Source organism: Corallococcus sp. AB032C (assembly GCF_003668935.1).
Lineage (GTDB): Bacteria > Myxococcota > Myxococcia > Myxococcales > Myxococcaceae > Corallococcus > Corallococcus exiguus.
In genome coordinates, this window is sequence record NZ_RAWP01000096.1 from 1 (window position 1) to 40484 (window position 40484).

A 40484-nucleotide genomic window follows, 5' to 3' on the forward strand; every position below is an offset into this window, starting at 1 on the left:
CCCGCGGGGTCGGGCCCCCCACCGTGCGCGTCCCTACCCATCCCTATCGCGGCAGGCTGACATGGCCAGGGCCCCCCTGTCCCGCTCCGTCACGCCCGCTCCCCCACCAGGGGGCCCGGAGCCCACGCCTCTCCTACTTGTCGCGATCACTCAGCCCCTCGCTCCTCCTCCAGGGTGCCGAGCGAAGGAAAGCGTCGTGAGTGAGGTTCTCCGACGGGTGGCCCGGCGCGGTGAGGGACTCATAGGGGTCGATTGTCGCCTTGGACCGCGAGACGTACGTTCGACGGAATGGGAACGGTGGCCCCATGCGGCCCCGGGCTCCTGGCGGACGCAGTGGCGGGGCCCACCTCGACGACGGCTTGGGAGAAGGCATGGATACGCTGACCCCTCAGGAGCGCAGCGAGCGCATGTCGCGAGTGAAGGGGCGAAACACGAAGCCTGAACTCGTTGTCCGCCGTCTCGTCACCGCGTTAGGACACCGCTACCGACTTCACTACGGCAAGGTGCCAGGGAAGCCCGATCTCGCGTTTCCTGGTCGGCGCAAGGCCATCTTCGTACACGGTTGCTTCTGGCACCGGCATCCTGATCCCACCTGTCCCCTCGCGCGACTTCCCAAGTCCCGCCTCGACTTCTGGCTCCCCAAGCTGGAAGCGAACCGGGAACGCGATCTGGCGAAGCGCGCGCAGCTTGAGGCCCTGGGATGGTCGGTCATTGAAATCTGGGAGTGTGAGCTGACCCGCGCGCCAGAGCAGCTGACCGAACGGATCATGGATTTCCTGGGGCCGTCCCAGTCCGCCATGAAGCACCTTCCCCCGGATCGCGACGAAGCTCCTGCGGCTGGTCCGTGAGCCCAAGCTGTAGCACCGCGCGAACTGGATCACGTCGTGAACACGGGTGCACTAACTAGTGCGCTCCACACACTAGTTAATGGCGTGACCTGGGGTTCCGCGGTACCACGCCTCATGCATCGCGGGCTTCTTCGTCAGCCCGACCTTGTATGGACCCACGCATGGACTCGATTGAACTGTTCACGGGCGCGGGTGGCCTGGCATTGGGAACGCACCTGGCGGGCTTCCACCATCGTGGTCTGATGGAGTGGAACGACGATGCGTGCGACACTCTGCGACGCAACGCGAAGTTGAACGCCCTGCCCGGCATCAGCGGCTGGCGGGTGCATCAGACCGACGTACGGATGATGCCCTTCGACCTCTTCGGAGACGTGGACCTCGTCGCGGGTGGCCCTCCGTGCCAGCCCTTCAGCCTTGGCGGTAAGCACCGCGCCCAGGACGACAGCCGGAACATGTTCCCTGAGTTCGTCCGCGCCGTCCGCGAGTTGCAGCCACGCGCGTTCATCCTGGAGAACGTGAAGGGGCTGTTGCGGCAGAGCTTCAGCAACTACTTCGAGTACATCAAGCTCCAGTTGGAGTACCCGACCGTCACCAAGAAGCGCGACGAGGAGTGGACCGACCATCGCAACCGCTTGGAAGAGGTGCGGACGAAGGGTCGCAAACCGGAGTTGAAGTACAACGTGGTCTCCGAGTTGCTGAACGCCGCCGACTACGGGATTCCTCAGACTCGCGAACGCGTCTTCGTTGTAGGCTTCCGTGCCGACACGGAACTGGAGTGGCACTTTCCGGAACCGACACACAGCATGGATGCACTGAAGTGGGACCAGTACATCACCAAGGAATACTGGAAGCGCCATCGGCTACGCGCGCCGAAAAACGAGCCGGTCAGATTGGGAGTGAAGCTGAGTGACCTGGCGCAGGATGGACCCTTCAAGACAAAGCCATGGCTCACGGTACGCGATGCCATCGCGGGCCTTCCCGACCCCATAGTGGGTCGCGACGCGAAGGACTTCAGCAACCACCGCCTCAACCCGGGCGCAAGGGTCTATCCTGGGCACACGGGCAGTCCTATCGATCTGCCATCGAAGACGTTGAAGGCAGGCGTCCACGGAGTGCCTGGCGGCGAGAACATGATTGCGTATCCGGATGGTTCGGTCCGGTACCTCACGGTTCGGGAGGCCGCGCGCATCCAGACCTTCCCCGACACTTGGCTTTTCGAGGGGTCCTGGTCGGAAGCGATGCGGCAGTTGGGCAACGCAGTCCCAGTGGAACTCGCCTCGGTCGTAGCCAGGAGCGTGGCGGCGAAGCTTAAAGGCGGCGATGGGCACTAAGAAGGACAACCCACTCCACCATACGAACCGGATGCAGAGCATCAGGAGTTGCGGCCCAAGAGCCCTACCCTAAACACTGGACCCGAGGTTCTCTCCCAACAGGGCAAATGCCCTGACCTGCAGCCCAGCTGGGGAAGAACTTTCTAGACTCGCGGCGGAGACAGGTTGAGATGGCTCTGTGAGCGCACGAGCCAAAAAGTCCACCAAAGCGAAGCCCGAGGTCATTCTTCACGATGGCCTCCAGCAACTCCGTGCGCAGTTCGATTCACTCTCTGCATCTCTCTTGGAGCCTGACAGGACTCGCTTAAGAGGGAAGTTGATCACACCTCTCAGCGAGTTCACCGCTCGGGTCAACGCTCTAGATCCCATCAAAGAGCCCGTTCGAATGTTCGACCCGGCGCTCCCGTCGACTGCGGGTCGACTGGTCGCCCTCGCGCTTCTCGCACAGCCCAGGTACCCACTCGCTGACGTTGCTCGTGCCTATGGATCAGGCGTCTATGCGATCTATTACACAGGCAGTCATCCTGCCTACCTAGCCATCAGTCGAACAGAAACACCTATCTATGTTGGTAAAGCGGATCCGCAGTCCAGTGAAGCGGATACTCCGCGCGAGCAAGGGACTCGTCTCTCCGACAGGTTGAGGGACCATCGAAAGTCCATTCGAACCGTGGAGAAATACGCCGAGACGAAATCGCTTCCGAATCCACTGCGGATTAGTGATTTCGAGTACCGCCGACTGGTCGTCGCAAGCAATGCGCAGATGGCCGCCGAGAGATACCTCATCACTATTTTCAAGCCTGCATGGAACGATGAACTCAAAATATGCTGGGGGATCAGTAAGCATGGCGACTCGGCAAAGACGCGTGCGAACAGGCGCTCACCTTGGGACACGATGCATCCAGGCAGGCTTTGGGCGCTCTCCGATAAGTTATTAGACAAGAAGAGCGAGAATGAGATCCTGCAGCACCTAAGTAAGCATTTGGAAGCAAACGCCCCGCTCATGAACCAACAACAAATCATGAGCCAGTTCCTAAGCGAGTTCATTCAGGAACCGCCCACGCGCACTGACGATGCGCCGGCCACCAACCCGCTGCAAGACCAGGAATGAAGGCTGGCGGCGTGAACACCCTGAGGACCCACCCCAGGCTTTCGACGATCTCAGCTCAATCCCATCTCAGTGCACCGGCGCGGGCCGCGACGCCGGGAGCTCCGGACGCGCGGGAGGCGCAGGAGACACGGCGGGCGCCTGGAGGGACACCGCCAGGGCGGGCATGCGCTTCAGCACGTTGCCGGTGATGAGCCGCATGTCCCGGCCGCCCTTGGTGAAGAAGGTGTAGCCCCAGTTCAGCATCACGGAGGCGCGGTTGCGGAAGCCGATGAGGTAGGCGATGTGCACGCCCGCCCAGACGCACCACGCGGGAAACCCCGACATGCGCCACTTGTCGAAGAGCAACCCCACCGCGTAGCCGCGGCCAATCACCGCGAAGCTGCCCTTGTCGTGGTAGCGGAACGCGCGCAGCGGCTTGTTCGCCAGGCGGCAGCGGATGGTCTTCGCCACGTGCCGCCCCATCTGCATCGCCGCCGGCGCGATGCCCGGCACCGGCTTGCCGTGCTGCTCCACCGCCGCCACGTCGCCAATCACATACACGTCACTCAAGCCCGGCGCCGTGAGCAGCGGCGTCACCTGCACCCGCCCCGCGCGGTCCAGCGGCACCTCCAGCGAGCGCACCAGCGGCGACGCCGCCACGCCCGCCCCCCACAGCACCGTGCGCGTGGCGATGCGCTCATCCCCGAACGTCACGCCCTCCGCGTCGATGTCCGTCACCATGGCCCCGGTGCGCACCTCGACGTGCAGCGCCTCCAGGTCGCGCTTCGCCCGCTCCGACAGCGACTCCGGATAGGTGTTCAGCACGCGCGGCAGCCCCTCCAGCAGCACCACCCGCGCCTCGCGCGTGTCGATGCGCCGGAAGTCCTTCGGCATCGCATGCCGCGTCATGTACGAGAGCGCTCCTGCCAGCTCCACGCCCGTGGGCCCCGCACCGATGATGACGAAGGTCATCCACTGACGCTGGCGCACGGGGTCGGACTCGCGCTCCGCGGCCTCGAAGGCCGACAGCACGCGCTCACGGATGCGCACCGCGTCCTCCAGCGTCTTCAGGCCGGGCGCAACCTCCGCCCACTCCGGGTGCTTGAAGTACGAGTGAGACGCGCCCGTGGCCAGCACCAGCGAGTCGTAGGGAATCTCCCCGCCCTCCACGGCGAGCACCTTGCGGTGCGTGTCCACCGACTTCGCGTCCGCGAGCAGCACCTCCGTGTTGCGCGAATGCAGCACGGTGCGGATGGGAGCGGAGATGTCCGACGGGTTCAGCACCGCCGTCGCCACCTGGTACAGCAGCGGCTGGAAGAGGTGGTGGTTGTAGCGGTCCACCACCGTCACCCGCACGTTGCGAGCCTTGCCCAGGGCCTTCGCGGCCTGAAGCCCGCCGAAGCCCGCTCCCACGATGACCACGTGATGCCTGCTGTCCCGAACGCGTTCCATGGCGGACAAGGTGCGGACGCATGACGCGCCCGGCCAGCATCCGCTGTCCCTTGGCTGCCCGGCGGCTCGGGAACGGATGCCCGGCCGCTCCACGGCCAGGCTCCCAGAATCCATCCGCCGTGGCTTAGCCCGCCTTGGCGGTGCCCTTCGTCTGGTGCCAGGCGGCGAGCACTTCCTTCTCACGCTCGGCGGACAGACCCGCGCGCAGCTTCTCCTGGCGGTCCGGCGGCAGCGCGTGGAACCAGGTCAGCGTGTCACGCACGGTGTCCGCGAGCGACCGGGTGACGAGCCCTGCCTGCGTGGCCTTGGTGATGCTCACCGCGCCGATGCCGCCCTCCGGCCCGGTGCGCGGCACCCACGCGGGCATGTCCCCGAAGGCCGTCACCTTCTGCTGATCCAGGAACGCGCTGTCCACCCAGGTGAAGCGCGCGTCGCTCCCGGTCGCCTCGCGCAAGGTCTCCAGCATGCCCTTCATCTTCATGGGCTGGACCGGGCCGGTGACGTTGAAGATGCCCATGCTGCGGCGCTCCACGTTCCGGATGATGAACGCGGCCAGGTCGCGTGCGTCGATGACCTGCACAGGGTCCTCGCCGTCGCCGGGGGCCAGCACCTCGCCGCCCTTCGCCACGCGCAGCGGCCAGTAGGTGAAGCGGTCGGAGCCGTCATCCGGACCCACGATGAGGCCCGGGCGGATGTTGAGCGTGCGGCCGGGCAGCGCCGTCTCCGCGGCCTTCTCGCAGAGCGCCTTGAGCGGGCCGTAGCTCGTCTCGCCCACCTCCTCCGTGGTCTCGTCGGGGATGGTGCCCACTGCGTCGGACTCGTTGAGGTTGCTCTTCGTCATCTCCTTGTAGACGGAGATGCTGGAGATGAAGACGTACTGCTCCACGTTGGGCGCGAGCAGCTCCGCGGACGCCTTCACGATGCGCGGCACGTAGCCGGACGTGTCGATGACCGCGTCCCACTTGCGGCCCGCCAGCGCCTTCAGGCCCTCGCCCTTGTCGGGGTCGCGGTCGCCCTGGAGCTTCTCCACGTCCGGGAAGAGGCCCGGGTTGGACTTGCCGCGGTTGAAGAGCGTGAGCGTGTGGCCGCGCGCCTGCGCCACCTGCACCAGCGCGGGGCCCAGGAACCGGGTGCCGCCCAGGATGAGGATGTTCAGGGGCTTGCCCGGGGTGGTGTCCTTGTCATCAGTCGCCGAGCCTGGGCCCGCCTTGGGGGACGACGCACAGCCCAACACCTGGACCGCGCCCAGCGCGGCCGCTGCTTGAATCACGCCTCTTCGGGTCAGCTTCATGCCGTGGTTCCTCCAGGAAGGGTCGTCTGCGGGATGGTTTCAGCGGCGCGCGTGCGTTGCTGGCGCGCCAGGTACAGGGCTACCGCGAGCCACAGCGCGGCCACGGGCACGGCCGCCAGCGACAGGCCCGTCATGCCCAGCCCCAACGCGGTGAGCCCACCCTGCAGCCACGCGCTCAGCGTGTCACTGCCGCGGTACACCACCGTGTCGATGAAGCTCTTGGACTTGTAGCGGGCCTCGCGGTCCACCGTGGTGAACAGGATTTCGCGCGACGGACGCTCCAGCGCGTAATGGCTCGCGCCCCGCAGCGACTTCACGGCGATGAGCACCGTCAGCACCGGCGCGAACGCGAGCACCCCAAAGCCCACCAGCGTGAGCACCGGCGCCACCGCCATGGCCACGCCCAATCCCAGACGCGAGATGACCCGCCCGGTGACGAGCGTCTGGATGGCCAGCGTCAGCACCTGCACCCAGAAGTCGATGTCCGCGAACGCCGCCGTGCGCGACGCGGCGTCCTTCGCCAGGGACGCGACCAACTGCACCTCCTGGTAGTACAGGAACGTGGAGGTCGCCGCGTACAGCAGCACCTGCATCCCCAGCGCGAGCAGGAACGGCGACGTCACCAGAAGCCGCAGCCCCGCGAGCATCCCGCCGCCCACCGGCCCCTCGCGCGTGGCGGGCTGGTGCTGCACGTCCCTCGCCCAGTGGCCCAGGCGGCGCACGCACTGCGCGCTCACCTCCAGCATCACCGCGGACACGAGGATGAGGTTCACCGGCCCCACCGGCTCAGCAAGCCTGCCCACCAGGAACGGACCGACAATCATCCCCGTGGTGCCACCCGCGGCGATGAAGCCGAAGAGCCGCTTGCCCTGGTCGCTGGCGAACACGTCCGCCATGAAGCTCCAGAAGATGGAGACGACGAACAGGTTGTAGACGCTCAGCCAGACGTAGAAGGCGCGCGCCACGGACTCCTTCGCCACGCCCCACTTGAGCAGCGCGAAGAAGACCAGCAGGTTCAAGAGGAAGAAGCGGTAGACGCGCGGCACCACCACCCGCCGGGGGTAGCGCGCCACCAGCGCGGAGAAGGCCGGCACCGCCAGCAGCATCACGACGAAGGTGACGGTGAAGAGCCAGGGCAGGTGCTTCACGTCCCCGGCGGTGCCCATCTCGTTGCGGATGGGCCGCAGGATGGCGTAGCCGCACATCAGCGTGAAGAAGTAGACGAACGCCCCGAGGACCGCGCCTACCTCCTCGTCACGGACGTCCACGAAGCGCTTGAGCATGATGGCGGCGCCCTCAACGCCACGGCTGGCAGGCTATTCCCTGTCTGCCAGCCTGTGGAGGAAAGTGGCTACCGGGCCGTGAGGATTTCACGCACGGTGGCCTCCACGCGAGGCATCGCCTCCTCGATTTCGGCGACGGAGGTGGCGCCCACGGAGAGGCGGAACCAGCCGGTGTCCTCCTGAAGGCCGAACGCCTGGAAGGGCACCACGGCGAAGCGGGCCTTCTCCAGCAGGCGCTTGCGGATGGCGTCGTTGGTGGCGAGGCCGTCCTTGCCCACCACGTCGAAGCGCACGGTGAGGTAGATGGCGCCCTGCGGCGCGATGGCGTCCACCGGCAGGCCCGCGTCCTTCATGCGCTGGAAGCCCTTGTAGAGGGCCTCCAGGCGCTGGTCGACGCGCTGGCGCATCGTCGTCAGGAAGGACTCGGTGGCGGGGACATCGTCCAGGTAGCGCGCGGTGGCGACCTGTTCGGCCTTGGGGGCCCAGGCGCCCACGTGGCCCAGCACGTCGCGCATGCGGGAGATGATGGTGGGCGCGCCCACGCCCCAGCCCACGCGCACGCCGGTGGCGGCGAAGGCCTTGCTGATGCCGTCCACGAACACGGTGTACGGCGCCATCTCCGGCACCAGCTCCACGGGCGTGACGTGCTTCTTGCCGAAGGTCAGCACCCAGTAGATGTGGTCGTACATCAGGATGAGAGGCTTCTGGCCGCGGCCCTCACGCGCGCGGTTCTCCTCGACGATGCGCTGGCAGATGGCGCGCAGGGCCTCCGGGTCCAGCATGGTGCCGGTGGGGTTGAGCGGGCTGCACAGGCAGAGCAGGCGCGCGGACGACAGGTGCGGCTCCAGCTGCGCCAGCGTGGGCATGAAGCCCGCCGATGCCTCCGTGGTCACCACCACGCTCTTCGCGCCCAGCATGTGGGCGTAGTGGTTGTTGTTCCACGACGGCACCGGGTAGACGACGACGTCCCCCGGGTCGAGCACCGCGCGGAAGATGGCGTAGATGACGGGCCGCGCGCCGCCCGCGATGACGATGCCCTCCAGCGGGTACTTCAGCCCCAGGGAGCGCTCGTAGAAGCGCTGCACGGCCTGGCGCAGCTCCAGCACGCCGTCGGACGGCGGGTAGTTCGTCTCACCGCCCTGGAGCGCGGCGCCAATCTGGTCGCGCAGGCCGTCCGGGACGGGGAACTCCTTCGGGTTGAAGTCCCCCACGGTGAGGTTGCACACCTTGCTGCCCTTGGCCACGAGCTCGCGAATCTCCGCGGCGATGCGGAGGATTTCACTGCCCACGAGCCCACGCACCATGGTGCTCACGGTGGTGTCATCGCGAGAGGGACGCGGGAGGGAGGTCAGGTCAATGGCCATGGTGCGGATCTCTCCAGTGCACGAAGGGGGGCCGGGGGGACGCGGCCGGGCGGAACCTATACGCAACGGCGCTGGGAAGGCGCATCTTCCATGGTCCTGGGGCACGCGGTGTGCGAGGACTCGGGAAGTCCCCGGCTGACGGGGTTTGACGGGAGGAACCGGATGCGCCTGCGACAGGGAATGTACGTGCTGGGAGTGGCGGTGGGACTGCTGGGCCAGGGCTGCCAGAAGCAGGAGCCCCAGGCCGTCCCCATGGACGTACCGGCCGCGAATCCGCCCGCCAACACCCTGCCGCGCGAGGGCCCGGCCGCCACCGCCCCGGTGGTGCACCAGGTGCTGGACGTGAAGGAAGACGCGGGCAGGCCGGCGTCCACGGCGGAGGCAGCGCCGGACTCCGGGAGCGCGGCGGACGCGGCGTGGACGACGGCGACGGTCCAGAAGCCGCGCGGCGAGCCCCCGTCCATCACGCTGCGCTCGGTGCGCACGGGGACGCACGCGGACTACGACCGCACGGTGTTCGAGTTCGACGGGCCGCGCCTGCCGGGCTACCAGCTGGGGTACGTGAAGACGCCGGTGCAGCAGTGCGGCTCCGGCGATGACGTGAAGACGCCGGGAGAGGCCGCGTTGGAGGTGCGCTTCACGCTGGCGCGGGCGCACGACGACCAGGGGCAGGCCACGGTGGCGCAGCGCACGCTCAAGCCCGCGCTGCCGACCCTGCTGGGGCTGGAGCGCGTGTGCGACTTCGAGGGCGAGGTGACGTGGGTGCTGGGCACCGCGCGCCGCGCCCCGTTCCGCGTGCTGGAGCTGAAGGACCCCACGCGCCTCGTGCTGGACGTCCAGCACTGAGGCGCAAGGGAGTCGGCTACTTCTTGGGAGGCTGGGCGCGCTTCTTCGCGATGAGGTCGCGCGCGTCCTTCTCCGATTCGGCGAAGTCCACGTCCACCGTCCACTTGCCGGTGAAGTACAGGGCGAGCATCAGCGCCTTCGCGCCCGCGCGCTGGAGCGGGCCCGTGCCCAGGTAGACGTGGCCACGGAACCACTCGGCCTTCGCCTGCGCCACCAGCAGCTCGCGCGAGTCCTTCTCGATGCTGGAGGTGGACACGTCGGAGATGACGAACACCGGTCCGTTCTTCGAAACCTCCTGACAGATTTCCAGCACCTTCTTCGAGTCCTCCAGCTTCGAGGGCCCGTTGAACTTCATCACCAACAGGTCCGGCGCCTCGAAGTACGCGCGATGCGCCCCGAACTCCCACTCACGATGATTCGCCACGCGGTCCCTGCCTCACACGATGAAGAATTGCGCAGCCCCGATAGCATCGAGAACGAGGATTTCCAAGGAGAGTGCGGAGTCCCGCGCTGTGTGAAGTGAAGCCGCCTGAGGGTGACAGCGACCGCTCAAGTCGGGTCGTGCGCGACGTCTGTCCTTGCTGACCCGGGTCGAGCACGGGCGCGGTAGGAGGAAGGCGTGACGCCGAAGCGAGTACGGAATCGGCGGATAAATTCAGACAGGTCGCCAAAGCCACACGCGAAGGCGACGTCCGCGATGCGCTCACGGTCCGTCCGCAAGCGTTCAGCGGCGAGTGTCAGGCGACGGCCGAGGATGTAGCTGTAAGGGCTCTCTCCCACCACCTTGCGGAAGGTGCGCAGGAAGGGGTGGCGGCCCATGCCCAGCTCTTGCGCGAGCACGCCCAGGGAGAGGGGCTCCACGAGCCGGGCCTCCATCAGCCGGAGCGCGTCCGCCATGCGGCGCTCCTCGGTGGCGGTGATGGGCCGGGCTGTCCCTTCGTGGATGCCGCTCAGCGCCGCGCCCGCCATCCGCAGCGCCAGCTCCTCCGCTCCGCGCGAGCCCGGCTGCTCGGCCAGCGCCTGGACGTCCGCGATGAGCGGTGCGAGCCGTTGGAGGGGAGGCAGCCGGTGCTTGGGAAAGTCCGTGCGCGTCACCCCCGACAGGTCCCTGGCCACCTCTTCCATGAGCTCGGGTTTGAAGTGGAAGGCGATGCAGCGGTCACCCACGCCGTGCTCGTGACCGCAGCAGAAGGACGTGTGCTGTTCTCCGAGCAGCAGCGAGCCGGGCGTCAGCAGCACGCGTCCGTTCCGGGAGCGGTAGGTGAAGCTCCCCGACAGGACGGCGGAGACGGACACCCAGGTGTGCTGTTCCTCGAAGACAGGGTCCCTGGGACCGGAGCGGCAGAGGATTTCGCTCACGCGCCATCCGTCCCCGGAGGCCAGCCGGCGCACCGTGGTCAGGTCCACTTTCCCCAAGTCGGCCAAGCTCCGTCCTTCCATCCTGCCCCGCATATCCAACGGGGTGACCGAATCATGGCGACGGAGGCAACGGCAGTCACGCGGGAGCTCATCTGGCGGCGCGTGATGGATGAACTGGGATTCGAGCATGCACGCGTGAGGCGCGGGCAGGAGGGCACGGAGCTCTCCGGCTTGATTCTCGTCGCGGAGCAGGGTGCACCGCTGAGGGTGGAGTATTCGGTCGTCTGTGATAGTGCGTGGCGCACGCGCCGGGTGAGCGTGACGCAATCGTGGCGCGGCGAGCACCGGACGCTCACGTTGGAGCATGACGGAGAGGGCCACTGGCGGATGGACGGCCGGGTCGCGGAGGAGCTGAAGGGCTGCACGGACGTGGACCTGGGCTTGAGCCCATCCACCAATGCGCTGCCCATCAACCGGCTGCGACTGGGCGAAGGCGCCAGCGCGGAGATCCGCGCGGCGTGGGTGCGGTTTCCCTCGCTGGAGGTCGTGCCCGCGCGGCAGGGCTACACACGCGCGGGCCCCACGCGCTACCGCTACGAGAGTCTGGAGAGCGGCTTCAACGCCATGCTGGACGTGGACACGGACGGGCTGCCCATCGAGTACGCAGGCATCTGGCGCAGGCTCGCGGAAGGGCCCGCCGCCCCTGTGTCCCCGGCGCAGGCGTTCGTGGAGGCACTGGTGAGCCCAGGCCCTGCGAGCGAGCTGGGCGACGCGGCGACCACCTTCGGCTGGTTGGCGGGAGGCTGGGCCGGGACCATCCAGGACCATGACCCGGACGGGAGCATCCGCCAGAGCCAGGGCGAGTGGTGGTTCCACTGGGTGTTGGAGGGACGGGCCCTGCAGGACGTGCTCATCGTGCCGTCGCGGCACGCCCCCGCGCAGTCAGGCCCCGGAGCGAACAAGCGCTACGGAACCACGGTGCGCACGTTCGACCGGGCCGGAGGCAAGTGGAAGATCACCTGGATCAGTCCCACGGGTGGCGCCATCAACCGGCTGGACGGGGGACGGGATGAAGACAGGCTCGTCCTGCTGGGCGAGCACCACGGGAAGCCCATCCGCTGGAGCTTCTCCGACATCGGCGCGGACCGCTTCACCTGGCTCGGGGAGGTCCAGGAAGCCGACGGTCAGTGGAAGCTCCAGTCACGCTTCGACATGCGGCGCATCACCTGAAAAGCCTGTCCGACTGTCGGACAGGTTCGTGCCGCGCGCCCCCGCGAAGTGCGACTCACCGCACGCCGCTTCGCAGTCGGGCCGCGGCGGCGTCCAGCCGGGTCAGCAACTCCGAGTGACGGGCTCGGGCCTCGGATCCGCCCGCGCGCAGCGCCATGGCGAGCACCTGCGGCAGGTTGAGCGCAGCGCCCACGCGCAGGCGCTGCTGGTAGTGCTCGGCCCAATCCGTCGGAATGCGCAGCGACCAGTTGCGCGCGTCCACGGAGCCCGGCGCGTTGTATGTGTCCGGCATGCCCAGCAGGTCCGCGAAGAACACCATCACGCTGCGCGCGCGGCTGGCGAACAGGTCCGCGAACTTCGCCTGCGCGAGCAGCCCCGGGTCCTGCGCCAGCTGACGCGCGAAGGCCTCACGCCCCTCCGCCTCGGGATGCAGACGCTCCGCGAGGTAGTCCGCCTGGGCGCGCAGCGCGTGCTTCCATTGCCATTCGGAGACGAGCCGCCAGAGTGACTTCGTGTCGTGATTGCCCACCATCACCCAGTCCTCGGTGGCCACGTTCTCGCTGCGGTACACATCCGCCGGGTTGTTCAAGTCCGCCTTCTGCGTGACGCGGAAGCGGCCCAGGCCATCGCGGGCCATCACCCGAGACAGCTCATACGGCAGCGTGCTCAGCACCTCGCACAGCACGTCCTCGCGGGCCCGGCCATGCGCCCGCGCCGTGCGCACCACGGAGTCGAAGAGGATGGCGTACCGAGCCACCTGTTCCTCCGTGAGCCCCTTCACCCACCCATCCGCGTAACGCGGCACCGAGCGGTCCAGCTGCGCCGAAGCCACGATGGAGTACCGCGCCAGCGCCGGGTGGTCCGGCAGGTCGGGTGAGGAGAACAGCCGCGCCCCACCCTGCACCGCGCGCAGCGGCTCCGCCGAGCCCGCGCGGTACACCCATGGGCACACGAGCCCGTGCGGATGGTCGATGCGCAGCCCGTCGTACTCGGAGAGCATCTTGCCCAGCCGCGCGTCCATGTAGCGCAGCACCGGCCCGGGACCCGAACCGTCCGGAGCGACGTACTGCTCCGGGTCCAGCACCGGGTAGTTCCACGGCTGGCCCTCCGGGTTGGTGCGGCTGGGCGGAGCCCCCATGAGGTACGCGCCGAGGAACAGCCCCTGCCGCGCCCACGTGTCCCGAGGCGAGAAACCAATCTGGAGGTCCCCGTACAGCTTGAGCCCCCAAGCCCCCGCACGCACCCGCAGCAGCCCATGCTGCTCGTACACGAGGAACTGACGGAACGCGTACTGCTCCACCGCATCGGCTTCGACGGTGAGCAACTCCCGGATGCGAGCCTCCGCCTGCGCCTCTTCGCCAGCACGCGGCGCGAACAGGCGTCCATCCAACGAATCCGCCCAACCGCGCCAGTCATCCGGCGTGTGATGCCGAGCGGCGAGCACGTCGAAGAGCGCATCCCGCTCCAGCCACTCCCGCTGCTCCCGGCGGAAGTCCGCGAAGCGACGAACCAGCCCTGGCTCCCGGGTGCGCCGGAAGGTGTCCCACGCCTCCTGGAGCGCCAGAGCCTGGCCCCGGCACGCGGAGGAGTACCGGGCCTCCGGACCCACGTCCTCGGGTACTTCGGAGACGAGCCGGGCCAGGGTGTCAGGCGACAGCAGCGCGCCCCAGGGCCCATGCGGATCCGTGAGCGGCGCGAGCGCCACGTTCAGCGTGTTGCGCGAGAACAGAGTGCCGTCATACGGGGACGGGTTGTACGCGGTGGTCTGCCCCTGCGGTCCCAACTGGATGCCGGTGAAGCCCAGGTCCCGCGCGAAGGCGAGGAAGCGCGCGGCGCCCTCGGAGTACGGAGAGCCGCGCCCCAGGTCCTCTCCGGGGAGGCCGGGGAAGCTGGGGTCATGGATGCTCAGGACCCAGCGAGTGACGCCCAGTGCCTCCAGGGCTTCGGTGACGAGCGAGCGGTGCGAATCGGGCAGCGGGGACAGGAGCTCCACACTCCCGACCCTATGGCCCTCCGCCCGATGCGCCAACCGTTCCTTGAGGGTGACGCGAGCATCTTCTTCGCGTCACTCCTGCCGGGCCTGCGGCTGGGGCCGGGGCTCGCCGCCGCCATGCGCCGGCCCGTGGGCCTGACCGCGCGCCTTGAACACCCGGCGCAGCTTGCCGGTCATCCACGCGCGGCCATCCGTCAGGATTTCATACACCGTCGGGATCACCAGCAGCGTGAGCAGCGTGGACGTGATGACACCGCCAATCACCGCGCGACCCAGCGGCGCCCGGAAGTCGCCACCCTCGCCGTGCCCCAGCGCCACCGGCACCATGCCCGCGATGAGCGCGAAGGTGGTCATGATGATGGGCCGCAAGCGGATGCGCCCCGCTTCAATCAGCGCCTCGCGCAACGGCATGCCCTTCTCGTGCTGCCACTTGGCGAAGTCGATGAGCAGGATGGCGTTCTTCGCGACGATGCCCATCAGCAGGATGACGCCGATGAGGCTCATGATGTTCAGCGTGTCCCCCGTCACCACCAGCGCCAGCACCACGCCAATCAATGACAGCGGCAGCGACACCAGGATGGCCAGTGGATCGATGAACGAGCCGAACTGGATGACGAGGATGAGGTACATCAACATCACCGCCACGCCCAGCGCCAGGAACACCCGGCCGAACACCTCCTGTTGATCCGCGGACTCGCCGCCCGTGGACACCTCGTAGCCCGGCGGCACCTTCACCGCCTTGAGCCGCGTCTGGATGCCGTTCATCACCTCCGACAGCGACCGCCCCGCCACGTTCGCCTGCACGTTGATGACCTTCTCGCGGTTGAGGTGGTCGATCTGCGCCGGACCCACGGTCTGCTTCACCGACGCCACCTGTCCCAGCGGCACCACCACCGGCGCGCCCGTGGCGCTGGTGCCCACCACCAGCGGCAGCTGCGACAGCTGCGACGGGTTCTCCCGGAACTGGGGCGCCAGGCGCACCATCACGTCGCGCGTCTCACCAATGGGGTCCACCCAGTCGCCGGAGTCCAGGCCCGCGAAGGCCGGCCGCAGTGACTGCGCCACCTGGCCCACCGTCACGTTGAGCTGGCCCGCGACACCTCGGTTCAGCTCCACCTCCAGCTCCGGCTTCTCGCCGCGAGTGGACAGCCCCACGTCCACCGCGCCCGGCACCTGCTTCACCTCCTTCATTACCTGCTGCGCCAGCTGGTTGAGCCCCTTGGACTCCGGCCCGCGCAGCTCCAGCTGGATGGACTTGATGGCCCCGCCAAAGCCGCTGGTGAACACCGACACGTTCGCGCCGCCCACCGAGAGCAATTCCTTGCGCAGCGCCTTGCCCAGCACCTCCTGGCTCGCCTTGCGCTCCGTCTTCGGCTTGAGCCGCACGTACACCAGCGCCTGATCCACACCCGGAGAGCGTAGGGGCAGCGGCACGCCGATGGTCGTGTACGTGTACGCGACCTCCGGGTGCTGGCGCGTGAGGCGGGACACCTCCTCCACCTTGCGCCGCGTGTAGTCCAGGCTGGAGCCCGCGGGCGTCTCCACCAGCATCTCAATCTCCGCGCGGTCGCTCACCGGCACGAAGCCCGCGCCGCCGAAGACGCCTTGCAGCGCCACCGCGCCCACCAGCGAGCCCACCGCCAAGAGCACCATCGCGAGCCGGTGGTCCAGCGCCCACGCGATGACGCTCTTGTAGCGGTCCGCCTGCCGGTCGAACCAGTGGTTGAAGCGCTCCAGCCCGCGCGAGATGAAGTTGCGCCGCTCGCCCTTCTCCACCTGCGGGTCCGGCCAGTACGCGCTGAGCATGGGGTCCAGCGAGAAGCTCACGAACAGCGACACCAGCACCGAGCACGCGATGGTGAGCGCGAACGGTTTGAACCACTGTCCCGCCACGCCGTACATGAACGCCACCGGGACGAACACCGCCACGATGGAGAACGTCGTCGCCGCCACCGCGAGGCCAATCTCGTTCGTGCCCTCGCGCGACGCCGTGTAGTGGTCCTTCCCCATCTCCACGTGCCGCACGATGTTCTCGCGCACCACGATGGCGTCGTCGATGAGGATGCCGATGGCCAGCGTCAGGCCCAACAGCGACATCGTGTTGAGCGTGAAGCCGAACGCCCACACGCTCACGAACGACGCCAGCACGGACACGGGCAGCGCCAGGCCCGTAATCACCGTGGAGCGCCATGAGTTGAGGAACAGGAACACCACCAGCACCGTGAGCAGCGCGCCTTCAATCAGCGCCTGCTGCACGTTGACGACGGAGTTCTCCACGCGCGTGCCCGCGTCGCGGACGATTTCCAGCTTCGCGTTGGCGGGCAGCCGCTGCTGGAGCGTCTTCACCCGCTCGCGCACGCCGTCCGCGACCTCCGTGGTGCTGTGGCCCTTGGACTTGATGACCTCGATGCCCACCGCCTGCGCGCCGTTGTAGAGCGACAGGGTGCGCGGCTCCTCGGTGCCGGCGAACACGTCCGCCACTTCGCCCAGCCGCAGCGTGCGCCCGTTGCGCTCCGCGATGGGCACCTGCGCGAAGTCCTCCGGCGTCTCCAGGCGGCCCTTGAGCCGGATGGTGCGCTCCTGCAATTCGGTGTTGAGCCGGCCCACCGGCGCCGCCAGGTTCTGCGCCTGGAGCGCCGCCACCACCTGCGCCACCGACAGGCCCGCCGCCTGGAGCGCCGCGGGCCGCACCTGCACCGTCATCTCCCGGTCCACGCCGCCCACCACCGTGGCCTGCGCCACGCCGGGCACCGAGCGCAAATCCCCCACCACCAGCGGATCCGCGATGAGCGACAGCGCGGGCACGTCCAGCGCGTCCGACGTCAGCACCAGCGACACGATGGGTTGGTCCGCCGGGTCGAAGCGCGTGAGGATGGGCTCCTCCATCTCCTGCGGCAGGTCCGCGCGCTTGCTGGAGATGGCGTCGCGGATGTCCTGGGACGCCTCCTGGATGTCCTTCTCGAAGTCGAAGAAGACCGTGAAGTTCGCCAGGCTGTCCGTGGAGCTGGACGTGGTCTTCTTCCCGTCCACGCCGGAGATGGCGAAGATGGCGTCCTCGATGGGCTCGACAATCTCGCGCTCCACCGTGTCGGGTGAGGCCCCTGGGTACGCGATGGTGACGTTGATGACCGGCTGCTGAACGTCCGGGAACTCGTCCGTCTCCAGGTTGATGAGCGCGACGATGCCGAACACGACGAGCGCCACCATCGCCGTGATGGTGACGATGGGGCGCTTGATGGCGAAGTCGGAGATGAACACGGACGACTCCTGCGGTGCTTCAAGAGGTGGAGACGTCTGGCGTTACTTCGCGGGTGCCTGGGCAGGAGGCGTGGGAGTCCCGGCCGCGGCCGGAGCCTGCGCGGGGCCACTGCCGCCGGACGCGTTGCCCGCGCCGCCTACGCCCTGCCGGGCTTCCGGTGGAGAAACCGGCCGCTGCTTCTTCGGCCCTTCCGGCGCTGCGGTGAGCTTCACGGGCGTGCCGTTGGTCAGGTCGCGCGCGGAGCCGAGCAGCACCACGTCCCCGGCCTTCAACCCCGAGCGAACCTCCACGGCCTGCGCCACGTCATCCCGCAGGCCCAGCGTCACCGCCACCTCCTCCACCTTGCCGTTGGAGATGCGCTGCACGGTGGGCGGCTCCTGGCGCGTGTCCAGCGCGTCCACCGGCACGGCCAGCGCCTCCTTCGACTGGGACGCCACGCGCCCCAGCGCGAACAGGCCGGACAGGAGCGTCTGCTCGTTGTTGGGGATTCCCACGTAGATGCGCACCTGGCCCGTGGCGGGGTCCACCGCCGGGTTGATGCGCTCCACCTCGCCCTTGAAGGCGCGGTCCTCGTAGCCGTTCACGCGGAAGGCCACGGGCGTGCCCACCTTCACCTGGCCCAGCTGAGCCGCGGGCACGGAGGCCTCCAGCCGCAACGTCGCGGGGTCCACCACGACGAAGAGGGGCGCGCCCGGCTGGACGATGTCGCCCGCGTTCACCTGCCGCTCGCTCACCACGCCCGTGAAGGGCGCGGAGACCTTCGTGCGCGCCAGCTGATCCTGCGCCAGCTTCAGTCGCGCCTGCGCCTCCGCCAGCTGCCCCTCCGCCTGCGTCCGCGTGAGCTGTGTGCGTTCGAAGTCGCGGCGGGTGATGACGCCCTGCTTGACCAGGGTTTGATTGCGCTGCTCATCCGTCTTCGCCACCTGCAAGGCATTGCGTGCCACGCGCAGGCTGGAGCTGGCCGCCAGCACCTGCTCGCGCAGCGTGTGTTCCTCCACGCGAGCCAGGGGCTGCCCCTCCTTCACCATCTGGCCCTGGTCCGCCATCACGTCCAGGATGCTGCCCCCCACCTCCGCGCGGACGCTGGCCAGCCGCCGCGCCTGGAGCGTCCCGGAGATGACGGGACCGTTCTCCAGCTTCAGTGGCTCCACGCGCACGACGTTCTCCGGACCCAGCGACACCACCGTCGGCGCGGTGGGCGCGGCGGCCTCCTCGGAGCGCTGTCCGCAGGCGCCAGCCAACCAGACGACGGCCAGCACGGCGCCCCACCGTGAACCCGTGCGCCGGGCTCGAAGACCCGCTGTCTCTTCGGTGCGTTCCACGGCCTGCCTCCCCGGTCCCCAGGGGCCATTGGCCCTGGAGTTCCACCCGGGGGCGTCCCCGGGGCCGGGTAAACGTGGTGCCGCCCTCCCGGCCGGGGAAGTCGTGCCACCACCGGCCGTGAACCTGGAGAACACGTCCGGCCCGTCCCCCTGACAGGCGGGGAGGCATGCGAACGGCGCCTGGAAAGACGACGGCCTCCGTCCCACGAGAGGAGACGGAGGCCGCTTTTTCACATCCGAGCGAAGGTCAGTGGACGCTCGGCGGAGCGGTCACGAACGCCGTGGTGAGGCAGCTCTGGTTGGCCATCTGGTCCAGGAACGTCTGGCGCGCCAGCACCTCGTTGAAGGTGCGCACGGGCGTCCCGTCCGCGCGGTCCGGCACGGTGAGCGCGCCGCTGAGGAACGGCGACAGCGCGCCGGTCCAGCTCACGTGGGTGAAGTTCGTGCCCAGCTCGTCACCGTGGCAGCCGTCGCAGGTGTTGAGCGAGAAGACGTGCCGCGCCTGACGGTTGGGGATGACGGACGCCGGCTGGCTCCAGAACGGCGGGATGGCCGTGGGGTTCGTCACGATGGCGCGGCCCGCGCGGAAGGTGCCGCCGGCCCACGGCAGCGGGACGGAGTACGTGCCCGAGATGATGGGCCCCGTGTTGGCGTTCACGTACGCCGGGAACAGGGTGGTCTGCCGGGTGCGGTCCGGCGTCTGGGCCACGGTGTGGCTGTTGAGCAGCCCCAGCACCGGCGGCGGCGTGGTGGAGTACGAGTTCGGGTTGATGGAGCCGTTCCAGAGGCGGAACTCGCGCAGCTCCCACGGGTGGGCCAGCCAGTCGTCGTTGGTGCGCACCTGGTTGATGGAGCTGCGGTTGGGCTTGCGCGGGGACAGGTCGCGCTTGGCGAACTGCTCCGTCAGGTTCTCCAGCGCCGCGTTGTACGCCGCGCTGCCCAGCGGCAGCCCGGACAGGGCCTGCCACTGCTGCGCGTAGGTCTTGATGGCCGCGCAGCCGTTCTTGTCCACCCCGTACTCCAGGATGACCAGGAAGGGCACCGTGTTGCAGCTGCTCCCCGTGCCCGTGGTGGCCGCGAAGATGAAGCGCCCCTCGCCCGCGCTGCCAGCGCCGTAGGCCGGGTTGCTGCCGGCCAGGTCCAGCCGGTTCACGATGGCGATGAGCTTGAACGGCGACTTCGCCAGGTTCAGCTCGCCGGAGGCCAGCTTCGGCCAGGGCCCGATGAGGTTCGCCGCGATGGACGTGCGCGGCGGGTTCACGAAGCCGTTGATGGTGCGCGGCTGCTCCCACTGCCGCAGCCACTCGCGCACGAAGGTGGTGGGGGCCACGCCCGTGAAGGGCTGGTTGGCCATCTCCGTCATCAGGTAGTTGAACGTCCACTTGCCGTTCGGGTTGCCCACGCCGGTGCACGGATCATACGTGCGCGTCGTGTCGTTCACGACGCCGGGCGCGCGGATGATGAGCGAGCGCGCCGGGTCCACCAGCGACGCCAGGCCAATGGGCTGGATGGGCACGGGCTGGCCCACCGGGAACTGCGTGCTCAGCGCCGTCACCGGCACGGTGCGCACCAGCTGGCGGTTCTCGAACACGGCCGTGGTCAGCTGCGTCTGCGACTGGGACTGCGCCTGGGCAATGCGCTGCTGCTCCGCCTGGAGCGCCACGAAGTCGAACGTGCCGGAGGCCGTGAAGAGCAGGTCCCCCGCCACCGCGTCGCCGCCCTGCCCGTCGTCGCGGAACGTCAGCTGCTGCGCGCCGTCCGCCATCGAAAGCGTCCCGCCGCGGAACGCCTCGTTCTCCGTGCGCTCCGACTTCAGCTTCAGCTGGAACACCGTGGCCGTGCTCTTGCTGGCCGCGCCCTGGGGAATCGCGAAGAGGGACTCCACCACCGGACGCGCCTCGTCCCCCTCCAGGGCCTGCAGGGCCGTACCGAGCGCCACCTCCAGGTTGCCGGACGGGTCCACGGCCTGGGCGGAGGAGTCCGCCTGGGGCGCGGAAGGCGCGGGAGTCTCGGACGTCTCCGGGGCGGGCTGGCCACAGCCCACCGCCAGCGACGAGGCCAGGAGCGCGAACGGCAGACGCTTCCGGGAATGCTTCCACAGCAGGGACAGCTCAGTCTTCATGGGGTGTGCTCCACTCACGACGGGGATACCGCGACGACAGCCTCGCGATGGGGCACCTTCCCCCTCACCGTGCGCGGAACCCCGGACACACCGGTCCCGTCCCCCTCCGTGAATGCGGAAAACGCCCCATGCCCCTCCGGTCCTTGCGACACGGAGGCGAATGGAGCGTTCTCATAACATGAAACACTGATTTTCATCGACTTCCAGATTTTGTAACCTAATCCGCTACAAGTCTGGGATTGCTGTAACCTGTCAGGCTACAGCCCGCTGACCCCGTAGGGCGACTCGCTGATGAGGCGGGTGCCGGACTGGAAGTGGCTGGTGCTGCCGCAGTCAGGGATGGGGTTGAAGCCCGAGCACGTCACGGGCGCGTGGGCGCGGGTCTCCGAGGTGAAGCAACGCGCGCCGGCCTCGTTCCACTCGGCCTCCGTGCTCCAGGACTCGGAGTCGGACTGGACGCCCACGCCGTCGTAGAGGTTGACCCACTGGCCATCGGTGGTGTGCGACGCGCCGTCGCCGCAGAAGTCCGCGCGCACCATGCGGGTGCAGGCCTGGTGGTGACCCGCGAGGCTCTGGCCGTTGACGGTGGCCCAGGGCTTGTAACCAAAGTGCATGCACTTCGCGATGGCGGCGCCCTCGCAGGCGAAGGTGAAGGCGGTCGCGTCCTCAATCTTCTCGCCGCCGCCCGCCACGCCCTGGAGGTAGTTCCAGCGGCCGGCCACGGCGATGGCGGAGAGCGCCCCACCGTTCGCGTCCTGGCACACGGAGTTCCAGCTGCCGTCCGAGCCCTGGAAGGAGACCTGGTAGGACCACAGGTCGCTGTCGCCGCCGCTGCCCTGGGTGATGCCGTCCACGCGCACGGGCAGGGTGGAGCCGTCGCCCAGCTTGCCGACGAAGCGGGCGCCGGTGAAGCCCGTGCCCGTCACGGGGTTGGGGCCGTCCAGGCCGACGAAGGCCGAGCCCTGCAACCGCACGTTGGTCAGCGCCTTGCCGGAGGCGGAGGTAGCGCCCGCGTACGCCACGGACACCAGCATGCCGCCCAGCTCGCCGTTGTTCAGGTTGCGGCCGTTGAGGTTGCGTCCATTGAGGTTGCGTCCGTTGGGAGAGACGACCTCTGCCACCTGCGTGCGCAGGGAGGGAGCCTCGGGCTCCGACGATTCCGTGCCACAGCCCACCGCCACGACGGCGAGACACGCCGCGAACACTCGCTGCAACGTCCTCATCTGGATGCCCCTTCCCTGCCCCGACCCCGACCCGCACCGCGTTACAGGGCACAAGGTCAGTCCGGTGTGCGGGAGCGGCAACCACACGAGGCCCATCCGGGCACTTGCAGCGTCCAGTGGCTTCCAGTTGGAGCAGACCCCAGGGCGAGGCCAGCGGTTCCCGGGGGGTTCCAGTGTCCGGTGGTGCTCAACCGCCGGACACGGGCGCGTCCGCGCACACGCGCAGGCCCACCGTGACGTCGCGCAGTGAGGGCTCTGGCAGTTCGCGGTTGGAGGACCGCGCGCTCGTCACGTTGAAGGTGAAGCTGCCGCCGCGAGCCACCGGGCGGCCGGGCTCCAGCCACGAGCGGGTCCATTCCCAGACGTTGCCGGCCATGTCGTCCGCGCCGAAGGGGCTGCGCGACGCGGGGTGGCTGCCCACGACGTCCGGGCCGAAGCCGCCCGGATCCTTGCCGTAGGTGACGTCCACGTTGGCCTCGTCCGGACCCAGCCGGTTGCCGTGGGGATACTCGCGACCGTCCACGCCGCGCGCGGCGCGCTCCCACTCCAGCTCCGAGCACAGCCGCGCCCCCGGCACCCGGCCGGACGTGGACAGCCACGTCACGTAGGCCTCCGCGTCCGCGAAGTTGATGCCGCTGACGGGGAACTGGCGCCAGTCCTGCTCCGTGCGCTGCGAGCGCCGGGCGTACCTCACGGGCTCGCCCGTCCGCGCGGTGTAGCGCACGCCGCCGGGTTGGAAGCGAAGGCGCCAGTCATTGCCGTCCGGCTCCAGCGCCAGGCCTCCGGCGTAGCCGCCCGTGCCCACGCTGGGTTGGCGCGAGGCGCGCTCCTCCGCGGGCAGGGCCGCCAGGTATTGGAGCCAGTCCGCGTACGTCGTCTCGTGGCGGGCGATGAGGAAGCCCTGCACGGGCACGGTGTGCAGCGGGGTGGCGTTGAAGAAGTCGCGCACGCTGGACTCGGCGGCGCTGCCGAAGCGCACGTCACCCGGGGGCACGTACACGAACCCCGCCGGGAGCGAACCCGCGCGGACGAGCGGCAGGACGACGTTCCGAGCCTCCCCGCGCGTCAGGAGCAGCGGCTGCACCGACGCCTCGTGGCCCGGGGCGCGCACGGTGAGCTGGTAGTTCCCCGGGGGCACGGTGAGGCCGGTCCAGGGGAGCGCGCCTGGGGAAGGCAGGGGCTCGCCCACGACCTCCGGACCCGCGGCATCGCGTGAAATGGGGCGCAGCTCCGCGGAGGCGCCGGGCGCGTCCACCTGGAGGGACAGGTGCGCGGGCGTGTTCCAGCGGTTCCAGCGCACGCCGTCGGGGTCGTAGAGGCGCAGGCGCTGGAGCAGCGCGGGCAGCACGGGCTCGCGCTCGCTTTCGGCCCACAGGGCGCGCTCGTAGAGGAAGTCCGCCAGCGCGTCGCGCACGTCGGTGCGAGTGGGGGCCAGCGCCAGCGCGCGCTCCAGCTGGTCCGCCACGGCGTCGAAGTGGTGGGACAGCTGTCCGGCGTGTCCCGCCACCTTCGCCCAGCTCCGGTCCCCGTCCGCCTTGTGGCCGGTGTCGTAGAGCTGGAAGGCCTCCGCGCGCTCGGCCTGGAGCGCGTCGCGTTCACGGCGGACGGCCTCCAGCTCCGCCCCGGCCGAGGCCAGCTCGCCACGCACGCGCACGTCGAGGATGCGGCGCTCGCGCCACTGCAGGCCCGCGTACACGAGCCCCAGCGACGCGAGGAAGCCCAGCACCAGGCCCACCTTCAGGCGGCGGCTGCGCACGCCCGTGCTGCGCGAGGTGCTGAGGAAGGACTGCTCACGCTGGGTGAGCTCGGACGGCTCCAGGAGCTCCGTCTCCGCCAGCTGGCGAGGGCCCCAGAGCGACTCGCGCGCATGGCCCAGGCGCTCCCACTGCGCGGCGGCGGCCTCCAGGCGGGCCTGCACCTCGCGGCGCTCGCCCGCCTCCACCAGCCAGCGCGCCAGCGTGGCCCACCCGGTGAGGAGCGCTTCATGGGCCAGTTCGTACGCGGTGCCGCCCTCGCCTTCACGCGCCACGAGCAGGCGCGCGCGCACCAGTGCCTCCAGCGCGGCGCGGTAGCGAGGGTCGTCGCCCACCAGCTCGCGGTCCGTCTTGCGCGCACGGGTGCCATCCGCCGTCACCAGGCGCAGCATCACGCCGCGCGCCGCCGAGCGCTGGTCGGGCAACAGGCGGGCCACCGCGGCGTCGGCATGCCGGGCGAGCGCACCGGACACGCCGCCCAGCGAGTCCAGCGCCGCCTGGGTCATCACGCCGCGAGACTCGTCGCGCGCGTCCCACAGCTCCGCCAGCGCGAACTGGAGCAGCGGCAGGCCGCCGTCGGAGGCCGCCGTGGAGGCGACGAGCGCGTCCACCACGTTCTCGGACTCGAAGCGCACGCCCTTCACGCGCGCGGGGCCGACGATGGCCTCGCGAGTCTCCTCCGGGGTGAGCGCGCGCAGGAGGTACAGCGCGTGCGGCACCTCCGGGCCCAGGCCGGGCACGGCGGTGAGGCGGGTGAGGAAGTCGCTGCGGCCGGTGGCAAGCAGCCGCAGTCCCCCGGCCGCCTCCGTGAGCGACCCCAGCGCGGCCCCGGCGAGCGCGGCCTCCTCCGGCGGGGACAGCGTCACCAGCTCCTCCAACTGGTCCATGTAGACGAGCAGCCCGCCCTGCGTGCCCAGCTTCGCGCGCAGCCTGCGGCCGAGCGACGCGGGGTCCTGGCGCAGCGTCTCCGCGAGCGGCTCCTCTTCAACCTCCAGCACCGGCGCGAGCGCCACGGCGAGCGCGGACACGGGCCTGCGTCCGGGCACGAGCCGCGCGCTGCGCCAGCGCCGGCCGTCCTCCAGCGCGCCGTCCGCCACGGCCGGGAGGATGCCCGCGAGGCACAGGGACGACTTGCCCACGCCGGAGTCGCCCGTCATCAGCAGGAAGGCCTCCGCCTTGAGCCGCTCCAGCACGGCGCGCTGCTCGCGGCGGCGGCCGAAGAAGAGGCCGCGGTGCTCGGCCTCGAAGGCGCGGAGGCCACGGTAGGGATTGCCCTCCGGAATGACGGCCGGAAGCTCCTCGCGCGTCAGCGCCTCCAGCGCGTCGAGCAGCTGCGCGGCGGACGCGTGGCGCTGGGCGGGGTCGCGCTTCAGGCACTTGTCGATGGCGGCGGCGAAGCCCGGGTCCACTGACGAGGCCACCTCCTGGAGGGGGCGCACGTCGCGGGTGCGCACGGCCTCGGACAGCTCGCGCCAGGGCACATCGCGGAAGGGGCCCCGGCCCGCGCACAGCTCGTAGAGCACGACGCCCAGTGAGTACACGTCACTGCGCGCGGTGAGCTCCTCGCCGGCCCAGGCCTCCGGGGACATGTAGTAGGGCGTGCCCACCAGCGCGCCGCGCGGCAGGGACGGCAGGAAGACGCCGTCCAGCGAACGGGCGCCGAGCGCGGGGCTGGATTCCGGATCCCAATCCGCGGGCAGCTCCGGCGGCGGAAGGGGCGCGCGAGGTGGGGTGGGCTCGCTGGCTTCGGCACGGTCGAGCAGCTTGGCCAGGCCGAAGTCGAGCAGCTTCACTTCGCCGCTCTCCGTGAGGACGGCGTTACCGGGCTTGATGTCGCGGTGGAGCACGCCCCGGCGGTGCGCGGCACCCAGCCCCCGGGCCAGGTCCCGCCCGATGCCCAGCGCGCGCTCCCAGGGCACGGGCCGGGCCAGCCGGTCCAGGCTGACGCCCCGGATGAACTCCGAGATGAGGTACGGCTGATCCTCCAGCTGTCCCACCCGGTACAGGGTGACGACGTTGGGGTGCTGGATGCGGGCGGCGGCGCGAGCCTCTACCAGGAAGCGCGCCAGGGCGTTGGAGCCCAGCGACGGGATGAACTTCACCGCGACGGGGCGCTCCAGGAGCGTGTCGTGCGCCAGGTACACCCGCCCCGTGCGTCCCCGTCCGAGCGGCCGCACGATGCGGTATTCGTCGAACTCCTCGGGAGGAGTCCACGCGTCAGGTGGAGAAGACGAGGCGGGAGAGCCCACCAGGGTTGCCTACGTTTCCCGCGTCCGGGGGTCAACCGGGGGGCCCGCGGGAGCCCGTCCCGGCGCAGGGTACCGCACCCGAGTGTCCACCCATGGACACCGCGGGGCGGCGCCTGGGGTTACTCCTGACCCGAGCGGGACTTCGCCTTGCTGGGTTTGAGCATGTTGCGGATCTTGTTCTCCAGGTCCTGGGGCAGGCAGGGCTTGGCGACGAACTCGTCCGCGCCCACGGACAGGGCGTGCTCGGCGTTGCCGGCGAGCACGTGGCCGGTGAGGGCCATTACGGGGATGTCACGGGTGCGCGTGTCCTGCTTGATGCGCCGCGTCGCCTCCCAGCCATCCATGACGGGGAGGGACAGGTCCATGAGGATGATGTCCGGCTCCCCCTCCTGGGCCTTCTCCACGGCCTCCAGGCCGTTCTTCGCGGTGTCCACCTCAAACCCGCAGAACTCCAGGTATTCGGCGTACATCTCGCGGGCGTCGTCGAAGTCGTCGACGACGAGGACGCGCTGCTTGGCGGAGTTCACGGGAGCGGGCCCACCGCTCGCGGTTGGCTCACCCTCTGGAGATGTCAGGACCGCGTTCTTCATGGAGCAGAGGCCTCGCATGCAGGGGAGGGGCGAAGCGAATCTAAACACGTCCACCGAAAAGCGCCCGTTCTCGCAAGATTTCCCTGGACGGATCCGAGGGTAGGTCCGTTGTCCGCTGAGTGACAGGGGGACAGTGGACGACAGTGTAGGTGGGCGGAAGGGCTGGGGGTGGGGGTCAGTGGTTGAGGCGATACACGTGGACCTCCGCTCCCACCGAGTACATCGGAGGAGGCACTTCAATCCACGTGAGGAGCGGCTCGTCGTCCGCGACCATTCCGAGCATCGGAGGGCTCTTGGGGATCATGCCAGGCGACGGAATCAATATCCCGCCAAGCGACTCCCATTGAGTCCCGTTCCACCGTCGCACCTGGCCCTTGCCAGACCTGTTGGCGTCATTCCCCATCAGACCATAGAGCGCCACGACAGGGCGCCCTTGGGTGTCCAGCTTCACCGAACTCACGGTCGTGTTGTCCACACCCGGCAGAGCATCCACCGCTCCACCCCACGGCTCCCAGGCGCTCCCTGTCCACTTCTTCAGGAGAGTCCTTGGCTTTCCCGTGACCGTATCCAATGTCGCCACCAGCGGAGCATTGCTGGCGTCGAACGACAGGGCTGTCAGAAGGCCAGACAAGGAAGCGCCTATGTCCTGCCAGGCGCTTCCTGTCCATCGCATGGCGGTGAGCAAGGGAGTTCCTCCTCCAGTGAACTGCTCCCTCAGCACCACGAATGGATCCCCCCGGCCATCAACATCCATGAAGAAGGAGTCCACAATCGAGTTCGCTCGCAGCTCAATGGCGGAACCCAACTGCCCCCAGCTTCCGTCGCGCCATTGGCGGACGTAGATGCGCGTCCACCCTTCACCCGTCTCCACGGATGCGAGGGTGAGATACGGATGCGCTCCCCGAGCCAAGCGCCAGTCCATCACAGATGCTCCCTGCACGACGGGGGTCAATGTGGGGCCCAAGGGTTCAAAGGACTGTCCGTTCCAGCGCCTGACGAACCATTCGTAGTCCTTGAAATTCATGTTCTCGAACCACACGACCGTCAGCTTTCCATCCACATCCACCTGGAGTGCGCATTGGTAGGCGTTGGTCACCCTGCCTGAGCTCATGGGCGTCCCCAGAGCCTCCCATGAACTCCCACTCCATCGCCGGACATGAACCTTGAGTGTCTCTTCCCCGCCGTCTGTCCACGCAACAATGGGACGCAGGTCCGCACCCATTCCGTAGGAGGCGCTCTCGATATAGCCCCGACCGGGAAAGGACGTGAGGGGAGCCCCCAGGTGGAGATGCGCTGGCACAAGCCAAGACCAGTCCAGGGACGCAGAGTCGAGCTTGTTCCCAGCGAAATCGGCGACCGTGTCCGCCATCACCACCCGCACCCTCTGATTCACCGGAAGCGGTGAGGTCGGGTTCAAGGTCAAGGTCCTTCCATCTCCCGAAAGAAGGACTGCTGCCTCCAAACGCGTGGTCTCCACCATCAATTGGACTGACTGTTCATTCACCGTGGTCGGATCCAACGCCTCCGAGAAGGTGGCTTCCACGGTCGCCAGGACCGAAACGTCCGAGGCATCGTTGAGAGGAACCTGGGCGACCATGCGTGGCTTCGTCCGGTCCGTCATCAACTGGCGCGGGGCGCTCAAGAACGCCTGCGCTCCCTGGCGCGCACGGATGAAGAACGCATGTGGCCCCTCTGAGATGGATTGAGTATCCCAATCCAGAACGAAGGGCTCTTTCAAGGTAGCGACCGCGGTGCCATCCACGAGCAGTTCCACACTGTCGGGTGCGGCCCCGGTCAGTTGAACCTGGAACCTCACAGTGCTTCCGACCGTTGCTCCTTCCATGGGTGATACCCATTGGATGCCAATCGGCTCCTCCTGCGGATCCGTTCCGGCGTCACTGCCTGGGGGCGTCTCGGGCGGAGCAGCGAGATCGGGAATCTGGATGCATGCCGCAGGCATGAGCAGCATCGCCATCAGGATGGAGCTGAGATTTTTCATGGTGACGCGGCTGAGCAAGAAGGAGTCCATCCGGAAGCAGCCATGCTCCGTATGCATCCTCGGGATGTTGCGCGTCCAGTGACGCGGGGACACGTCTCCATTCAAGACGGGAGGATCCCACCTCGGGGACAGCTGGAAACGAAGATGCCCCCGCGAAGCATGGGCTTCACGGGGGCATCCAGGAGGAGTCAACCTCCCATGTCAGGCTGACGCAGCCAGGCTCAAGGATTAGTTGGGCAGGGCCGGCGCGGGCTGCTGGATGATGCCCGTCGCTTCCAGGTCCGCGTTGATCGGCTGGCCCCAGATGGACTCGTAGACGTCGTTGGTGCCAAGGACGGGCGCCAGGTTGCTGAACGCCACCCGGATACGAACCCGGTCCAGGCCGCTGCTGCCGCTGTTGAGGGCGGTGGTGCCGCCGTAGATGAACGAATAGCGGGTGCTGTACCCGGACGCCTGGATGCCAAACACCGGCAGCTCGGCCGGCGTGCGCGTCTGGATGGGCTTCGTCGGCTCGGCGATGTCCAGGGGGAAGCCCTGGCCACTGTAGTTGTCAATCTCACCGATGGAGTTGCCACCCACGCCGCCGACGCCGTCGATGTCGGTACCGAAGAAGACCTGGACGGACTGGCCGACCTGCTTCGCGATGGGCGCGCTGAAGGTCACGTACACGAGCTCACCAGTATTGAGCTGGAACGCGCCATTCGCCGGCGGCCGCTCGGTCTCCTGGTACCGGATCTCCGCGATGGTCAGCGCCCTCGGAGCGGACTGGTCGCCGCCGAAGAAGAAGCCCGTGCGGCTGTAGTTGCTGCCACCCTCGGCGGCCACGGCGCGCACGAAGATGTTGTACTCCTTGCCCTCCTGCACGATGCCGTTGCCCGGGGTGATGGTCGCCGAGTAACCGCCGACGTTCACCGAGGCCGTCACCGGCAGCGACTCCTTGGCGTACTCGTCCGTCAGGCGCACGAACACCGAGCCCGGCTGCACCGGCTGGTTGAAGTACACGTAGATGGGCTCGCCAGGACGCACCATGTTCCGGAGCGGATCCACCTCCGCGGCGCCCTTCAGGCTGGACACGTTGCCACCCTCGATGTTCAGCGCACCCACGCCCGACGGCTTCGAGAAGTTCAGCTGCGCGAGCGTCGTGGCCTGGGAGCCCACGATGGAGCCACCCGAGTAGCTCTTCGTGTAACCACCCGTGTCCACCACCCCGTCGCCGTTGGTGTCCATCGGCGCGATCCAGAGGTTGTACGTGCCGCCCAGGCGCGCCAGCTCCACGCCGGAGGGGATGCCGTTGAAGGTCAGGACGCCGTTGGAGTCCGCCGTGGCCTCCACGTAGACCTTGCTGATCACGGAGGAGACGGAGTCGTAGTTGCTCAGGATGACCGAGCCCGCCTTGTCCACCTCCAGCACGCCCTTCGCGCCCACCGCCGGACGGCCCTGCGGCGTCACCACGGTGACGGCCAGCGAGCTGTTCAGCTGCGTCAGCGTCACCGGACCAAAGCTCGCATTGCCGTTGTTGATGGGCACCGTGCCCGCGGCGGCCGGCACCGTGGAGGTCGCGCGCAGCGTCGAGTAGCCGCCCTTGCTGAACGTCAGCAGCACCTGCGCGGCCGCCGGCACGTCCGTCATCACGAAGTTGCCGCTGGCATCCGTCGTCGCCGACTTGCCCGTCGGCTGGCTGCCAATCGTCATCGCGACCGTGACGTCCGCGATCGGCTGCAGCGTCGTGCTCAGCACCTGGCCCGACACCGTGCCCTTCGGCGTGGACGGCACCACCACCGACACGTTGTTCGGATCACGGATACCGTCCGCGACACCATCGTTGTCCGCGTCAGTCGGGTCACCGCACCCCCAAACCATCAGCGGCAACACGGCCATCAGCACTTGCTTCTTCATCGTCCCCACCTTGAATTTATGACGGAATTTTCACGCCCCAGCTGCTCCCAAAAGGGCGGAAATCGGACACTCCCCGACCCGGGCCCACGCCGTCAAGGTGGGGTGAATTTTACCCAAGGGCTGCCAAGCACCTCGAACCAGGATGACTCACCATGTCAGACGTCAACGACCCCTGCCTCGGCTGCGCCATCGTTCGCGGGGGGGTCCACCCACCGGGTGGCGTGCTCGCGCGGGCGCCCGGGCTCGTCCTCCACGGGGTGGCGTCCCCCAGCCCCGTCCCGGGCTGGGTGGTGCTCACCAGCGATCAGCATGTGCGCGGCTGGTATGACCTGGACGAAACGGCCTCGCGGGAGCTGGGCCCGTTCGCCGCCCGGGTGATGCGCGCCCAGCGCGAGGTGCTCGGCGCCGAGCACGTCTACGCCTTCGCCATTGGCGACGTGCTCCGCCACTTCCACCTTCACCTCGTCCCCCGCTTCGCGGACACCCCGTCCCACCTCCGGGGTCGGGGCGCCTTCGACGCGGTCCCGGCGGAGCACCTTTCGCCAGAAACGCTGGAAGCCGCGGCCCGGCGGCTGGCGGCGGCGCTCGCCCGCTGACCCACGCCCGGCGTGCGGTGCTCTCCCGGGCTGGCCAGTGTCATGGACCTGACACCGTATCGGGGGAAGAATGCCGGCGTCCTCATGCGTGCATTCCCCCTCGGTCCCTGGCTGCTGTCCCTCTGGCTCCTCACCGCCGGTCCCGCGCTCGCGGACAACAACGCGGACGAGGCGGACATCGCCTTCGAGCTGGGCAACGACGCGTACTCCCACGGCAACTACACGGAGGCGCTGCGCTCGTACTTCACCAGCTACCGGCTGGTCCCCAACCGCAACGTCCTCTTCAACATCGCGCGCTGCTTCGAGGCCCTGGGCAAGTTCAACGAGGCGTACCGCTACTACAACGACCTGCTCGGCGAGGACCTGCCGGCCGAGGACGCCTCGGAAGTCACCCGCTCCCTGGAGCGGCTGCGCCCCAAGGTCGCCCTGGTGCGCGTCACCACCAATCCCCGCGGCGCGGAAGTCTTCGTGGACCGCGCGGACCTGGGCAGCCGGGGCCGCTCACCGCAGACGCTCGCGCTGTCGCCGGGCCGCCACAAGGTCCTGGTCCAGAGGTCCGGCTACCGCCCCACCGAGGCCACCGTCACCCTCATCCGGGGCCGGGAAGTGCCGGTGGACCTGGACCTGAGCCTCATCACCGGCATGGTGGACATCACCGGTGCTCCTGAGGGCGCGGAGGTCCGTGACAGCCCCACCGGCCCCGTGCTCGGCCGCATCCCCGCGAAGCTGCGCCTGTCCCCGGGCCAGCGCGTGCTGCACGTGCGCGCGCCCGGACATGCGCCCGGACAGTACGTCATCGACGTGCCCGCCGAAGGCACCCTGCCGCTCGCGGTCACGCTGACCGCCCAGACGGCGCCCAGCGGGCGCGTCGTCGTCACCGCCAACCACGACGGCGCCACCGTGCGCGTGGACGGCCGGCCCGCGGGCTTCACCCCCACGGTCGTCACCCTCCCGCAGGGTGAGCACGTGCTGGAGGTGGAGAGCCGCGACGTGCGCCCCGTGCGCCAGAAGGTCACCGTCATCCCCGACCAGGAGGTGAAGGTCCACGCCACCCTGCGCTACGAGCCGCCCCCGGTGCGCGCGGCGTCCAAGCGACTCCTGTCCGTGGACGAGGCCCCCGCCTCCACGACCGTGCTCACGCCGGAGGAGCTGCGCGCGTTCGGCTGGCGCACCCTGGCGGAGGCGCTGGCGGGCGTGCGCGGCTTCTTCCTCACCGACGACCGGACGTACACGTACCTGGGCGTGCGCGGCTTCTCGCCGCCGGGCGACCTCAACACGCGCATCCTCATCCTCTGGGACGGCCACGCGATGAACGACGTGTGGGCCGGCCAGGGCTACGCGGCGCATGACCTCAGCGTGGACCTGGAGGAAGTGGAACGCATCGAGGTGGTGCGCGGCCCCGGCAGCGCGCTGTACGGCACGGGCGCGTTCTTCGGCGTCATCAACGTGGTGCCGCGCGAGTCGCTGGGCCTGGACCGGCGGCTGGAGATCACCGGCGCCGTGGGCGCGCTGGGCTCCACGCTCGTGCACGCCACCACGTCATGGGAGGACCCGCAGCGCTCCGTCCTCTTCAGCCTCGCGGGCATGAAGTCCCACGGCGCGGACACCACCCGCCTGGGCGACTCGGGCCCCATCGTCACCGGCCTGGACGGCGAGAGGGCTGGCACCGGTTCGCTGCGCGCGCGCCTGGGCAATCTGTCCCTGGTGGCCCGGCTGCACGGGCGCAGCAAGGACGTGCCCACCGCTCCCTATGGCACCGTGGTGGGCGCGCAGGGCACGCGCGTGCAGGACGTGCGCGGCTTCGCCGAGGCGAAGTACGAGCGCCCCCTGTCCGAGCGCTTCGTCCTGTCCCTGCGCGGCGCCCTGGACCTGAGCCGCTACAAGGGCCACTGGAACTACGACGGCGGCGACAGCTCGGCGACGAACACCGACTCCGGCGCCGCGGACTGGCTCACCGCCGAGGGGCGCCTGCTGGCGGTCCTGTCCGAATCCAACCGCCTCACCGTGGGCGTGGAGGGCCAGGCCCAGCTGCGCGTGGACCAGAAGAGCGTGGGCCCCGCGGTGGCCGCGTCGCTGAAAGCGCCAACGCGCTCGCTCGTGTCCGTGTACGCGCTGGACGAGTGGCGCCTGCACCCGCGCCTGAGCCTGTCCCTGGGCTTCCGCGTGGACAAGTACACCGACCTGGACTCGCTGCCGCTCACGCCCCGGCTCGCGGTCATCGGCCGGCCGTATGAGCAGGGCCTCACCAAGCTCGTCATCGGCCGCGCGTTCCGCGCCCCCAACGTCTACGAGCTGTTCTACGAGGACAACCTCCTCACCCAACGCCCCGCGAAGCAGCTGAACCCGGAAACCATCACCACCTTCGAGGTGGAGCACTCGCACGACCTGACGCACGAGCTGCGCCTGACGGTCGCGGGCTACCACAACCGCATCTCCCAGCTCGTCACGCTCACCACCGAGTCCGAGGCCACGCCCGCTTGCGGCACCCCGAGCGCGCCCGCCCAGTGTCTGGTGTACGCGAACAACTCCGGCGAGACGCTCGCGTGGGGCGCGGAGGCCGGGCTGCACTGGCAGCCGGGCCGCTGGCTGCTGGTGGACCTGAGCTATTCGTACGTGACGCTGCGCAACGCCTCGCAGGACGTGGTGGAGGCCGCGCCCGCGCACCTCGCCTCCGGACGCTTCCTGCTGCCCGTGGGCAATGGCGACATGCGCATCGCCACGCAGGCCACCTACCAGAGCGCCCGGGTGCCGAGCGTCGCTGGCGCGGCCAGCGGGGAGGCGCTGCTCGTGGGCTTCGGCGTGTCCGGTGACTACGGCCGGCTGCGCTACTTCGCGGGCGTGAACAACCTGCTCGACTCGCGCTACGCCTTCGTCGTGAGCGACGACGTGTCCGCCGGTCCCGTGCCGCAGTACGGCCGCACCTTCAACCTCCAGCTCACCGGCAGCTTCTGACAGACTCCCGCGCCATGAATGACCTCCGCTTCGACTTCATCGACCCCCGCCATCCGCTCTACGCGGGCGAGCTGGAGCTGCGCTTCCGCGTGCTTCGCGAGCCGCTGGGCCATGCCCGCGAGGACGTGAAGTTCCCCTTCGAGGACGCCAGCCTCCACCTGGTGGCCCACGCGAACGGCGACGTGCTGGGCTGCGTGCTCTTCCACCCGGAGGACGCGCACGGCGGCCGGCTCTTCCAGATGGCGGTGTCGCCCTCGCTGCAGAAGAAGGGCCTGGGCGCACAGCTGGTGCGCGCGCTGGAAGAGGAGCTGCGCACGCGCGGCTTCCGCCACGTCCACCTGCATGCGCGGGCCCCTGTCGTCCCCTTCTACGCACGCCTGGGCTACGCGCCGTACGGCGAGCTCTACGAAGAGGTGGGCATCCCCCACCGGAACATGCAGCGCGACATCTGAGGCCTCAGGCCGCGGGGGCCTGGGCCGCCGGCAGACGGCGGCCGCTCCAGAGCACCACCACCAGCGCCGTGAACGACATCGCCGCGCCCACCGCGCATACGCCCGGCCAGCCCGCGCGCGTCCACGCCGTCATGCCCGCCCACGCTCCCGCGGCGCCGCCCACGAAGTAGGTCACCATGTAGAGCGTGTTGAGCCGGCTCCGGGCGTCGGGCCGCAGCGAGTACACCCGCGCCTGGTTGGCGATCTGATTCGCCTGCGCGCCCAGGTCCAGCAGCACCACGCCCAGCGCGATGCCCCACAGCGAGTGCCCCACGAGCCACAGCACGACGAAGGACGCCAGCAGCACGGCGATGGCCAGCGCGTTGATGCGCCGGTCCCCACGCTGGTCCGCGTAGCGCCCCACCAGCGGCGCGATGGCCGCGCCCGCCACGCCCACCACGCCGAAGAGGCCCGCCACCTGCGCGTCGTAGTGCCCGGGAAGTGAGCGCAGGTAGAGCGCCAGCGTGGCCCAGAACGCGCTGAACGCGCCGAAGGTCAGCCCTCCCAACAGCGCGTGCAGTCGCAGCACGGGCTCCGTGCGGGCCAGGTGGATGAGCGACCGCATCAACTGTGGATAGGACATGGAGACCGAGGGCGGTTGCGCGGGCAGCGTGAAGCGCAGCACGACGCCCGTCACCACCATCAGCCCCGCGGCCACGAAGAACATGGTGCGCCAGCCCAGGTGCGTGCCCACGAAGCCCGCCGCCGTGCGCGACAGGAGGATGCCGATGAGCAGCCCGCTCATCACCGTGCCCACCACGCGTCCTCGCTCCGAGGGCGCCGCGAGCTGCGCCGCGAACGGGATGAGCATCTGCGGCACCACCGTGGTGACGCCGATGGCGAAGCTCGCCGCCACCAGCACGTGCAGGCTGGGAGCGAGCCCCGCGACCACCAGCGCCACGCCCACGCAGCCACACAACAGGAGGATGACCTTGCGGCGCTCCAGGCTGTCGCCCAGTGGCACCAGGAACAGCATGCCCACCGCGTAGCCCACCTGCGTCAGCGTGGGCACCAGGCCCAGTGCGCTCCCGTCCGCACCGAGCGTCCGGCCGATGTCTCCCAGCAGGGGCTGGTTGTAATAGAGGTTCGCGACGGTGACGGCGCCGGCCACCGCCATCAGCCAGACGAGCGAGGGACGGAGCGAAGCGGAAGGCGCGGGGTCGGAAGGCGTCTGCATGGCGGGCGGCGCAACGGATATGCCCCGCATGGACTCGCTTCAAGCAGGACGTGCGCCCCCATCACCGTCCTGGCGGGCAGGCCGTGCGTGCCCCCTTCCCCACGGGGCCCGCGCGCGGCAGGCTGCGGGCCATGCTTCGTTCCCTTCTGCTGTGCGCGGTGCTGGCCCTGGCCGGCTGTGGTGATTCTTCATCGTCGTCTTCGGGTGACCCCGCCAAGGAGACCTACGCCGAATCCCTGGGCGTGGACCTGTCCGCGATGAACAAGAGCGAGTCCGGCCTCTACACGCAGGACCTGGTCGTGGGCACCGGCAAGGAGGCCGTCGACAAGAGCTACGTGGTGGTCCACTACGCGGGCTGGCTTCCGGACGGCTCCATGTTCGACAACAGCCGCTCGCGTGGCCAGCCCTTCGACTTCGTGGTGGGCAGGGGCGACGTCATCAAGGGCTGGGACGAGGGGCTCGTCGGAATGCGCGTGGGCGGCAAGCGCAAGCTCGTCATCCCTTCCGACCTGGGCTACGGCTCGCGTGGCTCCGCGCCCGTCATCCCCAGCGACGCCGTGCTCGTCTTCGACGTGGAGTTGATGAACGTCTACTGAGGCGTTCCCCCGGACACCGGCGGCGCCGGAGGCGAGCGCTTCTTCGGAATCGTGGAGCGCCCCTTCGGCCCCTTCAGCGCCACGCCCAGCAGCATCGTCGCGGGCAACATCATGCCCAGCCCCTGCGTGAGGTCCTGCGGGGGATGGTTCACCACGCCCAGCACCATTCCGGCGAAGAGCAGGCCGCAGATGACGCGGAGGACGAGGGCGTTCACGGTCGAAGGCTCCCAGGCGGGCAATGCCCGGTGGCGGGCGGCCGGAGCATAGCGCGCGGCGCCCGGCCGCGCCGTCCGTTAAGGTGGCCCCGTGAGCCCCCTCAAACGCTTCCAGCCCGGCTACGAACCGCCCGCTCGCTCGCGCGACATCGCGCTCCTGTTCGCCACGCGCGGCATGGACCTGCTCGTGTCCGAGCAGGACGGCCGACTCGACCTGCCCCGGTGCTCGGCCCTGCCGGAGGCCGCGGCCAGCGCCCACTTCCTGGGAATGCTCGACGACACGGACTGCTACGCGGCGCCCGTGCCGGGAGACTTCACGCCTCCGGAGGGACTGAAGTTCGTGCCCGCCCGCTCGCTCTACAAGCAGGTGGACGAGGCGACCTTCGCCGTGGCGGGCCGCGCGCTCTCCATCTCCGAGTGGGACCTGAACCACCGCTTCTGCGGCAAGTGCGGCGCGGCCACGCAGCTCGTGCCCGGCGAACGCGCGCGCCGCTGCCCGGTGGACCACACGCCGTTCTATCCGCGCATCGCTCCGGCGGTCATCGTCCTCGTCACCCGAGGTGACGAGATGCTGCTCGCGCGCAACGCGTCCTTCCCAGAACCCTTCTTCAGCACCGTCGCCGGCTTCGTGGACGTCGGCGAGTCGCTGGAGGAGACCGTGCTCCGCGAGGTGAAGGAGGAGGTGGGCGTGGACCTGAAGAACGTCACCTACTTCGGCAGCCAGCCGTGGCCCTTCGGCCGCTCGCTGATGGTGGGCTTCATGGCCGAGTACGCAGGCGGCGACGTCGTCGTGGACGGCAAGGAGATCGCCGAGGCGCGCTGGTTCGGCGTGGACGACCTGCCGCGCATCCCGCCCCGCCTGAGCATCGCACGCCACCTCATCGACACCTTCATCGACCGGGTGAAGGCCCGCCGGGCTTGACCCCCTCCCCCCAAGGGTGCGCTTGATGCGCCCCTTCGCACCGCACGCCATGCCTGCCGCACGCCCGCACATCGAGCCCCGCCGCGTCCCCACCGCCGACTCCGTCGTGGTGAAGGAACTCTACCTCTCACTCCAGGGTGAGTCGTCCCACGCCGGCATGCTGTGCGGCTTCATCCGCCTCACCGGCTGCCACCTGCGCTGCACGTACTGCGACAGCGAGTTCGCCTTCCACGGCGGCAGCCGCATGAAGGTCTCCGAGGTCGTCGAGAAGGCGCTGGCCTGGAACTCGCCCACCGTGGAGGTGACAGGCGGCGAGCCCCTGCTCCAGCCCGGCGTGTATCCGTTGATGGAGGCGCTGCTGGACGCGGGCCTCAAGGTGCTGCTGGAGACGAGCGGCGCCATCGACGTGCGGCTCGTGCCCCCGGCCGTCCACAAGATCGTGGACATGAAGACGCCGTCGTCCGGCGAGTGCGACCGCAACGACTACCGCAACCTCACGTCCATGAACGCCAACGACGAGCTGAAGATCGTCATCGGCTCACGCGTGGACTACGAGTGGGCGCGCGCGCTCGTGCAGGAGCACCAGCTGGGAAAGAAGCCCTACGGCGTCCTGTTCTCCACCATCTTCGACAAGCTCCACCCGCGCCAGCTGGCGGAGTGGATCATCGAGGACCGGCTGCCGGTGCGCTTCCAGCTCCAGATGCACAAGTACCTCTGGGACCCGAACGAGCGCGGCGTGTGACGCGCACGCCCGGCGTCCTCAGGGACCGTGCCGCCTCAGAGTCGTCAGCACCAAGGCGATGAGCGCGCCCCACGCCAGCAGCCCCAGCAGGTTCAGCGCGGACAGCACGCGCAGCACGATGGCGAAGCCTCGGTCGCCCACCTCGTCGCGGCGCCGCAGCTTGCGCGTGGAGATGACGGTGCCCGCCACCGCCGCCGCGAACGCCCCCATCAGCGCCAGCAGCACCGTCGTCCCTTCGCCCTGCCTCCCCCCTGAGAACATCCACAGCGGCGCGACGAGCAACAGGAGCCCCAGGACGTTGGCCAGCAGCGCCAGCCGCACCGCGCGCGATGGGCGCATGTCCTGGAAGCGTCGCTCGGCGCAGGGCGCGCAGTACGCCGTCTCCTTCAGCACCTCCGTGCACGCGCCGCACAGGTAGCCGCCGCAGCGCGCGCAGAGGGCCACCGCGGCCGCGTCCGGATGCTGGCCACAGCGGGCGCCCGTGAGGCTCGCGGCGGATCCGCTCATGCGTTGGGGACTAGAAGCCGGGGGGCGGCATGCGAGCCATCGCCGCCGAGATGCCGTGCGCGCCCATGCCCAGGAACACCGCCGTCAGCACCGTGCTGGCCACGAAGCCGGCGACGATGAGGTTCTTGCGCGGGTGCTCGAACTGGCTGAACGCGTAGACGAGCATGTAGCAGGGGATGAGCAGCACCATGACGCCCGTGCCCACGCTGCGGCGGAAGGCGTGCGTCAGCAGGAGGGCCGCGCACACGAGCGAGACGACCCCGAACAGGATGGCGAGTGGCAGGAGCGGCACACCCGCCCCCTTAGCACGCCTTCGCCCCTTTCGCGGCGGACGTGCGCATACTAAGGACGCCCCGCCGCCCACCCGCCGAGGAGGTCCCCACCATGGCCATGCTCAAGACGTTCCTCATCTTCATCCTGGCCGGCACGCTGCTGGGCACCTTCATCGCCTCGTTGGCGGCCCCCTCCTACATCGAGTGGAACAACAGCACGCCGCTCGCCACGCAGACCATGTGCAACCTGCCGGAGGTGGTGCGCAGCGTGACGGCGTCGCTGATGCACTCGCAGCTGATGGGCGCGGCCATTGGCGCGGGCGTGGGCCTGGTGGCCGCCATCCTCGTCGTCGTGCGCGCCCGGAGCCGCGCGAAGCAGCGTCCGGGCTCTCCGCCTCCCGCGGCCACCGCCGCCTGAAGCCGGCGCGCTACTGCTGCTTCTGCAGGATGAAGAGCGGGGGCGACTGGCCCAGCAGCACGCCCCCGTTGTGGTCCTCCACCTCCACGTAGAGGTAGATGGGCTGGTTGGGGTCCTCCAGCGGCGCTGGCGCCGTCCAGGTGGGCGTGGCGATGTTGGCGTTGCTGAACACGCCGCCCGCGTTCGAGGGGTTCTGCGTCCAGCGGAAGTAGATCTCGTCGTTGTCCGCGTCCGTCACCTCCAGCTGCAGCTGGATGACGGTGCCCTCCTCGAACTTGAGTCCGCCCGGCGTGGACGGCGAGCCCAACGGGCGCGGTCCGGCGGTGATGACGGGCTGGTGGTTGGGCGCGCCGCACCCCACGCTCCCCAGACCCAGGGCAAGCAAAGCAAACAAGAACGAGCGAGAACGCGACATGGACTTCCCCCTGCTAGGACAGGCCACACCCTAATTCGGCCCCCGGCGTTCCGTACACCCACCCGAAGGCCCCGGCCGTTTCATCAGCAGGCGATGAAACACCTGCGGGCGCCGCGCCAACTGTCGCTCGGCGCGCATCCCGCGTCGGGAAGAGAACCCATTCCGCCAACAAGCCAGGGGGACGTGCGTCAACGCCGTCCCGGGCGCCGCGTGAACAGCAGCAACTTGTCCGCGCGCGTCAGCCGCTTGATGGCGGCCTCGCGGCGCAGGGCGGTGCTCCGGTCCTCGGCGGGCTCGCTCCACACCAGCGTCACCGGCAGCCGGGCTCGCGTGTACGCGGCGCCCTTGCCCCGGCCGTGCGTGGCCAGGCGACGCTCCAGGTTGTTGGTGGCACCCGTGTAGAGCGTGCCGTCCCGGCAGCGCAGCATGTACACGGTCCAGGCGGTGGGCGGGGCTTCCGACACGGCGAGCCCCACTCTACCGCCAGGACCGCGCCCCTCAGAAAAGCTTCTGCCCGCCCCCACGCTTGCCGTACAGGCGCGCCAGCCGCCGCGTCCGGGTGCGGACCGCGTGCGTCTTGCGAACGCGCGCCATGACGTCCGACACCTGCGCCAGCGGATCCGTCCGCCACCCCGCCAGGACCTGCGTTTCGTGCACCACGCCCACCAGACCGCCCCCTGCTC

General features: G+C 69.3%; 33 protein-coding genes and 1 pseudogene. 12 read left to right on the top strand and 22 right to left on the bottom strand.

Translation table 11 applies throughout. From position 1 onward, the window contains the following. Positions 1-371: 371 nt before the first annotated feature. The 3 genes from D7X99_RS31935 (at position 372) to D7X99_RS31945 (ending at position 3287) form a co-directional block, all read left to right on the top strand. A complete protein-coding gene (locus D7X99_RS31935; protein ID WP_121781055.1) occupies positions 372-848 on the top strand; it encodes a very short patch repair endonuclease in 477 nt (158 codons plus the stop codon). Between the two features lie 161 nt (positions 849-1009). Next, complete coding sequence (locus tag D7X99_RS31940) at positions 1010-2179, top strand: DNA cytosine methyltransferase (protein ID WP_121781056.1); 1170 nt, start codon at positions 1010-1012, stop codon at positions 2177-2179. A gap of 385 nt (positions 2180-2564) precedes the next feature. Then, positions 2565-3287, top strand: coding sequence for an Eco29kI family restriction endonuclease (locus tag D7X99_RS31945; protein WP_121781057.1), 723 nt, complete (start codon positions 2565-2567; stop codon positions 3285-3287). 66 nt (positions 3288-3353) lie between these two features. Here D7X99_RS31945 and D7X99_RS31950 read toward each other — a convergent pair whose 3' ends face one another. The 4 genes from D7X99_RS31950 to D7X99_RS31965 all read right to left on the bottom strand — a co-directional run bounded on the left by D7X99_RS31950 (position 3354) and on the right by D7X99_RS31965 (position 8656). Continuing rightward, positions 3354-4688 (bottom strand): NAD(P)/FAD-dependent oxidoreductase, encoded by a 1335-nt coding sequence (locus D7X99_RS31950; protein ID WP_121781058.1) that lies wholly within the window; start codon positions 4686-4688, stop codon positions 3354-3356. A 154-nt stretch (positions 4689-4842) separates the two neighbouring features. Beyond that, a complete protein-coding gene (locus D7X99_RS31955) occupies positions 4843-6009 on the bottom strand; it encodes an NAD-dependent epimerase/dehydratase family protein (protein WP_121781059.1) in 1167 nt (388 codons plus the stop codon). After that, positions 6006-7292, bottom strand: coding sequence for an NTP/NDP exchange transporter (locus D7X99_RS31960; protein ID WP_121781060.1), 1287 nt, complete (start codon positions 7290-7292; stop codon positions 6006-6008). Before D7X99_RS31960 ends, D7X99_RS31955 begins: the two co-directional genes overlap by 4 nt. A gap of 68 nt (positions 7293-7360) precedes the next feature. Continuing rightward, a complete protein-coding gene (locus D7X99_RS31965) occupies positions 7361-8656 on the bottom strand; it encodes a pyridoxal phosphate-dependent aminotransferase (RefSeq protein ID WP_121781061.1) in 1296 nt (431 codons plus the stop codon). 162 nt (positions 8657-8818) lie between these two features. On the opposite strand from D7X99_RS31965, the gene D7X99_RS31970 reads away from it, so the two are divergent. Beyond that, a complete protein-coding gene (locus D7X99_RS31970; RefSeq protein ID WP_233613878.1) occupies positions 8819-9502 on the top strand; it encodes a hypothetical protein in 684 nt (227 codons plus the stop codon). A gap of 16 nt (positions 9503-9518) precedes the next feature. Here D7X99_RS31970 and D7X99_RS31975 read toward each other — a convergent pair whose 3' ends face one another. Both D7X99_RS31975 and D7X99_RS31980 read right to left on the bottom strand, forming a co-directional pair. Beyond that, entirely contained in the window at positions 9519-9926 is a 408-nt protein-coding gene (locus D7X99_RS31975; protein ID WP_121781063.1) for a hypothetical protein, read from the bottom strand. A gap of 125 nt (positions 9927-10051) precedes the next feature. Further along, complete coding sequence (locus D7X99_RS31980; RefSeq protein WP_158627101.1) at positions 10052-10927, bottom strand: AraC family transcriptional regulator; 876 nt, start codon at positions 10925-10927, stop codon at positions 10052-10054. Positions 10928-10975: 48 nt separating this feature from the next. On the opposite strand from D7X99_RS31980, the gene D7X99_RS31985 reads away from it, so the two are divergent. Continuing rightward, positions 10976-12091 carry a putative glycolipid-binding domain-containing protein gene (locus D7X99_RS31985; protein ID WP_121781064.1) on the top strand — a complete coding sequence of 372 codons (1116 nt, stop codon included), beginning with the start codon at positions 10976-10978 and terminating at the stop codon, positions 12089-12091. A gap of 55 nt (positions 12092-12146) precedes the next feature. Here D7X99_RS31985 and D7X99_RS31990 read toward each other — a convergent pair whose 3' ends face one another. The 9 genes from D7X99_RS31990 to D7X99_RS32035 all read right to left on the bottom strand — a co-directional run bounded on the left by D7X99_RS31990 (position 12147) and on the right by D7X99_RS32035 (position 30498). Then, on the bottom strand, positions 12147-14084 hold the full coding sequence (locus tag D7X99_RS31990; RefSeq protein ID WP_171805246.1) for a 4-alpha-glucanotransferase: 1938 nt from the start codon (positions 14082-14084) through the stop codon (positions 12147-12149). Positions 14085-14156: 72 nt separating this feature from the next. Then, positions 14157-17342, bottom strand: coding sequence for an efflux RND transporter permease subunit (locus tag D7X99_RS31995; RefSeq protein WP_121781065.1), 3186 nt, complete (start codon positions 17340-17342; stop codon positions 14157-14159). 42 nt (positions 17343-17384) lie between these two features. Then, on the bottom strand, positions 17385-18665 hold the full coding sequence (locus D7X99_RS32000) for an efflux RND transporter periplasmic adaptor subunit (RefSeq protein ID WP_121781066.1): 1281 nt from the start codon (positions 18663-18665) through the stop codon (positions 17385-17387). Positions 18666-18912: 247 nt separating this feature from the next. Further along, positions 18913-20787 carry a hypothetical protein gene (locus D7X99_RS42950; RefSeq protein ID WP_158627102.1) on the bottom strand — a complete coding sequence of 625 codons (1875 nt, stop codon included), beginning with the start codon at positions 20785-20787 and terminating at the stop codon, positions 18913-18915. Between the two features lie 257 nt (positions 20788-21044). Beyond that, the gene (locus D7X99_RS32015; protein WP_121781068.1) at positions 21045-22010 is read right to left on the bottom strand and encodes an ADYC domain-containing protein; all 966 of its coding nucleotides are present in this window, start codon (positions 22008-22010) and stop codon (positions 21045-21047) included. A 187-nt stretch (positions 22011-22197) separates the two neighbouring features. After that, a complete protein-coding gene (locus D7X99_RS32020) occupies positions 22198-26013 on the bottom strand; it encodes a bifunctional serine/threonine-protein kinase/formylglycine-generating enzyme family protein (protein WP_121781069.1) in 3816 nt (1271 codons plus the stop codon). Between the two features lie 119 nt (positions 26014-26132). Further along, the gene (locus tag D7X99_RS32025; RefSeq protein ID WP_120576209.1) at positions 26133-26603 is read right to left on the bottom strand and encodes a response regulator; all 471 of its coding nucleotides are present in this window, start codon (positions 26601-26603) and stop codon (positions 26133-26135) included. 175 nt (positions 26604-26778) lie between these two features. Next, the gene (locus D7X99_RS32030) at positions 26779-28632 is read right to left on the bottom strand and encodes an Ig-like domain-containing protein (protein WP_158627103.1); all 1854 of its coding nucleotides are present in this window, start codon (positions 28630-28632) and stop codon (positions 26779-26781) included. A gap of 198 nt (positions 28633-28830) precedes the next feature. Beyond that, the gene (locus D7X99_RS32035; RefSeq protein WP_121781071.1) at positions 28831-30498 is read right to left on the bottom strand and encodes a carboxypeptidase-like regulatory domain-containing protein; all 1668 of its coding nucleotides are present in this window, start codon (positions 30496-30498) and stop codon (positions 28831-28833) included. Between the two features lie 152 nt (positions 30499-30650). Here D7X99_RS32035 and D7X99_RS32040 point away from each other — a divergent pair, with 152 nt between their 5' ends. From D7X99_RS32040 to D7X99_RS32050, 3 genes are all read left to right on the top strand, one after another. Continuing rightward, positions 30651-31094 (top strand): HIT family protein, encoded by a 444-nt coding sequence (locus D7X99_RS32040; protein ID WP_121781072.1) that lies wholly within the window; start codon positions 30651-30653, stop codon positions 31092-31094. An 84-nt stretch (positions 31095-31178) separates the two neighbouring features. Then, entirely contained in the window at positions 31179-34046 is a 2868-nt protein-coding gene (locus tag D7X99_RS32045; RefSeq protein ID WP_121781073.1) for a TonB-dependent receptor, read from the top strand. Between the two features lie 14 nt (positions 34047-34060). After that, entirely contained in the window at positions 34061-34498 is a 438-nt protein-coding gene (locus D7X99_RS32050) for a GNAT family N-acetyltransferase (protein ID WP_121781074.1), read from the top strand. 4 nt (positions 34499-34502) lie between these two features. Here the strand turns inward: D7X99_RS32050 and D7X99_RS32055 are convergent, their stop codons facing one another. Next, positions 34503-35714, bottom strand: coding sequence for an MFS transporter (locus D7X99_RS32055; protein ID WP_121781075.1), 1212 nt, complete (start codon positions 35712-35714; stop codon positions 34503-34505). A 131-nt stretch (positions 35715-35845) separates the two neighbouring features. Here D7X99_RS32055 and D7X99_RS32060 point away from each other — a divergent pair, with 131 nt between their 5' ends. Then, complete coding sequence (locus D7X99_RS32060) at positions 35846-36310, top strand: FKBP-type peptidyl-prolyl cis-trans isomerase (RefSeq protein ID WP_121781082.1); 465 nt, start codon at positions 35846-35848, stop codon at positions 36308-36310. Here D7X99_RS32060 and D7X99_RS32065 read toward each other — a convergent pair. Continuing rightward, positions 36304-36525, bottom strand: coding sequence for a hypothetical protein (locus D7X99_RS32065; RefSeq protein WP_121781076.1), 222 nt, complete (start codon positions 36523-36525; stop codon positions 36304-36306). The genes D7X99_RS32060 and D7X99_RS32065 overlap by 7 nt on opposite strands. A gap of 91 nt (positions 36526-36616) precedes the next feature. Here D7X99_RS32065 and nudC point away from each other — a divergent pair, with 91 nt between their 5' ends. Continuing rightward, positions 36617-37447, top strand: a complete 831-nt coding sequence (gene nudC / locus D7X99_RS32070; RefSeq protein WP_121781077.1) for an NAD(+) diphosphatase — start codon at positions 36617-36619, stop codon at positions 37445-37447. A gap of 49 nt (positions 37448-37496) precedes the next feature. Next, positions 37497-38189, top strand: coding sequence for a radical SAM protein (locus D7X99_RS32075; RefSeq protein WP_120576201.1), 693 nt, complete (start codon positions 37497-37499; stop codon positions 38187-38189). An 18-nt stretch (positions 38190-38207) separates the two neighbouring features. On the opposite strand, the gene D7X99_RS32080 is transcribed toward D7X99_RS32075, so the two are convergent. After that, positions 38208-38696: a hypothetical protein gene (locus D7X99_RS32080; RefSeq protein ID WP_121781078.1), complete on the bottom strand. Its 489-nt coding sequence runs from the start codon at positions 38694-38696 to the stop codon at positions 38208-38210. A 10-nt stretch (positions 38697-38706) separates the two neighbouring features. Next, positions 38707-38988: a hypothetical protein gene (locus tag D7X99_RS32085; RefSeq protein WP_120576203.1), complete on the bottom strand. Its 282-nt coding sequence runs from the start codon at positions 38986-38988 to the stop codon at positions 38707-38709. A gap of 92 nt (positions 38989-39080) precedes the next feature. Between D7X99_RS32085 and D7X99_RS32090 the strand changes: the two genes are divergently transcribed. Next, complete coding sequence (locus tag D7X99_RS32090) at positions 39081-39386, top strand: hypothetical protein (RefSeq protein ID WP_121781079.1); 306 nt, start codon at positions 39081-39083, stop codon at positions 39384-39386. A 10-nt stretch (positions 39387-39396) separates the two neighbouring features. Here the strand turns inward: D7X99_RS32090 and D7X99_RS32095 are convergent, their stop codons facing one another. From D7X99_RS32095 to D7X99_RS32105, 3 genes and pseudogenes are all read right to left on the bottom strand, one after another. Further along, positions 39397-39801: a hypothetical protein gene (locus D7X99_RS32095; RefSeq protein WP_147476314.1), complete on the bottom strand. Its 405-nt coding sequence runs from the start codon at positions 39799-39801 to the stop codon at positions 39397-39399. 188 nt (positions 39802-39989) lie between these two features. Then, a complete protein-coding gene (locus D7X99_RS32100) occupies positions 39990-40229 on the bottom strand; it encodes a GIY-YIG nuclease family protein (RefSeq protein ID WP_120595616.1) in 240 nt (79 codons plus the stop codon). A 70-nt stretch (positions 40230-40299) separates the two neighbouring features. Continuing rightward, positions 40300-40484, bottom strand: a pseudogene (locus D7X99_RS32105) (hypothetical protein); the annotation flags it as partial.

Excerpts from the sequence above, each read along its gene's own strand:
- D7X99_RS31935 (WP_121781055.1), top strand. The coding sequence starts at position 372 with ATGGATACGCTGACCCCTCAGGAGCGCAGCGAGCGCATGTCGCGAGTG.
- D7X99_RS31940 (WP_121781056.1), top strand. The coding sequence starts at position 1,010 with ATGGACTCGATTGAACTGTTCACGGGCGCGGGTGGCCTGGCATTGGGA.
- D7X99_RS31945 (WP_121781057.1), top strand. The coding sequence starts at position 2,565 with ATGTTCGACCCGGCGCTCCCGTCGACTGCGGGTCGACTGGTCGCCCTC.
- D7X99_RS31955 (WP_121781059.1), bottom strand. The coding sequence starts at position 6,009 with ATGAAGCTGACCCGAAGAGGCGTGATTCAAGCAGCGGCCGCGCTGGGC.
- D7X99_RS31960 (WP_121781060.1), bottom strand. The coding sequence starts at position 7,292 with ATGCTCAAGCGCTTCGTGGACGTCCGTGACGAGGAGGTAGGCGCGGTC.
- D7X99_RS31965 (WP_121781061.1), bottom strand. The coding sequence starts at position 8,656 with ATGGCCATTGACCTGACCTCCCTCCCGCGTCCCTCTCGCGATGACACC.
- D7X99_RS31970 (WP_233613878.1), top strand. The coding sequence starts at position 8,819 with ATGCGCCTGCGACAGGGAATGTACGTGCTGGGAGTGGCGGTGGGACTG.
- D7X99_RS31985 (WP_121781064.1), top strand. The coding sequence starts at position 10,976 with ATGGCGACGGAGGCAACGGCAGTCACGCGGGAGCTCATCTGGCGGCGC.
- D7X99_RS42950 (WP_158627102.1), bottom strand. The coding sequence starts at position 20,787 with ATGAAGACTGAGCTGTCCCTGCTGTGGAAGCATTCCCGGAAGCGTCTG.
- D7X99_RS32015 (WP_121781068.1), bottom strand. The coding sequence starts at position 22,010 with ATGAGGACGTTGCAGCGAGTGTTCGCGGCGTGTCTCGCCGTCGTGGCG.
- D7X99_RS32025 (WP_120576209.1), bottom strand. The coding sequence starts at position 26,603 with ATGAAGAACGCGGTCCTGACATCTCCAGAGGGTGAGCCAACCGCGAGC.
- D7X99_RS32030 (WP_158627103.1), bottom strand. The coding sequence starts at position 28,632 with ATGGACTCCTTCTTGCTCAGCCGCGTCACCATGAAAAATCTCAGCTCC.
- D7X99_RS32035 (WP_121781071.1), bottom strand. The coding sequence starts at position 30,498 with ATGAAGAAGCAAGTGCTGATGGCCGTGTTGCCGCTGATGGTTTGGGGG.
- D7X99_RS32040 (WP_121781072.1), top strand. The coding sequence starts at position 30,651 with ATGTCAGACGTCAACGACCCCTGCCTCGGCTGCGCCATCGTTCGCGGG.
- D7X99_RS32045 (WP_121781073.1), top strand. The coding sequence starts at position 31,179 with ATGCGTGCATTCCCCCTCGGTCCCTGGCTGCTGTCCCTCTGGCTCCTC.
- D7X99_RS32050 (WP_121781074.1), top strand. The coding sequence starts at position 34,061 with ATGAATGACCTCCGCTTCGACTTCATCGACCCCCGCCATCCGCTCTAC.
- D7X99_RS32055 (WP_121781075.1), bottom strand. The coding sequence starts at position 35,714 with ATGCAGACGCCTTCCGACCCCGCGCCTTCCGCTTCGCTCCGTCCCTCG.
- D7X99_RS32060 (WP_121781082.1), top strand. The coding sequence starts at position 35,846 with ATGCTTCGTTCCCTTCTGCTGTGCGCGGTGCTGGCCCTGGCCGGCTGT.
- D7X99_RS32075 (WP_120576201.1), top strand. The coding sequence starts at position 37,497 with ATGCCTGCCGCACGCCCGCACATCGAGCCCCGCCGCGTCCCCACCGCC.
- D7X99_RS32080 (WP_121781078.1), bottom strand. The coding sequence starts at position 38,696 with ATGAGCGGATCCGCCGCGAGCCTCACGGGCGCCCGCTGTGGCCAGCAT.
- D7X99_RS32090 (WP_121781079.1), top strand. The coding sequence starts at position 39,081 with ATGGCCATGCTCAAGACGTTCCTCATCTTCATCCTGGCCGGCACGCTG.
- D7X99_RS32095 (WP_147476314.1), bottom strand. The coding sequence starts at position 39,801 with ATGTCGCGTTCTCGCTCGTTCTTGTTTGCTTTGCTTGCCCTGGGTCTG.
- D7X99_RS32100 (WP_120595616.1), bottom strand. The coding sequence starts at position 40,229 with ATGCTGCGCTGCCGGGACGGCACGCTCTACACGGGTGCCACCAACAAC.